Here is a 56,693-nt window from a genome sequence, read left to right on the forward strand (position 1 = left end):
CGCTCCGCGTCACCGTCGTCGGGGACGGCCCCGCCAAAGGCGCGATGGAGCGTTACCTTCGCGCCAACGCGATGTCGGACTGGGTGGCGCTGCCCGGCCGGTTCACCCGGGAGCAGATCAAAGAGCTGCTGGCCTCCGCCGACGTCTTCGTCGCGCCCGCCCCCCGGGAGTCCTTCGGACTGGCCGCGCTGGAGGCCCGCACCGCCGGCCTCCCGGTCGTCGCCCGGACCCAGAGCGGTGTCGCCGACTTCGTCGAGTCCGGCCAGGAGGGCCTCCTCGGCGGCAGCTTCGAGCAGCTGGCCGCCGCGATCGCCCGCCTTGCCCGCGACCCCGCCCTCAGGCGGCGCATCCAAGCCCACAACCGTGAGACCGCCCCCGTCGACTGCACCTGGCCGGCCGTCATAGAAGCCTTCGACGACACCTATGTCCAGGCCACAACCCGCACCAAATCCCACCGCTCAAACCGATGACCCCAAGGGCCCTACCTGGTGGCAAGTATGGCTGGACCTTAGGTGCTGGTCGCGCTACGTCCGCACTTCTCGCGCCGCGTACTTTGCGGCGCGGGAATGCGCGCGGCGGATCGTGCCGCGCTGCCTTTTGCGCGGCACGATCCGCCGCGGTCAATGTTTGAAAATACTGTTCTTGTAAGCCTGAACTCACCCAACGGGGTATCGCACGTCCGTGGTTTTGGTCCGGCCCGCTCTCCCGCAGGTTGTCAGCCGCGGTTGAGGACCAGGAAGCCGTCGCGGTCATAGACGATCTTGTAGCCGCTCTGCAGGAGGGTGTCGATCTGTTCGCGCTGCCGGTCGGCTGAGGCGAACGGGTAGGCCCATTGGAGGGTGTCGGCGACGACCCAGGGGGCGTTTCTGGGGGTGTTGTCCCAGAGGAGGACGGTGGTCCGCGCGCTGAGGGCGGGACCGAGGTGGTTGACGGCTTCGACGGTGACGCCGTCGGGAACCTTGGAGATCGCCTCCTCGGCGGCGGCCGTACGGGGGGTGCTCCGGTAGAAGGCGGGGTCGACCAGCTGCTTGAAGGCGAAGTTGGGGAGGAGGGTGACGGAGACGGTGAGGACGCAGGCGGCCCATGAGGTCCCGATGACGCGGGCGCGGACCTGGTCGCGGGGATCGGGGGCCGGGGCCGGGCCGTCGGGGGTGTCCTCGGCGGGGTCGTCCGCTTCGGGTTCGCGGTGCGTGGCGAGGGCGATCCAGCGGGTGATCCGGGTGACGCCGTCGACGGCGGCGAGCATGACGATGACGATGACGAAGGCGTTGTACTGGAAGTCGGCCTGCCACCACAGGACGCGGTCGCTCAGCAGGCGTTCGAGGACGAGCGGGATCGCGGGAACGATCAGGGGCGAGGCGAGGCAGGCGAAGAGGACCGGCCAGAGCAGCAGGCCGATGGTGCCGATCTTGGCGCCGTGGCTGAACAGCAGGGCGAGGGTGCCGATGGGGTCGCCGAGCACGTGGAGCGCGGCCGAGGCCACGTCGGGGCCGAGGTGGTTGTAGGCCCAGAAGTAGGCGGAGTCTCCGCCGGCGGCGGGGATGAGCACGTTCCGGGTGAGGGCCATGGCGGAGAGCCCGCCGGCGACGAAGGCCGCGCCGACCGCCCAGCGCCGGGTGACCAGGAGGTAGAGGCCGAATCCGGAGACGAGCAGGCCCATGTCCTCTTTGACGAGGAGCAGGCCGAACGCGGCGAGCGATCCGGGCAGGATCCGTCCCGCGTCGAACCGCTCGATCATGATCGCGGTCAGCACCGGGACGAACGCCACCTCGTGGAAGTCGAAGTTGACGGCTTGGGCGACCGGCCAGGAGATCAGGTAGGCGACGGAGACCAGGTAGGCGGGGGCCGTGCCCATCCGGCGGCGGGTGTACCGCCAGATCCAGGGGACGGCCAGGGTGAACAGGACGGCTTGGGCCACCAGGAGGGTGGCGGGCCCGTCGTGGATCCAGTACAGCGGGGCGAGCAGGGCGAGGATCGGGCTGAAGTGGTCGGCGAGCTGCAGGAAGTCGACGACGCCGAACTTGTTCACGCCGACGGCGGGGCTGTAGGGGAGCCCGAATCCGGACCAGCCGCGTACCGCCTGGTCGAAGATGACCAGATCGAAGACCGACGCCCGGTGGAGCCCGAACTTGACCAGGCTGAGCAGGGCGTAACAGGACGCGGCCACGGTACAGATCACGGCGAGGGCGATGACGTGCCGCCGGTGGCCGCCGGGTCGTACGCCGATGCTCGCGGGGGGTTGCAGGGCGCTGACTGTCACGGCGGAAGCCTACTGTTTCCCCATCGGTCCGATGCGGGCCGCCCTGGCCTGCGGGCCCGTCGTCAGTCGAGCGCGATCCGGTGCCACTCCTCGATCCTGGTGATGTGGACGGTCGCCCACGACCTGGCCACCTCGGCCTGGCGGTTCGCGATCGCCGCGCAGATCGCCTCGTGGTGCCGGCGGAGTTCCTCGACGGCGGCGGGCCGGGTGAGCCCGCGGCAGGTCTCCGCGCGGATCGTGGGCCCGGACAGGCTCTCGATGAGGGAGCAGAGCACCTGGTTTCCCGAGCCGAGGGCGATCCGCCGGTGGAACTTCAAATCGTGTGCGACGAGCTGCTCGGCGGTGGGGTCCCCGGGCAGCGCGGCGATCATGTCCCGCAGTTCGCCGACGTCGTCGTCGGTCATGCGCTGGCTGGCGAGGGCGGTGGCGGCCGGTTCGAGGACCCGGCGCACCTCGAAGAACTGCAGCGCGGTGGTCTCGTCGTGCAGGTCGACGACGAAGGACAGGACGTCGAACAGGAGTGAGGGGTGCAGGCTGGTGACGTAGGTCCCGTCGCCTTGCCGGACGTCCAGCACGTTGATGAGCGCCAGGGCGCGGACCGCCTCGCGGAGCGAGTTGCGGGAAAGGCCCAGTCGATCGGCGAGGTCGGCTTCCCGGGGGAGCCGATCACCCGGGCTCAGCTTCCCGGAGAGGATCATTCCCTTGATCTGGTTTATCGCCTCGTCCGTGACTGCCACATGCCCTCCCAGGCATTGGGTGCCTCCTAGCGTAGGTGAAATTTCGCGCACGTGGTGGGGAAGAGGCGGCATCCTGATCTCATGGGGCACCCGCTTATCCGAAAGATCGTGTTAGTTCAGGGCATCCTGCTGGCAGGCCTCCTCACGATCGTCGTCGCGGCGCTGGGCCCGTGGACCGCGGTGCCGAAACCCGATCGGGCCCCGCCCGATCCGGTGCCGCCGGTGACCCCGGCCGAGGCGGCCGTCTGGGGCGTCTACACCGCGCTCGGGGACTCCTTCTCCGCCGGTATCGGCGCGCTCGCCGACCGGGAGACCGCGTCCCGGCCCGGATGCGGGCGATCCGAGCTCTCCTACGCCCCGCTCATCGTCACCGAGTTCCTCTTCCGCGGCGGCAACCGCTTCCTGGCGTGCAGCGGCGCCCGGGTGGCGTCGCTCTTTCGCCGGTACGGCGGCCAAGGCCCGCAGGTCGACGGGGTGGACGGGCGGGCGAGCCTGATCACCCTGACCATCGGCGGCAACGATCTCGGGTACGCAGGCGTCCTGAAGAACTGCGTGACCAGCGTGCTCTGGTCGGACTCCTGCCGGGAGCAGCAGCCGGAGATCCTGGCCCGGATCGACGTGCTGCGCGCGGACCTGGCCAGGCTGCTCGGTGAGCTGCACCGCAAGGCGCCGCGGGCCAGGATCGTCGTGATGGGCTATCCGAGGCTCTTTCCGGAGCGGCCCTCCGGGTCGGTCGACTTCGTCGGCGCCGACGAGCAACTCTGGCTCAACGAGATGACCCGCCGGGCCAACGAGGTGATCCGGCAGACCGTCCGCGGGGTGGACGAGGAGATCGTCGCGGCGCGGGACGGGGGGAGCGCCGAGTTCGCCGACGCGTTCACCGCCTTCGACGGCGGGGAGGCCGGGACCGCCAGTCCCTACCTGCACGCGCTCAACGTCGACTTCCCGGTGAACGTGGATCCCCGGAGCTTCCACCCGAACGAGGCGGGCAACCGCCGCCTCGCCGAGGTGGTCCGGGCCCAGGTGCACGCGGGACCGGGCCGGCCGCTCGCGCAGCCGTACTGTCTGATCACCCCACGCAGGAAGGACGCGGACTCGCGGGGCTCGTGACGTGGGCGCGCTGGACCGGGACGGAGATGTCGCCCGCGGTGAGCTTGGCCGGATAGCCGGGGATCACCCCCAGGGCGGTCTCCGCCGAGACGCCCGGGCCGGTGAGGGCCACCGCGCAGGTGGTCTCACTGGACAGGGGGACGTCGGTGAGGACGGTCAGCCGTCCGGCGCAGACCGTGGTGTCCCCGGTGACGTCGAAGCTGGCGAGTTCGAGGGTGAGGCCCGCTCCGCAGGCCTTCATCGCGGCCTCCTTTCGCGCCCAGATCCGGTAGAAGGCCGGGCCGTGGGCGATGGGGATCTCGCGGGGGTGGAGCAGCCGGCCGACGTCGTGGGAGCGGTCGGTCTCGATGTCGGCGACGTCGATTCCGACCTCGTGCACCCGGGAGACGACGACGGCCGTCTCCCAGATCGCGTGGGAGAGGTTCCAGGACTCGGGGACCGAAGGGCTGATCAGCACCGGTTTGCCGTGCGGTTGCCCGCATCCGGCGCAGGGGGCCGCGCCGAATTCCAGCTCCCGGGGCCCGGCACCGCCGTAGGAGGCGAGGACGAGCCGAAGAAAGATGTGGGATTCGAGGTATCTGTCCCGGTCGGTCGGTCGGATGAACCGGGCTGCCCGCTCCTCCTCGGCGGCTGAGAGCACGCCCCGGTGAGGTGTGAGGTGCCCCGCGGCCGTCCGGCGGTCGATGTGCCATATATCGGTGATGTCCTCCACGGAAACCTATGGTGCCCGATCGCGCGTGATCTGTGATCCCACCCGGCGGCCCGGGAAAACCGCTCGGCCGTGCAAATCGGTCGTCATGGTTCCGTCAAGAACCGCATCCACGGGATAAGCCCGGGTAGGGCCTCAGTAGGAGGAGTCATGAGCGAGGACGATGGCGTGCTACAGCCCGCCGACAGCCTGGAGACCGACGATCTTCGAGCGGACCCTCTCGACACCGGCCTGATCCCACCCGACCGGTGGTCGGCAGGGCAGAAGTTCGGCACCACCGCCGACGAGCAGCGGCAGGGGGAGTCCCTGGATCAGCTGCTCGCCGAGGAGGAGCCGGACGTCGACCCCTACGCGCCCGAACCGGGTGAGTACGAGTCGACCGGAGGCCGTCGCGCGGGGCGCCTCGTCGCGCCCGACGAAGGGGCACACGGCGACGTGGAGTCCGAGATGATCGCCTCGGACGTGGGCATCGACGGAGGGGCGGCCGGAGCCGAAGAGGCGGCGGTCCACATCGTCGAGGAAGAGTAGGGTGCCCGAAGCCGAGGGCCACCGCCACGGCGCGGTGGTCCCGGTGGCCGCCGCGGCCGCGCTCGGCGGGTTTCTCTTCGGCTACGACACCGCGGTCGTCAACGGAACCGTGGGCGCGCTGGAGAGCACCTTCGGGCTGAGTCCGGCCGCCCTCGGCTTCATCGTCTCCTCCGCCTTGATCGGCTGTGCGGCGGGCGCCTGGTTCGCCGGGCCGCTCGCCGACCGGCTCGGCCGGGTCCGGGTGATGCTGCTGGCGAGCGTCCTGTTCTTCGTCAGCGCCCTCGGCTCCGGGCTCGCCTTCGATCCGGTGGTGCTCACCCTTTTCCGGGTGATGGGCGGGCTCGCCATCGGGGCCGCCTCGGTCATCGCCCCCGCCTACATCGCCGAGATCGCCCCGGCCGCCCTGCGGGGACGGCTCGGCTCGCTGCAGCAGCTGGCGATCGTGACCGGGATCTTCCTCGCGCTCCTCGTCGACTACGCCCTCGCCGGGCTGGCCGGCGGCGCCGCCCACGACGTGCCCTGGGGCGGCGCCGCCTGGCGGTGGATGTTCGCCAGCGCCGCGCTCCCGGCGGCGATGTACGGCGTACTCGCGCTCCGGATACCCGAGTCGCCGCGGTACCTGGTCGCCCGGCGCCGCCTGGGCGAGGCGCGCGAGATCCTCGGGCGGCTGGTCGGCGGGGACGTCGACGGTCGGATCGGCGAGATCGCCAGGACGCTCACCCTGGACCGGCCGGTCCGCCTCGGGGATCTGCGCGGCCCGCGCCTGGGCCTGCTGCCGATCGTCTGGGCCGGTGTGCTGCTCTCGGTGTTCCAGCAGTTCGTCGGGATCAACGTGATCTTCTACTACTCCTCGGCCTTGTGGCGCTCGGTGGGTTTCACCGAGCACGACTCCCTGCTCATCACGGTGATCACCTCGGTCGTCAACATCGCGACGACCTTCGTGGCGATCTCGCTCATCGACCGGGTGGGCCGCAGGCCGCTGCTCCTGACCGGTGCCGCGGGCATGACGGTCACCCTGGGCCTCATGGCCGTCCTCTTCGCCACCGCGCCGATCGTGAACGGGGCGCCGGTCCTCGGCGACCTGCCGGGGAAGGCGGCACTCGTCGCCGCCAACCTCTATGTGGTCTTCTTCGGGTGCAGCTGGGGCCCGGTCGTCTGGGTGCTCCTCGGCGAGATGTTCAACAACCGGATCCGCGCGTCCGCCCTCGCCGTGGCCGCGGCGGCCCAGTGGGTGGCCAACTGGCTCGTCTCCGCGACGTTCCCGGTGCTGGCGGGGGTCGGCCTGGGACTGGCCTACGGGCTGTACGCGGTGTTCGCGCTGCTCGCCTTCGTCTTCGTCGCCACCGGGATCCGGGAGACGAAGGGGATGGAACTAGAGGACATGGCATAACTTACGGATCACTGACATCGTAACCGGATGAATATCCCCTGATCCCCAATCATGAGATCCTTCACCAGGATCTTGGAGAAACGGGGTAGTGGGGTGGGGACGATCGAAGCCGTCGAGGAGCTTCAGGAGTCGGCGGTACGGACCAAGTCCTGGTTCTCCAGGTCGTGGCCGAGCAGTCAGGCGCCGCCCCGGCTCGGCCCGGCGGCACTGGCCATCACGACCGTGACCAGCGTCGGGGCGCTCGCCACGCTGGCGCTGATCGGCTTCCTGGTGGGGGAGCCCGTACTCATCCCGTCGCTGGCCGCGAGCATGGCGCTGGTGGCCGGGGCGCCGAGCACCCCGCTCGCCCAGCCGCGCAACGTCGTGGTGAGTCAGCTCGTCTGCGCGCTGGTGGGGTTCGCGGCCCACTGGACGCTGGGGTCCTCGCCGTGGAGCGCGGCGCTCGCCGGGGGGCTCGCCCTCGGTGCGATGCTGGCCTGCCGCGCCTCGCACTCACCCGCCGCGGCCACGGCCATCATCGTCACGGTGACCGGCCCGCCGATCTTCCCGTTCCTGCCGCTGCTGGCCCTGTCGACGGTGGTGATGGTGGCCGCCGGCTTCGCCGGAGCCCGGGCCCAGGGGATCAAGTACCCCGTCTACTGGTGGTGATCGCACCCGGCAAGCCGGTGTTTTACCCTGTAGACCGACGCCTTGGTTGAGTGAGGCTTCCGGAGGACCGGCGGAGGTTTCGACGGAGTTCGGGTTCCAACCCTCCGAGCTCTGCTCCGCCGGTCCGTTCTGTGTGCGTCCCGACGGCGGGGGATCCGCCGGTAGGCGCACTCGGCTTTCCCGTCTGCCGGCGGTGGTGCGTGCCGCCGTGGGCTTCGTCAGGACCCCGGCGGGATCACCATTGCCTCGGATCGGCACACCCGGTCTCTTATTGCGAATTAGTCGCAGTTAATATCTGCACGCGACTAGTTTCCCCGTGAAGCGAGACCATGTATGAAGCGCCCCCTGATCGCCTTGCTCACCGTCCTCGGGCTCACCGCCACGGCCTGCGGCGGGACCGATCCAAGCCGTCCAAGGAACACGGACGACACCGTGGTCGTCTCCGTCGGCAACGCCGTCGAGACGCTCAACCCGATCCTCGGCTTCGGCGCCGACGGCGGATCGATGATGTTCGACGGACTGGTGACCCGGGACGACGACCTGGAACCCGTCCCCGCGCTCGCCTCCGCGCTGCCGACCACGTCCGCCGACGGCAAGACCGTGACCTTCACCCTCCGGCCGGGGGTGAAATTCCACGACGGGACGCCGCTGACCTCCGCCGACGTCGTCTTCACCTACACCGAGGTGCTCGACGAGAAGAACAACTCGCCCATCCGCGGCGACTTCGCGGCCATCGACAAGGTGGAGGCGTCCGACCCGGCCACCGTGGTGTTCACCCTCAAATACCCCTACGCGCCCCTGGTCCAGCGGACGACCCTCGGCATCGTGCCGAAGAACATGGACAAGAACACCTTCGGCACCCGGCCGGTGGGCACCGGTCCGTTCAGGTTCGAGTCCTGGACCCCGGGCGACAAACTCGCCCTCACCGCCAACCCGGACCACTGGGGCGGGGCACCGGCGATCAAGCGGCTCGTCGTCGCCTTCGCCGCGGACGACAACGTCCGCGCCACCCGCATGGCGGCGGGCGAGTTCGACGCCGTCGTGCTGCCGCCCAAGCTCGCCGCGTCCTTCCGCGGCAAGGACGGCCTGACCGTGTACGACGTGCCGAGCGCCGACTACCGGGGCGTCATGTTCCCGCTGGAGCGGCCCGTCACCGGGGATCCGGCCGTCCGCCGGGCGCTCAACCTTGCGGTGGACCGCAAGGCGATGACGGACGGCATCCTCGCCGGAACCGGCAAACCCGCCTTCGGGCCGATCGCCCCCGGCACCAAGTGGCACGCGGACTCGGTCACCGGCCCGGCCGCCGCCGATCGGGCGGGCGCCGCCAAGATCCTCGACGCGGCGGGCTGGACGGCCGGTTCCGGCGGGCTGCGGGCCAAGGACGGGGTCCCGGCCAAGTTCACCCTCATGTATCCCGCCGGGGACTCGCTCCGCAAGGAACTCGCGCTCGCGGTCGGCTCCGACGCGCGCAAGGTCGGCATCGAGGTCGACGTCGTGGGGCTCGACTGGGACGCCATCGAGGGGCGCATGGACAAGGACGCCCTCCTCATGGCGTGGGGCAGCCCTTACGACCCCGACTACATCAACTACAACCTGTTCCACTCCAGCCTCGCGGGCCAGGGGTTCTTCAACCCCGGCAGACTCCGCGACCCCGAGGTGGACCGCCTGCTGGCGCAGGGGCGCGAGTCCGTCGACCAGGCCGTCCGCAAGCAGGCCTACGACGCCTTGCAGCAGCGGATCCAGGATCGGCAGGTCTGGCTCTACCTTCTCTTCCTCGACCACGTCTACGTGGTGCGCGGGAAGTGGAGCGGGATCGCCCCGGCCGTGGAGGCCCACGAACACGCGATCGGCGGCCTCTTCCGCGACATCCACAAGTGGCGGCCGACGCCGTGAGGGCGCGCGCCATCGGGCGCATGGTCGCGTGGCGGCTCCTGTTCGCCGTACCCCTCCTGCTGATCGTCACGGCGGTGATGTTCGCCCTGGCGAAGGTCTCCCCGTTCGACCCGGTCCGCCAGTACCTGGGGGACCGCGCCTCGCTGACCTCAAGCGAGGTGGTCGAGCAGATCCGGCGGAACTGGGGCCTGGACCGGCCGGTCCTGGAGCAGTACCTCACCTGGCTGGGCAATCTGCTCCGGGGCGAACTGGGGGACTCCCGCTCGCTGCACCGGCCGGTGGCCGAGATCATCGGTGAGCGGCTCGGCTGGACCCTGCTGATGGTGGGCCTGGCCCTGGTGCTGATGCTGGTGGCCGGACTGGTCGTGGGCACGCTCGCCGCCTGGCGGGAGAACTCCTGGCTGGACCGCGCGATCAGCGGCGGCGCCCTCGCCAACGAGGCGGCGCCCGTCTTCTGGTTCGCCCTCATCGTCATCTCGGTCTTCGCCGTGCGGCTGGGCTGGTTTCCGGCGGGCGGGCTCACCGACCCGGCCGCGACCTCGATCACCCCGGGGGACGTGGCCCACCATCTCGTGCTGCCCTGCCTCGTCCTGGCCGTCTCCCAGTCCTCCTGGCTCGTCCTGTTCGCCAGGGAGTCGGTGCTCGGCGTGCTGCGCGAGGACTTCGTCGTCGGCGCCCGGGCCCGTGGACTCCGCGAGCGGACGGTGCTCGTCCGGCACGCGCTGCGCTCCGCGCTGCTGCCGTACATCACCCTGATCGGAGTGCGTATGCCCGAGCTCGTCACCGGGGCGATCCTGGTCGAGACCGTGTTCTCCTGGCCCGGCGTCGCCTCGGTCTCGGTCGAGGCGGCCTTGGCGGTGGACTTCCCGCTGCTCGCCGCGGTCACCCTCCTCGGCACCCTCGCCGTGCTGCTGGGGAACCTCGTGGCCGACGTCTGCCACGTCCTCGCCGACCCCCGGACGGTGGCCGATGCGTGAGGTCGCTGGCACCCGCAGGCCGTACGGACACCGGGTCGCGCTCGCCGTCCTGGCGATACTCGCCGTGGCGGTCCTGGTCGTCCCGCCGATCGCGCAGGTCGACCAGCGGCTGGTCGACCTGTCCGCGGCCGGTCTGCCGCCGTCCTTCGCCCATCCCTTCGGCACCGACGAACTCGGGCGGGACGTTCTGCTGCGCAGCCTGTACGGCCTGCGGGTGTCGGCGCTCATCGGACTGGCCGCCGCGGTCACCGGGGTCATCCTGGGCACCGCGGTCGGGCTGCTCGCGGGCAGCCTCGGCGGGCTCGCCGACCGCCTGCTCATGCGGGTGGCCGACGGGGTCCAGGCCCTGCCCCACCTGCTGGCGGGGATCTTCGTCGTGGCGCTCTTCGCCCCCGGCGTGGTCGCGGTCGTGGTCTCCGTCGGGGTCACCCACTGGCTGACCACCGCGCGGATCGTCCGGTCCGAGGTGCTCAGCCTGCGCTCCCGTACCTTCGTCGAGGCGGCGATCGGCGGCGGGGCCGGCCGGGCGCGGATCGTGTTCCGGCACTACCTGCCCCATCTGCTGCCCCAGATCATGCTCGCCTCGGTGCTCCTGATCCCGCACGCCATCTGGCACGAGACCGCGCTGAGCTTCCTCGGGCTCGGGCTGCCGCCCCACCTCGCCTCCCTCGGCAACATGATCAGCGACGGGCAGCGCTCGCTGCTCACCGGGCATTGGTGGTCCAGCGTCTTCCCCGGGCTGTTCATCTTCGTCCCCACGCTCGCGATCTCGGTGGTCGCCCGCCGCCTGCGCGATCGCCTCAGCCCGCGCCGCAGATCGGAGCTGACCCTGTGAACGGCCTCCTCGTCCGCGGGCTCACCGTCCGCTTCCTGCTGCGCCGGGCCGTCGTGCACGCGGTCGCCGACGTCGGCCTCACCCTGACCCCGGGCCGGTGCCTGGCGGTGGTCGGCGAGTCCGGCTGCGGCAAGTCCGTCATGGCGCACGCCCTGCTTGGGCTGCTCCCCGCCAACGCCCGCGTCGAGGGGGAGGCCTGGCTCGACGGGGAACTCCAGCTCATCGGCGCCCCCGAGCCCGTCCTCGCCCGCCGGGTGCGCGGGCGGCGGATCGGGCTGATCCCGCAGAGCCCGGCCACGCACCTGACCCCGGTGCGGACCGCCCGCTCCCAGCTGCAGGAGACCCTGAAGGAGCTGACCGGCGCGGGGGGCTCCGCGGCGCGGCTCCGCACCCGCGCGGACTCCCTCGCGGCCCGGGCCGGGCTGGACCCCGCCGACCTGGACCGGTACCCGCACGAGCTCTCCGGCGGTACGGCGCAGCGGGTCGCCAACGCGCTGGCCCTGGCCGGGGACCCGCCGATCGTCCTCGCCGACGAGCCCACGACCGGCCTGGACCGGCCCTTGATCGAGGCGACCATGGCCGAGCTCCGCCGGTTCTGCGACGAAGGGCGGGCCGTGCTGCTGATCACCCATGACCTCCGGGCCGCCGAGCTCGTCGCCGACGACATCGCGGTCATGTACGCCGGGCGGATCGTCGAGACGGCCCCCGCCGGCGACTTCTTCGCCGGTCCCCGCCACCCCTACGCCGACGGGCTGCTTCGGGCCCAGCCGACCCGCGAGTTCACCCCGATCCCCGGGTTCGCGCCCGAGCTCACCGCGCTCCCCGACGGGTGCGCGTTCGGTCCCCGCTGCGGCGGGGCGGACGCCGCCTGCCGGAGCAGGCCCGAGCCGCGGCCCGCCGGCCGGGACCGGCTCGCCGCCTGTCACCACCCGTTGGAGGGCCGGGATGCCTGACACCTGTGCGCTGGAGGCGGCCGGGGTCACGGTCGCCTTCGACCGGCGGGCCGCGGTGCTGGATTCGGTGTCGTTCCGGATCGAGCACGGCGCGGCGGTCGGCCTGGCCGGGCCGAGCGGCTGCGGCAAGTCCACGCTGGCCCGGGTGCTGGCGCTGCTGCTCAAGCCGTCCGCGGGCTCGGTCCGGCTGGACGGGAGGCCGGTCACCGGATGGCGGTACCGGGCGCCCCGCGAGGCCCGTACCGCGATCGCGTTGATCTTCCAGCAGCCCAGGGCCGCGGTCGACCCGCGGCTGACGCTCGCCGAGATCGTCGCCGAGCCGTTGCTCGCGTCCGGGCGGGCGGGCCGCAAGGAGGCGGCGCACGCGGCCGCGTCCCTCGCCGAACGGACCGGGCTCACCGCCGACCTGCTCGGTCGCAGGCCGCACGAGGTCTCCGACGGGCAGCTGCAGCGGGCGTGCGTGGCCAGGGCGCTCGCCCTGGAGCCGCGGTACCTGGTCTGCGATGAGATGACCTCCATGCTCGACGCCTCCACCCAGGCCTTCCTGGTGGCGGCGGTCGAGGAGTACCGGGCCCGGACCGGGGCCGGGCTGCTGGCGATCAGCCACGACGAGGCGCTGCTGGCCCGCTGGTGCGACGAGGTCCGTACCCTGCCGTGATCTCCGCGCGGCGAGGCCGGCCCCGGGGAGGAGCCGGCCTCGCCGCCACGCCTTGCCGACGTCCGTCCCTCCCGGCGTCCCTCGCCGACCCGGGAGAGGACGGACGGATCCGCGACTCAGCCGGAGTGCCAGAGCGGTGGGCTCGGCGGTGTGGAGTCCTCCCGGCCCGGCAGGTCTCCGGCGGTCAGCCGGAGCCGGCGGATGAGCCGGGCGATCTGGATGCATTCGATCTGCGACAGTTCGGCCATCCCGGCGTTCGTCTGGGCCACGGCCCTGATCGCCTGCTGGGTGACCCGGCGGCCGGTCTCGGTGAGCTGGGCGAGTTTGGTCCGCCGGTCCGCCGGGTGGCCGACCCGGCGGACCAGGCCTCTGGTCTCCAGCCGGTCCACGGTGTTGGTCACCGTGGCCGGATGCACCATGAGCATCTCGCTGAGTTTTCCCAGGGGTAACGAGCCGCCCGGCGCGAGCATGAGCACCATGAGCGCCTCGAAGCGGGGCATCGTCAGGTTGTGCGGCGCGAGCGCCGCGTCGATCCGTTCTTGGATTAGCTGCTGGGCGCGTACCACGGAGATCGCGGCGGCGATCGCGTCCCGCGCCTCGAGCCCGGCGTCGCCCCACTGTCGCCGGATCTCCTCGATCGGGTCCAGCGTCGGAATGGAGCCCTTGGTGGTCGTCATCTCACCCTTCCCGGCCCGCGGCCGCGAGCCGAAAACCTTCCACTCAAATACTTCTTATTTCGAACTATCGGGTTATATCTAGCCTGGTTGATCTAGAATACTGCGTCCGAAATTGATTGGTTATGCACTGGCGGTCCGCGGGTGCCAAATGACCCGCTATATCGATCATCGGTTCGTGTACGGATGTCGGCGCCACGACCTTGGCATGTCGTAGTGATGCCGTTTGGGGGTCACCGACATGACATGCCGGCGTGTGCGAAATACGGTGGATCCTCCCTTTCAGGAGCCCTCTGTGCAGCTCGCGGACGCCGTACCGAAGACTCGCGGGAACGCGCCGCCGGAGGCCGGGGAGGCGGCCGGTAACATCCGCGTATCACTCTTTCCCCATCAGTAGAGGAACGTCATGCCACAGGCTCCCGTCAACGTCACCGTTACCGGCGCCGCCGGCCAGATCGGCTACGCCCTGCTCTTCCGGATCGCCTCGGGCCAGCTGCTCGGGCCGGACACGCCGGTCCGGCTGCGCCTGCTGGAGATCCCCCAGGCGGTCAAGGCCGCGGAGGGGACGGCGATGGAGCTCGACGACTGCGCGTTCCCGCTCCTGGCCGGCATCGACATCAGCGACGACCCGCGGGTCGCGTTCGACGGGGCGAACGTCGCCCTCCTGGTCGGCGCCCGGCCCCGGACCAAGGGCATGGAGCGCGGTGACCTGCTCCAGGCCAACGGCGGCATCTTCAAGCCGCAGGGCGAGGCGATCAACGCGGTCGCCGCCGACGACATCCGGGTCCTGGTGGTCGGCAACCCGGCGAACACCAACGCGCTGATCGCCCAGGCCCACGCCCCGGACGTCCCCGCGGAGCGGTTCACCGCGATGACCCGCCTGGACCACAACCGGGCGCTCTCCCAGCTCTCCGCCAAGCTCGGCGTCCCGGTCACCGCGATCAAGCGGATGACCATCTGGGGCAACCACTCGGCGACCCAGTACCCCGACCTCTTCCACACCGAGGTCAACGGCAAGATCGCCGCCGAGCAGGTGGACGGCGAGTGGCTCCGCGAGACCTTCATCCCCACCGTGGCCAAGCGGGGCGCCGCCATCATCGAGGCTCGGGGGGCCTCCTCGGCCGCCTCCGCGGCGAACGCGGCGGTCGACCACGTCCACGACTGGGTGAACGGTACGGCCGAAGGCGACTGGACCTCCGCCGCCGTGGTCTCCGACGGCTCCTACGGGGTCCCCGAGGGGCTCATCTCGTCCTTCCCCGTGGTCTCCGCCGGCGGTCGCTACGAGATCGTCCAGGGCCTGGACATCGACGCCTTCTCCCGGGAGCGGATCGACGCCTCGGTCCGGGAGCTGGTCGAGGAGCGCGACGCCGTCCGCGGTCTCGGCCTGATCTGACGTCGGCATCCGACGCCCGCGGGGGGCGGCCCGGCCGTCCCCCACGGGGGGCCGGCGGCGCCCGCCGGGCGTCAGCGGGAACGTTCCCGGGGGACGCGGCGACCGGCGTCGCCGACGATACGTTCGATCAGATCCTCGTAGGACTGCCCCTGGGCGGTCGCGGCCGTGGCCGCCACCGAGCGGTCGGACAGCCCGGGGCAAGGGGTGACGTCGAGCACCTGCGGGCCGTCGGGGCCGAGGATGAGATCGACCCTGGCCAGGTCGCGCACCCCGAGGACCCGGCCGGCGTCCATGGCCGCCTTGGTCACCACGGCCAGCTCCGGCGAGGTCAGGTCCGGGGGCGCGATGTACTTGACCCCGTTCTCGCTCATGCGCACGTGGATGTCGCACAACCGGCCGGCCGATCGGATCTCCACCGGGATGAGGGGGCGCAGCCCCCGCCCCACCAGGCAGACGCTGAGTTCGACGCCTTCGACGTACTCCTCCACCAGGACCTCGCCTCCGTGGGCGAAGGCCGCCATGACGGCGGCGGGAAGCTCCTCGGGCGTCTCGACCAGGTGCACCCCCACGCCCTGGCACTGCCGCGCCGGCTTGACCACGACCGGGTAGCCGATCCGTTCCGCCCCGGACCGGAGCGCGTTCATCCCCTCGTAGTGGCGGATCGCCTCGGCGTCGACGGAGACGAACTCGGGCGTCGCGACCCCGGCGCGGTCGAGCATGCGCTTGGCTCCGGGCTTGTGCGCGATGAGGGCGCACGTCGCCGAGTCCGAGCCGAGATAGGGCACCCCGAGCCCCTCCAGGACCGCGGTGATCGAACCCTGCTCGCCCTCGACCCCGTAGACCAGCGGGATCACCAGATCGGCTCCGTCCAGATCGGGCCATTGCGCGTCCGCGGTGATTTCCGTCACTTCGTGGCCGCGATGCCGAAGCGCCACCGCGACGTGATGCGATGACCTGAGGGACACCGAACGCGTATGGCCCCAGCCTCCATGGATGAGCACGATCCCGTTCAAGGCGTCTCCCCGCTCCTCTCTGCCCGCGCGTCAACGTATCAGACGCCGCAATTACTAAGAGGTCTGATATTTCGAATAAGAGATGTTGCTCAGGCAATTGGTGGGGTTGTTGGGATACGCCGGATCGAACCGGGTGGAGAACGCCTCAGGCCGTACCGCATCGCAATCCGAACCGGTTCGCCGAGCCGTGCCGGGTCCCGGCACAGGCGGCGAATCCCCGCTTCGGGTCTTGCCAACCCAGGCGCGGGTCCACGCGTCTCACGTGCTGCGAATAAGTAATGAAAATTGTGCATCAAATCTCTCATGTCGCATTAGAGGACACAGGGGTGTTTGGCGGCACAGGGTGCCACAGGGTGTGCAAAGGGGCGGGGCTCATCCCGGGAGGGTGGGAGATGGCACGGAGGACCGCGACAGGAAACGACGTTCTGCGCAAAGTCGGCGGCTGGCCGAAAAGCAGCCTGCTGGGAACCCTGGAGGAGCGGACCAGGGACGAACTGCTCCGCCTCGGCAGCCTCCAGCAGTACGCCACCGGGGAGATCCTGCTCATGGAGGGCGAGCGCTCCACCCACGTGTTCCTCCTCATCGAGGCGTGCGTCAAGGTGACCTCCACCACCGAGGACGGCAAACTCGCGCTGCTCGCGATCAGGATGGGCGGCGACCTCGTCGGCGAACTGGCCGGGCTCGACGGGGAGCCCCGGGTCGCCACGGTCACCGCGGCCGGGCCCTGCGTGGTCCGCCGCATGTCCCAGGAGGTCTTCGTCGACTTTCTGACCCGGCATCCCGCGGCCTCGCTCGCGGTCAACCGGAGCGTCGCCGGCAAGCTCCGCCACGCGACCCGCAGGCGGGCCGAGTTCGGCAGCCGAGCCACCTCGACCCGGCTGGCCAGAGTCCTGCTCGAACTGGCCAGGAACTACGGGGAGGCCGGCGAGGAGGGGGTGGTGATCGGCGTCTCGCTCACCCAGCCCGAGCTCGCCGCCCTGGTCGGCGCGGCCGACCCCACCATCCACAAGGCGTTGACCCAGCTGCGGCGCGGCGGAGTCGTCGAGACCGGGTACCGCCGGATCGTCATCCGGGACATGGCGACGTTACGCCTGCAGGCGGGAATGTCGCCAAACTCGTGGGATTACGAGGTTCCGGGGGCGCCGGGGACGGACACTGGGCGGATCTGACCATCCGCCTCCGGGCGTCGCAGGGTCCCAGGGAGAGCCAGATGACCGACGCTTCCGCCTCCGTTCGCCGACTGTGCGTCGCCGTGGACGTCGACGACGGGGGGCCGGACCCGCTCGGTTCCGGGCATTCGCTGCCGCATCTGGTGGCCCGGGCGAGCTCGGCCACCGGACTCGACCGGCTCTGCATGCAGCAGGACGCGGAGGCGGGCGGCGGACTGCTCCTGCTGCTGCCGCCCGGGGTCGACGAGGCGAAGGTCATCGGCGACCTCCTCGGCGAGCTGCGGGCCGTCCTGTGGCGGCACAACCGGCACGCCGGCGCCTCCGGGCGGATCCGGCTCCGGCTCGCCTTCCACCAGGGGCTCACCCGGATCGGCGAGGTCGGCTTCGTCGGCCGGGCCGTGGACACCGTACGGCGGCTCTGCTCCTGCGCCGAGCTTCGACGCGAGCTGATCCGGCACCCCGACGCCGATCTCGCCGCGATCCTCTCCGAGCAGCTGTTCGACGACGTGATCGAGCATGAGCGCCATGGGCTGCGGCGCTGCTCCTTCCGCGCGGTCGACGTCCGGGAGGACGGGTGCACCCGCCGGGCCTGGATCCACGTGCAAGGCGTTCGCGGCGACGCCGTGCCGGCGCCGCGCAGGGGCGAAAGCCCGGACGGGCGGCTCGTGACCTGAGCGGGGGTACGGCGCGCGGCGCGTCCCGTACCCCCGCGGATCAGGCCAGGGCGGCGATCGCCAGCCAGCCGACCGCGGAGATCAGCATCACCGCGCTCCAGCCGATCGCCGCGGCGACGTATCGGTGCTTCGCCACCGCGATCTCGGCGAGGACGCCCACCACCTCCCACACCTGCGCGCACTGCTCCCGCGCCCCCGTCGCGGCGGCCGGGGCGTCCGGGCGGGGGCGGCTCGGGAAGGAGAACCGGTTGGCACCCGGCAGGGGGACGGTCCGCGGCCGGATGGCCTGGATGAGGTACCACCAGCAGATCGCGAGCGCGACGAGGAAGGTCGCGAGCGTCGCCACCAGCGGCACGAGCACCGGAAAGGCGGCCGAGCCGAGTACCGGGCGGATCTCCCCGATCTGGGTGGCCATCAGCGCGGTGAGCCCGGCGTGGGCCACGACGATGGTCCCGACCTTGCCGTCCGCCTGAGAGGTGGCACTCTGAAACGAGGAGAGCGTCGCCAGCGCGACATGCAGCTCCTCTCCCGGGGACAATTCCGGGTCGGTCCGGTGGGGATTCGTGGGTGTCTTCTCCGCGGTCATCTCTACCTCCGAGAATGAGTGAATCTCGTGGGGCGCGGTGTGAACATGGAGAACTACCGCCTGAGTGCGTGTCCTATGTCTCAGGGGAATGTCATCATTTGACGGATTCTCTGCGTCATGGATCCGGGGAACTTGACAGGAGCGGGGCAGGAAACCGGTTGCCGAGCCTTCTGGGTGTATTGTCATAATTCGTGATATGTCATGGACTTTTACTGCGAATCTGAGTGATTTTCCGGCGTCCGCTGAAGAGTGGCTCCGCGCGGACCTGATTCGGAACACGGTTCCGCTGACCATCCTGGCCCGGATGCGGCACGAGCCCCGGCGGGACGACGTGACGCTCGGCTGGTACACCCGCGACGGCGAGGTGCACGGGGTCGTCCTGCGCACGCCGCCCTTTCCGCTGGTCCTGGGGAACATCCCGGCGGACTCCGCCGGCGAACTCGCCTCGGTGCTGCGCGGTCACCGGGAGCCGCCCGGCGTCAACGGCCCGATGGAGTCGGTGCTCGCCTTCCACGCGGCTTGGGACCGGCCCGAGTCCACCCGGATCACCCATCGGCTCTACCACCTGGAGAGCCCGACGCCGCCTTCGCCGCGAGGCGCCGCACGGGCACTCGGCCCGGCGGAGGAGGACCTGGCGGTGGACTGGTTCGCCGCGTTCATGGCGGAGGCCGAGCCGGAGAACGCGGACGCGGACCACAAGGACTACGTCAGGTCCAGAATCGGGCGGCGGGAACTCGTGTTCTGGGAGGTCGACGAAGAACCGGTGACGATGGCGGGATTCTCCACACCGATCGAGGGGATGTCCCGGATCGGACCGGTCTACACACCTCCGGCCCACCGGAGGAGAGGGTACGGCTCCGCGGCCACCTGGGCGGTGACCGAGGCCGCGCAGGCGGCGGGGGCCGATCGGGTGCTGCTCTTCACCGACCTCGCCAACCCGACGTCCAACTCGATCTATCAGAAGCTCGGCTACCGGCCGATCACCGACTATCTGATCGTGTACTACGCGTGATCCGACGCCGGGTCCGTTCACCGGCCTGATTGGGGAGTACCGATGATTCAGGAGTTCGAGTCCGTCGACCCCGGGTTCAACGCGGACCCCTACCCGGCCTACGCCGCACTCCGGAAGTCCGACCCCGTATGCCCGGTGACCTTAGCCGACGGGCTGTACGCCCGGCTCGTCACCCGGTACGAGGACGCGAGATCCGTCCTTGCCGACCCCCGGTTCGGCAAGGACCCCCGGCTCGCCCCGGCGGACTGGCGGGAGGCCGGGCGCGGGCGTCCGCTGGAGGACCGCTCCGGCCTAGGCACCCACCTGCTCACCGTCGACCCGCCCGAGCACACCCGGTTGCGTACGCTGACCTCCTCGTTCTTCACCCGCCGCCGGGTCGAGGCCCTGCGGCCGCTGGTCGAGAACACCGTGGACACGCTGATCGGCGGTTTCGCCGCGCGCGGGCACGCCGATCTCATCGCCGAGTTCGCCGTACCGCTGCAGGCCACCGTGATCAGTGAGATCCTCGGCATTCCCGCCGCGGACCGGGCCGACTTCCAGCGCTGGTCCGACGATGTGGTCCTCTCCCGGGCGGGCCGGGAGAGCCGCCGTCCGGAGGCGCTGCGCAACCTGCTCGGCTGCATCTCCGCGCTCGTCGCCGCCAAGCGGCGCTCGCCGGGCGAGGACGTGGTGAGCGTGCTCGCCGGGAGCTCCGGCGGCGCGGACGGCCTGTCCGAGCAGGAGTTGCTCGCCGCGGTGTTCCTCCTGCTGGTGGCCGGATACGAGACGACCGTTCACCTGGTGGGCAACGGGGTGCTCGCCCTCCTGGACCACCCCGGGCAGCTCGCCCGGCTCCGGGCCGAGCCGGAGTCGATCGGCGGCGCGGTCGAGGAGATCCTCCGCTACGACGGGCCGGTCGAGACGGCCACCTGGCGGTTCCCCGTCGAGCCGGTGGAGGTCGGCGGCACCCTGCTCGCCCCGGGGACGCCCGTCCTGGTCTCCCTCGCCGCCGCGGACCGGGACGGCGACCGCTTCGCCGACCCCGACCGGTTCGATGTCGGCCGGGAGGACGCCTCCGCGCACCTGGCCTTCGGACACGGGGCGCACTACTGCTCCGGTGCGGCGCTCGCCCGCATGGAGGGCCGGATCGCGCTGGGCGCGTTGATCGGCCGGTTGCCCGGCCTCGCCTTGGCCGTACCCCGCTCCGAGCTGCTCTGGCGCCGGAGCTTGACAATTCGCGGCGTGCAGGCGCTTCCGGTGGATTTTGGCCCCGAGAAAATATGAGGATATTTCCATAACTTCGTCATGTCAGATATCAAGAAGGTGCTTGTCATTATTAATAGGGGTATCGACGGGTGGCAGCTCGCGACATAACGTTCTGATGCGGTTCCGTATCGCGTTTTCCCGCCAACCGATCACGCGGATCCGCAGAGGGGGTCGTTTATGCGTGAAGTACCTCTATCGGAATTGGACTACGGCTCCTGCCGATACTCCCGTGACGCCTGGGAGAAGCGGACGAGCGAGGAGATCACCAAACAGCGGAACGTCGCGACGTTCCACTTGGTCCGCCGTCCGTCCCTGACCGGTCAGGTTCCGGCGGGTGATCCCCTGTCGTTCACGACCGCCAGCACCGGATCCGGGATCTACATCACGGTCGGGCACTACGTCGAGCATCAGGTGAGGATCAACGCCAGCCACTCGGAATCGGTCTTCATCCACGACGGGACCGGTGGCCTCCAGAAACTCATCGACAGGCAGGTGTTCCCGCAGCAGTACGTGGTCGACTGGGTCTACACCGAGCGACCCGCCTGCCCGGACGTCTACTGGAGCATGAGACGGGTGGCCAAGGGCTGCAAGACCGAGCTCCAGGAGGTCGAGAACCTTCAGCGCCTGCGCAAGTGGGACGTGGGGGAGAAGGGGTTCGAGCCGTACGGGCAACGGGACGACCTCCAGATCACCGTCTACAGCTCCTTCACCGGCGCCAAGGAGATCGGCCAGGCCGCCGTCTTCGCCCCGGTCAGGCGATCCGTCGTCAACGACCTCACCAACCGGCTGACCGAGCTCTACCAGGAGGACTACGCGGAGCGGGGCAGGGGGACCGAGGAGTACGACCTGGACGAGTACGAACGGCGGATCCCCGAGGACTCCCGGGACATCGCCGAGAGCGAGCTCCCCAGCTGGACGGACTACGAACTGCGCCTCAGCCAGGTCCGCCTGTTCAGGGAAGCACTCGAGGAAGAAGCCGACAAAATCTACAACAACAAGAAGGACGCGCTCAACACCACGGAAGACAACAACGGGGACGCGGACATGGTGGACGACGACAGCACCTGACCTCCACCCCGGCCGCCGGAGCCGGCCGTTCGCACCGCGGCCGGCTCCGGCGCCGCCCACCCCTCACGGCCCCGCCTCCCACAACGCACTCACCGGCATCGCGAGCATGCGCGGCCCGAAGGGGAGGGTTTGGGTACCGGTGTAGAGGACGATTCCCGCAAGGAGGTCGTCACCGACGCGGTCGGCGAGATGGCGTAATCCACGCAGGTCACTCTCATGCACGGTTGAGGCGGCCTTGACCTCTATCGCGATCACCTGTCCTCGGCGATCCTCCAGCACCGCGTCGACTTCCACCCCGTCCTTGGTTCGGTAGTGGTAGAGCTCCGCGCGATGGTCAGACCACTCCAGTTGACGGGCCAACTCCATGAGCACAAACCCCTCCAGTAGCGGACCGAAAGGTCCGTCCGGTCGCAGCAGTGTGCCCTCGTCGATGTCGAGCAGGTTGGCGGCGATACCCGAGTCGACCATCGAGACCTTGACGGTCCCCACCGCGCGGGAATTCAGGTTCCTGGACCACGCGGGGATACGTTTGATCAGGAAAACCTCCTCTAGGAGGCTGAGATAGCGGGTCACGGTGTTCCGGGCAAGCCCAAGTTGGTTGCTCAGGGCGCCAGGTACCAGAAGGCCGCCGGACCGGGCCGCGATCAGCCGGATCAGGGCCCGCATCTCGGCACCGCGCTCGATCTCCGAGAGCTGGACGACATCCCGGTTGACAAGATCCGCGACATAGGAATCCAGGAACTTCTCACGGCGACGTGGATCCGCCCGGGTGACCGCCTCGGGGAACCCGCCGCGCACGATCCTCGTTGCGTATCCGGCCCGGGGCTCGGTGGATTCATGGCGGAGGCGATGGCCATGGGCGAAGACGGCGTCGATGAAGGAATCGGGAGTGCCGTCGATCTCCCCCTGCGAGAACGGCCAAAGCTCGATGGTCTCCATGCGGCCGGGAAGGGTATCCGGGAGCCCACGCAGCCCGAGCACCCGGGAAGATCCGGTGAGGAGAAAACGGCCAGGCAGGGGATCGGTGTCCACCACTTCCTTGATGGCGAGCATGAGGGAGGGCACCCGCTGGATCTCATCGATGACCAGTGGTCCCGGCCCGGCGACGAACTCGGTGGGATCAAGCTCCGCGGCGTTACGGGTGACGGCTCGGTCGAGGTTGCGCCACTCGGCCCCCATGCCGGAGGCGATTGCACGTACCAGAGTGCTCTTACCGGCCTGTCGTGCACCGTTCACCAGGACCACCCGGGTGTCGGCCAAGGCGGCTTCGACAGCGGCTGTGATCCGCCGGGGCAGCATGCGGTTCATCTGGGGTTTCGACCGTGGTGACATGTACTTAGCATGCCATGGCCATTGTGATCAGTGGACGTTTGGTCGCTGGGTTGCTGGACGTTTGGTCGGTGGTGTGGTGGACGTTTGGTCGCTGGGTTGCTGGACGTTTGGTCGGTGGTGTGGTGGACGTTTGGTCGCTGGGTTGCCGGATGTCTGGTCGTCGGCGGAGGGACGAGGAGGGTGAGGAATCGGAGGATCTGCCATGGGATGGAGAAAGAAGTAAGAAAGCCAGGCCACAAGATGGCCTGGCTGGGGTGACAACTCCGGAGCCGAGGTTTTTGCGGGGCTTCGGCTGTGTCTGCGTTCAGGGGAGCACGCGCGGTCCGAACCCCGTCCAGCGCAGGTCGGGCGGGAGGTGGCCCATGTCGTTGTACAGCAGCAGCGACGGCTCCCTGCCGTCGTAAAAGTTGATCGCCGTCAGCGCCGTGTTTCCGCCGCCCAACCCGAACCACCGCGCCGACGGCGCGTCGAGGGCGTGCCGCACCAGCCAGCCCACCTGATAGGCGTGGGTGACCAGGACCTCGTGGGTCTCGGTTTCGGCGGAGCGCGCGAACCGGTCGATCAGTGCGTCCGCGAGCCTCGCGCCCGCGGCCGCTTCGGCGGCGTCGTACCCGTCGAAGAACCCCGCCCACGCCGGGGGTATCTCATCCGGCACGTGCGGGACGTGGTCGATCAGTTCGGCCGCTTCCCGGACGGGAACACCCGCGAGGCGCTCGCCGATGATCTGGGCACACCGGACCGCCCGGGGAAGTGGCGAATGCCATACCGCGTCGATCGGCAGGGAGGCGAGACGATCCGCCACCAGTTCCGACTGCCGCCGTCCCACCTCGGTCAACTCCCCGAACGGGCTCGCCTCGCCGTGCCTCACGACGTACAGGTGCCGGGTCGCCATCACCGCTCCCTTTCTGCAAAGCCGGACGTCTGCCTTATCCGGATGCTGACATTCTGATTTCCGCCGGACAACCTCATCCGGCGACCTTGCGGTCCCGACGGCCCGTCACCGGCCGCCGAGCGGTACCGACGGGACCGGGGACGAGCGGGCTAGCCAGGCCGGAGTACGGCATGGGCGGCGTTGAGGCGCCGGGCCTCATCGCGTTCGGAGTGGTCACCCGACACCGCGTCCGCCCAGGCGAGTAGCCGGCGCAGGTGGGCGTCGGCCGTGTCCGTGGTGACGGCGGGGCTGCCGAGGGCGACCTCACCGCTGGTCCCGTCGATGGTGACCAGGGTGCCCTCGCCGACGGTGCGCCCGCCCGCTCCCACCGAGGCGACGTCGACGGTGAGACCGGTGACGCCGACGACGGCGGGCTTTCCCATCGCCCGGGCGACGACCGCGGCGTGGCTGGCCGGCCCGCCGCGCGCGGTGACGATTCCCGCGGCGGCGGCCAGGCCGCGCATGTCGTGCGGGGAGGTCTCCGGACGCACCAGGACGACCGGGCCGTCGACGGCCATGCGCACCGCGGCGTCGGTCGTGGTCGCGATCCTGCCGACGGCGACGCCGGGACAGGCCCCGACGCCCCGGGCCAGGATGTCGGCCTGCGCGGATGCCGCGATGCGGGGTGTCCGGACGTGGTGAAGGTGCCGGGGCGAGATCCTCAGCAGCGCTTCGTGTCGTGTGATCACGCGCTCGTCGGCGAGGTCGGTCGCGAGGCGTACGGCGGCGGCTCCGGTGAACCGGCCGGGCCGGGCCTGCAGCAGCCACAGCTCGCCCGTCTGGAAGGTGAACTCGACGTAGCAGGCATCGCGGTAATGCCCCTCGACCCGGCTCAGGGCGTCGATCAGGGCGGTCCACACGGCCGGTTCCCGGTCGGCGAGTTCACGCAGGGGCCGGGTCGTCGATCTGCCTGAGACGACGTCGTCGCCCTGGCGTCCGAACAGCACATCACCGAACGGGACGTCCTCCCCGGTGCCTGGGTCACGGCTGAAGGCGACTCCGGTGCCGCTGCGGTCGTCGCGGTTCCCGTACACCATCGTCTGCACGATGGCGGCCGTGCCGAGATCGTGGGGGATGTCGTGCAGTTCGCGGTAGGTGTGCGCCCGCGGCGTGTCCCATGACGAGAAGACCGTCTCGACCGCCAGCTCCAGCTGCCGGCCCGCGTCCTCCGGGATCGTCCGGCCGTGTCGCCGGAGGAGGTCCTCGACCGCTTCGATCGCGCCGATCAGCCGTGCTTCGTCGTCGCGGGGCTTTCGCTCAAGGGCTTCACCGGGTTCGACGTCGGTGCCGATGATCGCTGAGGCGAAGGTCGACAGGAACCGCAGTCGTGAGTTCAGCGCGAACCGCGGATCGCCGGTCTCGGCCGCCAATCCGGCGGACGCTTCGGCCGTGAGACCGAGGTTCAGGATGGTGTTCATCATGCCGGGCATCGACACACTCGCCCCGGAGCGGACCGACAGGGCAAGCGGCGCCCTCGCCCCGCCCAACCGGCGTCCGGTCGCGGCCTCCAGGTCACCCAGGGCGGTCGCGAGTTCTCCGCCGAGTCCGTCGGGAAGACGCCCCGTACGCAGGAACGCCCGGCAGGCCTCGACGGTGACGACGAACCCGGCGGGCACCGGCAGCCCAAGGCGGTGCAGCACCACGAGGCCGTGCGCCTTGGCCCCCAGGGTCTCCGCGCTCTCCTCGGTCCGCGCGCGGATCGGCCGAATCCACCTCATCGGGGGATCCCGAGCGTGACGAGCAGGTCTTCGTGAAGCTCGGCCCACACCGTGTGGTAGGACGCGACGTCGTCGGTCACGTACGCCAACGCGCCGGAGGCGGCACGATCGAGGGCGTCGGCGAGGCGGGTCCGATATCGGCCGAAGCGAGGCAGCGCCGCGGCCAGCTCGGCGCAGACGGGTGCGGCCCGCCGGTCCAAGTCGGCGAACCGGCCGAGCACACGGGCGTCGTAGGAGGGGTCGCCGTGGTCGTTGGCGGTCATGACACCGTCGACGGACCGCAGTTGCCAGGCCGCGCAGAGGTCGAGCAGCTCCGGGTTGAGCAGGAGAAAGCGCCGGAACCCCGCGGTCACCGCGGTGCGGGCGCCGGCCGATTCCAGCTCGTCGGCGATCCGCTCGGCGTCCGCGGCGCGGCCGGCGTCCGTCAGGCCCCACACGTCGAACCCGCGGCCCAGATACGTGACAAGACCGTCGACCGCGAGGTCGATCAGCGTGGACTCGGCCGCGGACTCGGTCAGTCCCGTGGCCTTGGCCACGCGGGCGACGCCGACATGGCCGCAGCAGCGCAGGGAGTGGAGGACCAGGAGGGAAGGGTTGGGCCGGGTCATGTCGTGGCTTTCCGTGACTTTGTGCCGATCTCGGTGTCGGCGGCCGCGTAGGCGGCGCCTCGCCCGCGGGCCCGGGCGACGATCACACCGCCCTGGACGCGTACGGCGGCTTCCGTCTCATCGCCGACGCCGGTCAGGCCGGCGGCCGACGCCACCGCGGCGTCGTCGTCGATGACCAGCCGCACGTGCCGCCAGGCCTCGGGAGGGAACACGCGCCGCAGGGAGGCGGTGAGGTCGCCGACTCTGAGCCGCACGAGATTGCCGGTCTCGGCGGGGTCGTCGGTGACGGCGACCACCGTGACCTGTTCACCGGGTCGGGCGGAGCGGACCGCCTCCTCGCTTGCGGCCAGGCGGCGAGCCCCCAGCACCGTCACCAGGCCGTCGGCGCCGAGGTCGACCGAGTCGCCGGTGATCTGGTTCGCCAACCCCGTGGGCGGGACCCAGGCCTGGCGACATGGCTCGGCGGGCTCGACGTAGGGCAGATGGGCCGGTGCCCAGGTGTCGGCGAGGTCGAGGGCCGCCAAGTGCCGGCAGGCGCGGGTCAGGTCGAAGGGGTCGCCGAAGCCCGGTGCCGTCTCGGCCAGAAAGCCCGAACCGGCGAGCAGTGTCTGGACGAGCCCGGCCAGCCGCACGCGCCGCGGCGCGGTGTCCTCCGGTGCGCAGGACTCCAGCCCGAGGGCGAGCAGCAGGGCCTCCAGGCAGGCGATCTGCGCCAGCGCGGTGCGCCCGGCGTCGTCGTCGACGACGCCTGCCAGGGAGCGCAGTTGCAGGCGGCCCCCGGTGGCGGTGTCGCCGGCCAGCGGCAGCCGTTCCAGCCACGTTCGAGCGAACGCGTCGAGCGCGTCGGCCGCCGTCCCCGGCGATGCCGCGGGCGCGACCGTGTCGACGTTCTCCACCATCTCAACGAGGACCGCCAGATACAGCGCCCGCTTGCTCGGGAAGTTCGAGTACACCGCTCCCCGGGTCAGCTCCGCCCGCTCGGCGATCCGGTCGACCTTCGCCAGGGCGTAGCCGTACTCGACGAACTCCTGTCTCGCCGCCGCCAGCACCGTTGCGCGGGTGCGTGCCTGCTGCTGCGCACGCGTCAGTCGAACCATCACCACCCCTTCCCTCCACGACTCAAGTGGAATGCTCCAAGAATCCAGATGATTATGTCATCTGGATAATGTTGTCGCCTACAGAGGGGGTGTCGCGCAGGGAAGATGGGCGATACGCGTTTGACCCAGAAGATCAGGGTGAGAAGTTCGGCCGGTCCAGCCGATCGTGCTGCCCGTCTGGCGTGGGTGTGCGTCCGGGCCGGTGAGTGTCGGCGGAACTCCCGGCGGCGGTACGGCATGCTGCTCGACTCGGCGCACGTACGGGCTGGAACTTGGGCAAAGGAGCGCGGCTCGTTCACCGGTCCGTCGAACATGCGACACGCGCGATTCGCGTGTCGCATACTCGAAATTCGACCACTGGGCGCGCCCTGAGGGATTCGAACCCCCGACCGGTGGATTAGAAGTCCACTGCTCTATCCGGCTGAGCTAAGGGCGCCTGGATCGGGGTGCGGCCGGCGCAGTCGCTGATCCGACGCGAGGCTAGCATAACCGCCTGCCGCCGAGACAGCGGCGGAATATTCCGCGGGTACGGCGCCGGACCGTCTTCAGGCTACCGGGCGGCGGTGTCGTGGGCGCAGCCCGTACCGGATACGGGCGTGCCGGTGTCACAGGCGTTCGAGGGGGAGTTCCACGGTGACGGTGAGGCCGCCCTCCTCGCGTGGCCTGGCGGTGACGGTGCCGCCGTGGGCTTCGGCGACGACCCGGACGATGGACAGGCCAAGGCCGCTGCCGCGGTCGGAGCGGAGCCGGTCGCCGTGCAGGCGCCGGAACGGCTGGAAGATCGTCTCGATCTCGTACGCCGGCACGGGGAGCCCGGTGTTCGCCACGACGAGCTCGATCCGGTCGGCCCGCTGCCGGGTGTTCACCCAGAGCTCGCCCTGCTCGTGGTTGTGCCTGATCCCGTTCTCCACCAGGTTCTGCACCAGCCGTTCGAGCAGCACCGGGTCTCCCGCGGTGGGTGCCGGGTCGAGCAGCCGGTGGATGGTCACCGCGGTCTCCTCGGCCTGCCCGGACACCTGGTCCAGGGCGTGCTCGACCACGTCGGTGAGGTCGAACGGCTGCCGGTTCAGGATCGCCCGCTCGCCTTCGGCCAGGGCCAGCAGGCCGTCGATCAGCCGTTCGTGCCGGGCGTTCACGATGAGCAGGGACTCGCCGAGCCGTTTGACGTCCTCGGTCGCGTCGGGACGCCGTACCGCCACGTCGACCAGCGTGCGGTTGATGGTGAGCGGGGTGCGCAGCTCGTGTGAGGCGTTGGCGACGAACCGCCGCTGGCCGTCGAAGGCCTTGGCGAGCCGTCCCAGCATGGTGTCGAAGGTGTCGGCGAACCGCTTCACCTCCTCGTCGGAGCCCTGGTAGGCGATCCGCTCGGTGAAGTCGTGGCTCTGCGCGACCCGACCGGCGGTCTCGGTCACCTTCCGCACGGGGTCGAGCGCCCGGTTCGCCGCCCGCCATCCGGCGCCCACCGCCCCCGCGGCGCCGAGCAGGACGATGAGGGCTCCGACGTTGCGCACGTTCTTCAGAGTGTCCTGCTGGTAGATCTCGCGGACTGTGGCGGCCCGGTCGACGGCCACGCGGTAGGTCGGGTGGTCCCGCCATAGCTGTTCCGGTCCCCACTCGCCGTTGCCGACGACGTACCGGGGATTGCCGAGGCCGCTGCGGGGTTCGAGGCTCCGCCAGACGACGACGTACACGCCGGCGAGCACCAGGGTGCCGAGGAGCAGGAAGACGGCGCCGCAGGCGAGGGCGAACCGCGTGCGCACGGTGACGGGCTTCCGCTTCACGGGATGCGGTACCCCGCGCCGGGCACGGTCTCGATGACCGGTGGGTCGCCGAGTTTGCGACGGAGTTTCATCATGGTGGTCCGTACGGTGTTGGTGAACGGGTCGATGTGCTCGTCCCACACCTTCTCCAGCAGGTCCTCGGCGGAGACGACCGAGCCGCGGGCGCGCAGCAGCTCGGCGAGCACCCCGAATTCCTTGCGGGCGAGCGGGATGTAGCGGTTGCCGCGGAAGGCCTGCCGGTGCGCCCAGTCCAGCCGGACGTCCCCCCGCTGCAGGATCGGCGGGTCGGCGGGCCTGACCCGGCGGCCGAGGGCGTGCACCCGGGCCAGGAGTTCCTCGAACGCGAACGGCTTGGGCAGGTAGTCGTCGGCGCCGAGGGAGAGGCCGGCCACCCGGGAGCGGACGTCGGAGGCGGCGGTGAGCATGAGGACGCGGACCAGGGCGCCGCGCTCGGTCACCGTCCGGCAGACGTCGTCGCCGTGCACCTTGGGCAGGTCCCGGTCGAGGATGAGCACGTCGTAGTCGTGCACGGTGAGGCGGTCCACCGCCTCGGCGCCGTCGTAGGCGACGTCCACGGCGAGTGCCTCGGCGCGCAGCCCCTCCGCGATGGAGTCGGCGAGCATCCGCTCGTCCTCGGCGATGAGTATGCGCACTGTGTCTCCTTGCTCCCCCGGGGCGCGCCGTGGCCAGAATGCCGGGAGCGGCATAACGCCGACATAACCGGATTCGACGGCGGCCACGTTATCGATCAAGCGGTGGACTCTCCCGTTTAGCAGAGATCAACCAGCCCTAAGCAGGAAATAGTCCGACAACTCTTTGAAAGATCCCTGTCCGCGCACGGCGTGCGGGGCCGGAAGCGCCGAGTCGACGGCATCTCGCTAGTTACATCCTGATTTATCCCTTTTGAGTGTGTATTGTCTGGCTCATATCGGCTGTTCACCACAGGTAAGCGGGCTCGTCATGGTTGTGCAACACGCTGTCACCCGGCCGCAGGCCGTCCCGGGACGGAGCGGGTCGTGGCCCGCGTGACCGGTACGGCGCCGCGCAGAAACGGCGAGGTCTCGTTCTGGTGGTCCTCGATCGGCCGGGACGCCCCCCGCGAGTCCCTGCGCGGCAGCCTCGACGCCGACGTGGTGATCGTGGGCGGCGGCTACACCGGCCTGTGGACCGCCTACTACCTCGCCGAGGCGGATCCGAGCCTGCGCGTCGTGGTGCTGGAGAGCCGGTTCGCCGGCTTCGGCGCCTCCGGCCGCAACGGAGGCTGGCTCACCTCGGCCATCGCCGGAAGCCGATCCCGGTACGCCGCCGCGCACGGCCGCCAGGCCGTCGTCGACCTCCAGCGCGAGATGATCCACACGGTGGACGAGGTGCTCGCCAGGCTCGCCGCCGAAGGGGTGGACGCCGACGCGGTCAAGGGCGGGGTGCTCTCGGTCGCCCGGAACCGGGCCCAATGGGAGCGGACCGTCGCCGCGCACGCCGAGGAGACCGCCTGGGGGGACCCGGACGCGACGCTGCTCGACCGGGACGCCTCCCTGGCCCGTATCGCGATCGCCGACACCAGGGGAGCCCTGTTCAGCCCGCACACCGCCCGGATAAACCCCGTCAAGCTGGTCCGCGGGCTCGCGGCGGCGGCCGAGCGGCGCGGGGTCGTTCTCCTGGAGGACAGCGAGGTCGTCTCCGTCGCGCCGGGCCGGGTCCGCACCGCCGCGGGCGCGGTCGAGGCCCCCGTGGTGCTCCGCTGCACCGAGGGCTTCACCGCGGCGCTGCCGGGTCTGCGGCGGTCCTGGCTGCCGATGAACTCCTCCCTCCTGGTCACCGAACCGCTCGGCCCGGAGCTGTGGGAGGAGATCGGCTGGGACGGCTGCGAGACGCTCGGCGACATGGCGCACGCCTACATGTACGCCCAGCGCACCGCGGACGGCCGGATCGCGCTCGGCGGCCGGGGCGTCCCGTACCGGTACGGCTCGCGCACCGACGCCGACGGTGACACCCCGCCGCTCACGATCCGGCAGCTGCACACGGTCCTGACCTCGATGTTCCCGATGCTGCGGGACGTCGGGATCGACCACGTCTGGTCCGGGGTGCTGGGCGTTCCCCGGGACTGGTGCGCGCAGATGAACTTCGACCCCACCACCGGCCTCGGCCACGCCGGCGGGTACGTCGGGCACGGGGTGGCCACCGCCAACCTCGCCGGGCGGACCCTGCGCGACCTGGTGCTGGGCCGCGACACCTCGATCACCACGCTGCCCCACGTCAACTGGGCGGGCCGGAACTGGGAGCCCGAACCGCTGCGCTGGCTGGGCGTGCAGGCCATGTACGCCGCCTATCGGACCGCGGACCGCCGCGAGTCCCGCTCCGGTTCGGGAACCTCCGTCATCGCCAGGATCGCCGACAAGGTCTCCGGCCGCCACTGACCCCGGGCGAGCAGTCTTCGGCATCCGGTACGGCCGCCGGCGGGCCGTGTGCGCCGTACCGATCCGGAGCCCTTCGCCGCCGCGGCGGGGGACCGCGCCGCCCGTCATCGCCAGTCGGTATCGGCCGCCTGCCTGCGGCCGAGAGCGATCAACACCATGATCACCGCGTACGTGCAGAGCAGGGCGAGCCCGGCCCACCAGGGGAGCGGGAAGTATCCGGCCGACGGCGCGTAATGCGCGGTCACCTGGGGATACTCCACCACAGTCTGCCTTACGGCGAAGCCGGCGGCCGGGGTCAGCCGCAGCAGCCACTCCGAGACCGCGTCGGGGAGCAGCGGAATCGCCGTGACGGTGTAGGGCAGGGCGATCAACGTCAGTCCGCCGAGGATCGCCGCCCAGCCACGGCGCAGCCACACGCCGAGCCCGTAGGCGAGTACGGCGCAGAGCGCGAGCGCCACCGCGACGCCGGCGATCACCCGAGCTCCGGTCAGGACCGGCACCGGCCGCACCGGGATGCCGTTGCCCGTCAGGATCGCGACGCCCACCGGGAGGACGACGCCGACGGCGAGCAGGCCGGTGACGAAGACGGCCGCCCCCACGACGGCCGCCCGGACGGCTGTCACGCGTCGGGAGACCGCCTCGCGAGCCGTACGGGCACCGCGGCGGGCCGCGACGATCTGCACGATGATCAGCGCGATCGCCAGACCGGGCAAGGTCGTCTCAGCGGTGCGCACGCCCTCCTCGCTCAGCGGCCCGATGTCGCCGGTGCCGCTGATCGTGATGACGCCGTCCTTCTCCACGGCGCCCGACGCGTTGTGCCGCTTCTCCCAGTCGGTCCGGTTCATCTCGCCGACCGGGTCGCCGCGCCACGCGCCGGCGGCGCCGCCTTCGACGGTGACGTTGTCGAAGACGCCGACGGCCTGGGTGAACCGGACCTCCTCGATCGCACCGCCGAGGCCGGTCTCGCGGAGCGTGAGGTCGCCGGGGGAGGCGGCGAAGAGGCCGACCCGCACGGTGTCCGGCAGTCCGCCGAGCTTAGCCGTCCCGACGACGACCCACCGTCTGCCGTCGCCCGACTCTGAGCCGGTGATCGTGTCGCCCGACCGGGTCAGGCGCAACCAGCGCGGGGACGGACCTGAGACGACGCCCGCGCTTCCGGCCACGTCGTGCCGGTAGTCGTACTGGAACCGCACGCCGTGGCCGCCGGTTGTCATGAGCGCCGCGTAACGCGAGCCCTGCCGCAGGCCGTCCTTGACGATGATCCCGGCCTTGGCCCACGGCACCAGCCCGGACACGATCCGGTCGTGGTTCGGCGGAGGATAGGTGATCGTCCCGGTCATCGAGGTCATCCGGACCGTGATGGAGCCCTCGCGGCCCAGGTCGCGATGGAGGAACCAGAACCTGTCGCCGACGGGGGAGCCGTCGACGGCGACGGGAACCTTCGGGCAGGGGCCGTCGCAGGACGAGCGGTCGCCGGAAGCGGACAGCAGGCCGGGCGCGATGACGGCGAGGGCCGCGGCGGCCAGGGCGATCAGGCGGCCCGGGCGGCGGAACGCGAGCCACTCGCGCCGCAGGAGTTCGGTGGTCGACATGCCGCCGGTTCTACAGATCGGCGGGTAACACGGCCCGAATCGGCCTTGTCACGCCGGTGTTAGGTCCGCTGGGGCATGCTGAAGGCATGCTCAGGGTGCGCAGCGGGACCGTGGAGGTACGGTTCACAATCTTGTATGCCGTCGTGTTCCTCCTGTCGGGCGCCGGACTGCTGGGCCTGTCCTTTCTGCTCTCCGGCGGCGGCGTGAGCAGCACCGTCCCCGCCGGGAATCCCCCCGCCCAGGGCGGTCTCGCCCAAGCGCAACAACGCATCCAGGAGCTGGCGGACCAGCTGGCCGCGGTGCACGCGGAGCAGGAGCGTCAGCTGCTGACCGGATCGCTGGTGGCGCTGATCGTGATGGCGGTCGTCTCATTGCTTCTCGGCCGGGTGCTGGCGAAGCGCGTGCTGCGGCCGCTGCGGCTCATCACGGGCGCCACGCGGCGCATCTCCGCCGACAGCCTGGACCGGCGGCTGGCCGTCGCCGGCCCGGCCGACGAGGTGAAGGACCTCGCCGACACCATCGACGAGCTGCTCGAACGGCTTGAGGCGTCGTTCACCGCGCAGCGCCGCTTCGTCGCCAACGCCTCCCACGAACTGCGTACGCCGCTGGCGACGATGCGGGCGTCCATGGACGTCGCGGTCGCCAAGCCCGACCCGGCCGCCTCGACGGTGGCGCTCGCGGACCGCCTGCGTACGCAGCTGGACCGGGTCGATCACCTGCTCGACGGGTTTCTGGTGCTGGCCAGGGCGCAGCACGGCACGCTCGCCGATGCCGCCACGGTGGACCTCGGCGACCTCGTCGGCGCGGCACTGCGGGAAAGGTCGGCCGACGTGGCGGGGAAGGGGTTGAGCGTGACGGTGGGGGTGCCGCCGGGAGTCTCGGCTCAGGGCAGCCCGGCGCTGCTGGCGCGGTTGGTGGAGAACGTCGTCGACAACGCCGTGACGCACAACGGGGACGGCGGATGGATCGGGATCACCGGGTCCGCGAGCGAGGAGGAGACGGTGATGGTGGTGGAAACCGGCGGAGAAGTCCTCGACCAGCGGGAGGTCGACCGGCTGGCACAGCCCTTCGAGCGGCTTGGCGGCGAGCGCACCGGCTCCTCAGGACTCGGCCTGTCCATTGTGGCCGCCGTCGCCGCTGCCTACGGTGGCAGTCTCACCCTGCTCGCCCGGCCGGAGGGCGGCCTGCGCGTGTCGATCACGCTTCCGGTCGCCAAGACGCCGGTGGCGGCATGAGGATCCTCGTCGTCGAAGACGATCACGCTCTCGCCGAGGTCGTCGCGGAAGGACTGGGCGACCAGGGGATGGCCGTCGACCTGGCGCACGACGGGCTGGCCGCCGCCGCCAAGCTCGACCTCACCGCGTACGACGTGGTGGTCCTGGACCGGGACCTGCCCGGCCTCCACGGCGACACGCTGTGCCAGATGATCACTGAGCGGGCGGACCGGCCGATGGTGCTGATGCTGACCGCGGCGAGCGCGCCCGGCGACCGGGTCGGCGGGCTGACCCTGGGGGCGGACGACTATCTCGGCAAGCCCTTCCACTTCCCGGAGCTGATCCTGCGCATCCGGGCGCTGGCCCGCCGCAAACCCGACGCCCGCCCCCGGACGCTGCAGGTGGCCGGGATCGAGCTGGACCCGGTCCGCCGGACCGTGGTTCGAGACGGGCGGCACCTCGCGCTTTCGGTGAAGGAGTTCGCCGTGCTGGAGGCGCTGCTGCGGGCGAGCCCGGGCTTCTTGAGCGGCGAGGCCCTGCTCGAACGGGTCTGGGACGAGCACGCCGACCGGTTCACCAACACCGTCACGGTGACGGTGGGCCGGTTGCGGCGCAAACTCGGCGACCCGCCGATCATCGCGACGACACCGGGAATCGGCTACCGGATCGCCTAGCCGGTCCGCGAACCCGCGGCGGCATTCAGGCGAACGACGCGAGCGCGGGACGGCCGCCGCGGGACGTACGGCCCGTGGCGGCGTCTCCATGGCAGATGACCGTCAGCGCCCGCGGGTCACATACAGGAAGCCACCGGCTGCGACGGTGTAAGAGTCGCTGGTTCTGATCTTCTTCGTCGCGGTGTCGATCTCGCGGACCTGTATCCGGGCGGGTTTGCCTTCCGGTTGCAGGACAAAATGAACGGTGATCTTCGTGGGGCCGGTCCACGCGATCGAATCCACCGCCCCCTCGGTGCGGGGCATGCGGATGTTCATGACGGACTTCTTCGTTACCAGGTCGTGGATCTTGAGGATTTCGCGGCCATCCTCATAGTCGATGGTTGCCGCACTTCTGCCATCGGCCGCCAAACCATAGGGAAGGACCAAGTCTTTCACCGGAGACTTCGCGTGGAGCAGCTGCCGCCCCTGCACCGTGAAGACGAAGACGTCGGACGTGTCGTACTCGTCGTCTTCCCACTTGGCCAGCACCTCGTCGCCGTCCAGGCTGAAACCGGAGAAGAGGAAATTCCATGGAATCGTTCCCAGCCGGGTGCCGGTGGCGACGTCGTAGATCTCGGTGGGCCGCTTCTCCTTCCTGTCGTGGTCGTACTCGTCGTCGTAGTCGACCGCCAGACGCGTGCCGTCCTGGGAGAGCGTCACCGCCACGTCTCTCATGAGATAGCCCCGCACCAGCACCTCATCCCTGATGACATGGACCTTGCCGCCGAGCTCACGTACGACCAGGCGTCGGTCGCCCTTCCTGAAGTAGGCCACCCGCCGGCCGTCGTCGCTCACCGCGAGCGGCGTGATGGCGTTCAGAGGCTTGCCCTTGGCGTCGAGGGGCCTGACGTACGCGTCACGAAGCCGCTCCCGTCCGCCGTCGCGCAGGTACAGGATCCAGTCCCCGCACGCAGGCGCGGAGCGGACCTTCGCGTAACATCCGTCGAGCCAGGCGTACCTGATCGCGCTCGCGTCGTTGAGCCGGTCGGCCGGCTGCGCGTGGACGGCAAGCGGGGTGTGCGCGATCAGCGCGAGGGCTGCCAGGAACGTTGCCGTGATCCTCATGGGGCCTCTCTTCCCCTGCACTGCGCGGAGTCGATGCTCGCTCGGATCGTGTCCGGTCTCAGGCAGTGCCGCCGTGGAGGGCGCCGGGACCGTCTGCTTCGTGAGACTTCCGGCGGACAGGGCGAGTTGGACACGTTTTAGTCACGGCCGGTGGCCGCGATCCGGGGGTCCGATGCGGCGGCGGGAGCGGGCCGGTCAGGGGCTGATGGCCAGCGAGATGAACGAGGCGAAGATGGCGAGGTGGACGCCGCTCTGCAGCAGGGTGGCCCGTCCGGGGACCACGGTGAGGGTGCTGACCACGACGGTGAGGGCGAGCAGCACCATCTGGGTGGGGCCGAGGCCGAGCAGGAGCGGGCCCTCCAGCCAGATGGAGGCGACGGCGATGGCCGGAATGGTCAGGCCGATGCTGGCCATGGCCGACCCCAGCGCCAGGTTGAGGCTGGTCTGCATCCGGCCCCGCCGGGCCGCCCGGGTCGCGGCGAGGGTCTCCGGCAGCAGCACCAGCAGGGCGATCACCACACCCACCATCGAGTGCGGGAGTTTGGCCACGGCGATCGCCGACTCGATCGCCGGAGATTCGATCTTCGCCAGACCGACCACCGCGACCAGCGCCACCAGCAGCAGCGCGAGGCTCGCCAGGGTCCTGCGGTCGGACGGCGGTTCCGCGTGTTCGTCGGCGTCGACGACGGCACCGTCGGTGGTGATCGGGAGGAAGTAGTCCCGGTGCCGGACGGTCTGGGTCACCACGAAAAGTCCGTACAGCACGATCGAGGCGACCGCGGCGAACGCGAGCTGCCCGGGGGAGAAGACCGGGCCGGGGCTGCTGGTGGTGAAGGTCGGCAGCACCAGGCTGAGCGTGGCGAGGGTCGCCACGGTGGCAAGGGCCCCGCCGGTGCCCTCGGCGTTGAACGCCGCGACCTTGCGGCGGAGCGTCCCGGCGAGCAGGGCCAGGCCCACGATCCCGTTACAGGTGATCATGATGGCGGCGAACACCGTGTCCCGGGCCAGGGAGGCCGACTCCGGGCCGCCCGAGATCATCAGGCTGACGATCAGCGCCACCTCGATGACCGTCACCGCGACCGCGAGCACCAGGGAGCCGAACGGTTCGCCCACCCGGTGCGCGACCACCTCGGCGTGGTGGACCGCCGCGAGCACCGCGCCCATCAGCAGGAGGGCGACCAGGATCACCGGGATCACCGGGAGTTCTCGCCCCCACAGAACGATCAATGCCAGCACCGCCAGGACGGGGGTGACAACGGTCCAGTGCACTGCGGATCGGGTGAGACGGTGCATGGGTCTATTTTGCCTGACCACTTAGTGTAGATAACAAACTGATCGTCCCAATCGTTAGCGAATCATTGATCTTCTCCCCGCTGATCGCCGCCCCACACCTGGTGAACACCGTGCCGTTCACAGCGGGAAATCATGAAAGACGCCGGACTCCAGGTCGCCGGATCCGGTCCGCGACGGCCGGCCCGGCGGAGCCCGTACCGTGCCGTGGGGGTGACGCCGCACCAGGTGAAACGGTCCGGCCGGGCGTGTCGTCGCCGCGGACGAATCGGCGGCGGCAACTCTGTGCCGACGGCCAAGGGACCGGACGGCATCCGTGGCGATACTCGGCTCATGGACTTTGCGTTGGTGGAACGTGAGCTTTCCACGTTGGTCAAACCCGGCGACCCCGGGATGGCGTTCGGCGTCTACCGGGACGGCGCCGCGGTGTTCACCGCCGCTCAGGGCGTCGCCTGCGCGGAGTTCGGCGTCCCGATCGACGCCCGGACCCGCTTCGACATCGCCTCGTCGAGCAAGCAGTTCACCGCGGCGTGCGTCCTGCTGCTGGCCAGGGACGGGGCTTTCGGCCTCGACGACGACGTCCGCACCCTAATCCCCGGGCTGAGCCTTGCGGTCCCGGTCACCGTACGGCAGCTCCTCCAGCACACCGGCGGCCTGCCCGAGTGGTACGCGCTGACACCGCTCAGCGGGCTCGCGTTCACCGAGATGACCGAGGAGCGGCTGCTCCGGCAGCTCAAGGGGATCCGCCGGACCAACTTTCCGCCCGGTACCGACTTCTCCTACTCCAACACCGGCTACGTCCTCGCCGCCGTCCTGGTCCGCGAGGTCACCGGGAAGTCACTCGCCGCGTTCGCCGATGAACGAATCTTCAAGCCGCTCGGCATGGACGACACCGTGTTCCGGGACGACCCGTCCGTACCGCTGCCCCGGATGGCGTACGGCTACGCCACCGACTCCGGCGAACCCCGCCGCGCCGACACGATGGAGGCCGCGGTCGGCGACGGCGGGGTGGTGACGAGCGTGCGCGACCTCGCCCCCTGGTTCGGCTTCCTCGCCGACGGCCGGGTGCTCGGCGTCGACCTGCGGGACGCGCTCGTCGAGCAGGCGGTGCTCGACGACGGGACGGTCCTGCCGTACGCGTTCGGCGTCTACCACGGCGAGGTGGCGGGGCAGGCGTGCTTCGGGCACGGCGGCAAGATGCACGGGTACACCTGCGACCTGCTCTTCTTCCCGGCCGCCGGACTGGGCGTGGCCCTGCTCACCAACCAGACCGCCGTCAACCCCTCCCAGGCGGGCGAGCACCTCGTACACCTGCTGCTGGGTGCGCCGCCGGCCGCGGTTTCGCCCGCCGGGACGACCCCCGGAGGCGAGGTTCCGGTCGGGCACTGGCACGACCCGGCCACCGACGAGGTGTTCACCGTGACCACGGCGGAGGACGGGGGGATGGACGTCTACTGGCACGGGATAACCCTGAGGTTCACCGAGGGGACGGACGGCGACTGGCACGGCACCGGCCCCGCCTCCGGGACACGGCTCGCCGCGGAGGGCGGCCGGCTCACGTTTCACCCGCTGATCAGATCCCGGAGGCCGACCGTGCTGGTCCCGTGCCGGGCACCGGACCCCGCGCCGATGCCGGACGCCGTCTACCTCAGCGAGGAGCTGGGCGTGCTCGCCACGGTCGCCGGCGGCACGCTTCACGTCGGGCTCTCGCTCCGCCTGCCGATCGAGCCGGGGCCCGCGGGGGCGTGGCGGGCGGGGCCGTACACGCTGCGCCTGGACTCCGGGGACCTGCTGGTCAGCGGAGGCGGGCTGCGCGGATTCCGCCTTACCGGACAGCCGGCGGGCACCCGGGCGATCGGTGTCCCGCGTTGATTGTGCGCGGGGACGAGACGGCGGCCTCCGGCTTTGGCCGCTCCGTCAGTGATTCCCGGCCACCCGGCCGCCTAGGGTCCGGCTAGATCCGTCTGTGGGAAGGAAAACCGTCCATGCATGACCTGCTGCTCAGCCGAGGCACCGTCCACGACGGGTTCGGGGGGCCCGCCGCGGACGCCGACGTCGCGATCACCGGAGGCCGGGTGGTCGCCGTCGGACGGGACCTCGGCCGGGCACGCAGGACGATCGACGTGGCGGGGCTGATCGTCGCGCCCGGCTTCGTCGACCCGCACAGCCACTCCGACGCCGTGCCCTTCCTCGACGACCCTCAGCCCTTCAAGCTCCACCAGGGCGTCACCACCGAGATCGTCGGAAACTGCGGTTTCTCCTGCGGACCCGTGGACCCGGAGAACCCCGGCTTCGCCGAGATCGTCACCGACCGGGTGTTCCCCACCTTCGGCGACTACCTGGATGCGGCCGAGGACGCCGGGCTCAGCAACAACCTCGTCCCGCTCGTCGGGCACAACACCCTGCGGCTCGCCGCGGGCGGGATGGACGGCACGCTCACCCCCGAGGCACTGCGGCGCATGTGCGAGCTGGCCGGGCAGGCGTTCGAGCAGGGGGCGGCCGGGTTCTCCAGCGGGCTGGAGTACGTCCCCGGGGCGTACGACGGCACCGCCGAGCTCATCGCGCTCGCCCTGGTCGCCAAGCGGTGGAACCTCCCGTACACCACCCACATGCGCAGTGAGAGCGAAGGGCTCGCCGACGCGCTCGACGAGGCGTTCACCGTCGCCTCCCGGGCCGGGATCCGCCTCCAGCTCTCCCACGCCAAGGCGTCCGGCCGGGCCGTGCACGGAGCTTCGGCGATGTACCTGGAGAAGCTGGCCCAGGCACGCCGGTCGGGTCTGGACGTACGCGCTGACCTCTACCCCTATCGGGCGTTCGGCACCGGCCTGGTCGCGGTGCTCCCGCCCATCGCCTGCGAGGGCGGGGAGGAGGCGCTGCGGGCGCGCCTGGCGGACCCGGAGCGGCGGGCGGCCCTGCGCCGGTTCGCCGAGGACCCGGACACCGGCACCGGGGTCGGTTTCTGGCGCGAACTCCACCCCGACGACGTGCAGATCCTCAACCACTCCGACCCGGCCATCGCCGGGAAGCGCCTGGCGGACCTGGGCGGGGACCCCTGGGACGCCCTCTGCGACCTGGTCCGGCGGGACCCCCAGGCCGACGGCGTCTTCCACACCATGCACGAGGACGACGTGCTCGCGTTCATGGCGGATCCGCTGATCTCCATCGGCTCCGACAGCGGTGTGCCCGTCGGACCCAATCATCCGCGGACATACGGCACCTTCCCTGTCTTCCTCGGGGACTACGTCCGGGATCGGAACGTCGTCCCGATGCCCGAGGCGATCCGCAAGGTCAGCTCGGCCGTGGCGGTTCAGTTCGGGCTCACCGACCGGGGCTGGCTGGGTCCCGGCGCGGTCGCCGACCTCTGCCTCTTCGACCCGGAGACCATCGGTCACGCCGGCACCTACGAGAACCCCGCCGTCCGCCCCACCGGGGTCCGGCACGTCTTCCTCGCCGGTCACGAGGTGATCGCCGAAGGCGAGTTCACCGGGGGCCGGCACGGTCGGATGCTCCGGCGGGGCACCTTGTGACCGCCGGCGGCCGGGTCGCCCTCGGCACCCGGTCGTGTCCGACCCGGAGGAGCCCGTGAAGGACCTCCAAGACACAGTCCTCCAAGACACGGTCCTTGAAGGCGCGGTGCCGCGGACCTGGCGCTCCGGCTTCGGCTGAGCGGGCCCACAAAGCCGGAAGGGTGAAGTTGAGCCTTCACGCCAAGGCGGCGGGGCTTTCCCGGCGGGATGCTGGAAGCATGGTCGAACTCCTCACCTCGGCTTCCGCCGGGGTCCGCATCGTCACCCTGCACGGCACCCCGGATCTGGCGCGGGCGGCCCGGCTCCTGCGCCGGGTCTGGCAGGCCGGGCCCGGGGACGATCCACCCCTCGCGCTGGACGTGATGTGCGCCCTCGCCCACACCGGCGGATACATCGGCGGCGCCTACCTCGACGGTGAGCTCGCCGGGGTCGCGGCGGGCTTCCTCGCCGAGGGGGCCGGCCTCCACTCCCACGTGGCGGGGGTGGTTCCCGAAGCCCAGGGGCGCGGTGTCGGCAAGGCGCTCAAGGCCCATCAGCGGGCCTGGGCCGCCGAGCGGGGCCTGACCGGTGTCTCCTGGACCTTCGACCCCCTGGTTCGCCGGAACGCCTACTTCAACCTCAACCGGCTGGGCGCGACCGCCGACGCCTACCTCCCCGACTTCTACGGGCCGATGTCCGACGGCATCAACGACGGCGACGTCTCCGACCGGCTCTTCGTCACCTGGCCGATCGACGCCGGGCCGATCGACGTCGAGGACGGGTTCGCCGCGGCCGTACCGATCCTGGACGAGACGGGAGCCGTACGCGACGCCGGGAGCGCGCCGCGCCTGCGCTGCCCGACCCCGCCCGACGTCGAGCGGCTGCGCCGGGACGACCCCGCGGCGGCGCGGCGCTGGCGGGCCGCGCTCGGCACCGCGCTCGGCGGGGCACTCGCCGACGGCTATCGGATCACCGGGTTCACCAAGTCCGGCTGGTACCTCCTGGAGCGCGACGACGCCCGCTGAAGGTATCCGGTGGTCCTCAACCCAAGGTGGCGGGAGCAGAGCCCCCGCGCGGACGGGCGTCCTTGCGGCCCCGGCCGGGGAAGAAGACGAGTCCGACGTCGAGTCCGGCCCGGACCGGCTGCTCGACGAAGTCGAAGCGCCGCTCCGGCGAAGCTGAGGGCAACGGGGTCCGGGAGGAGAAGTTCCCCGCGGAAGAGCGGGCGGTCCCGTGCCGCCGGTTCCGGCCTCGGCTCGTCCCGCTCCCCTCCCGGCCGATCAGGGGGTACGGCCGCCGGCGGTCGGGTCGGGGCCGCAGGCCGTACCGGATCTTCGTTTGCCGTGCGGACGGTCAGGCGTGGCGGGTGCGGGCGCGGCGCTTGGCGGCGTCCTCGCGCTCCAGCCACCACTCCACCAGGAGCAGGGTGACCGTCCAGCCAAGCCAGCCGCCGATGGTCGCGACGGTCGTGCGGAGCGTCGCCTCGTCGGGGATGTGATCGGCGAGCGCGACGACGGCCAGGACGACGAAGATCCGGTTGGCGATGATCGCGTAGGTAAGCGCGAAACTGCGGAGCATCCACCGGCGGTGGTCGACGAACCGGCGCTGCCTGGCCATCCGGAATCCGGCCACGGTGCAGCCGAGCCACAGCAGGGCGAGCATCACGCTGCTGACCGCCACCGCCGGGCCGTGCGGGGTGGCCGCGCCGATGACCAGCCCGGTCAGGCCGCCGGGGACGACCGCGGCGACGTAGATCCGGCCGGTCCACCGGTGGACCTTGGGGTAACGCCGCCGGAACCACGTCCAGACCTGGAAGAAGCAGGCGACCATCGCGATGGATCCGGTGACGACGTGGATCACCACCAGCGGATAGTGGGCGGGGAACCCCTCCGGCTCCATCACCCGGGACAGGGAGGGGTCGCCGGTGAGATACGGCGGGAGGGAGAAGCCGATGAACGAGAGGGTCAGCAGACCCAGGGGCGCGATCCACGGCCGCTTCCACCAGGGTCTGCGGGAGAGGCCCGGTCCTGCAGGCCCGGAGGCGGACTGCGGTGAAGGGGTCCCCGTAGCGGTTGTCATGAGAAAACTCCGATCATGCCGAAGCTATTGGTGTATGACGTACACTCGGGGGGTGGTTGCGGTGGGGCGCTCCGAGCGTCCGGTCGATCCAGATAATGGTTCCATCGCGCGGCCAGGCCGGACGTCACTCTGGCTCCGTACTCCGGCTATCACCCAGGAGGAGTACGACAAGCTCAGCAAGGTCGCGCCGGTGGTCGCCTACCCGGAGAAGCCGTGGGCGCTGCCCTGGCAGGACCAGCTCACCGTCGTCGGCAAGGCACTCGGGCTCTCGGCCCAGGCGGAGCAGCTGCGCGCCAAGACCGACGCCCACATCGCCTCGCTGGCCGCCGCGAACCCGGCGCTCAAGGGCAAGTCCTTCGTGTACGCGGCGACGAACCAGGCCGACCAGCTCAACGTGTTCCGCGCCGACGACCCGCGGGTGGCGCTCCTGGTCCAGCTGGGCATGACCGTCAGCCCGAGCGTGGCCGAGCTCGACGCCGACCCCAAGGCCGGGTCGTACTTCTACCCCCTCAGCTTCGAGAACGCAAGCAAGATGCGGTGATGCAGGGCCTGGTCCGCAACTTCCAGCCGGCCTATCGGCTCCCCGGCCGCGACCCACGTGCGCTCTCGGCGCGCGTTCGGAGCGGTTCATTCCACTCGTCTTGGCCGGTGGCGGTGAGGATGCCGGTTACGGGCGACGCCGCTGCCGGCGGGACTCCCCGATGTTCACGATCACCCTCCGTCGAGCGATCGGCGGATGTGGTGGGCGGCGGACTTCGCCCACCGGTTCACTTCGTACCGGTCACCGGCGAGCGCGTCCAGTACGGGCAGCGCCGCCTCGGCCGCGGCGCCCATCTCCCGCAGTCGGCGGATCGCGGTCTGGCAGCGGTTGCGCGTCGAAGCCTCCTCGCCGACCCCCTCCAGCAGCGCCGGAACCGTGGCGCGGGCGTCACCGGCGATCAGCCAGAGGGCCCACGCCACCTCGTCCCGGATCGGTGCCGCGCGCCCGTCGTCCAAGAGCGCCCGCAGGACGGGCTCGGCCTTGTGGGCGGCGGGTCCGAGTCCGCCCAGCCGTCGGCACGCCTGGGTTCCGGCCCAGGTCCCCCCGGCATGGGTGAACCCGTCAGGCCCGCCGGCGGCGAGCGGCAGATCGCCGAGGACGGCGGTGAGCAGGGCCGTCGTCTCCTCGACCGGGTGTCCGAGCCTGGTCAGCGCGTCGATGGGGGCGAGCCGCCAGGTAAGCGGCGCACCGGCGGCCAGCGCGCGCAGCGCGGCGACCGTCTCCGGGCCGGCCGCGCGCGGTCCGAGGTGCCCCACGGCCTCGCACACCTTGCCGGTGACACTTCGCCGGACGTTGTTCGGCCGTTCCCCGCCGAATCCGGTGAGCAGTGCGGTGAACTCGGGAAGGGCGCAGGCCTTGGGGCCTGAGGGCCAGGGCAGGATCCCGTCGAGGATCGCGCCGATCTCGGCGAGGTCGGCCGGGTCGGCGAGCCGCGCCCGTACCGCGGGCATCAGCGTTTCGGCGAACCGGCCGACGCGGGGGAGGAGCGCGGAGGTCTCGGCGTCGACGGGCCGGGTGAGCAGCCGGAGCACTCCGGGGACGCACCGCTCGTCGCCGCCGTCCACAAGGGCCTCCAGCGCGAGGGGAGTGAGGCGGGGGTCCTCCAGCGTGGCGGCGACCAGGTCGGCGTACCGGGTGGATTCGGGGTCCTCGGCGTCCCGCAGCCAGCGGCCGATGTGGCGGAGCGCGGCCTCGCGTACGTCGGGATGGGCATGGGTGAGCAGGTCGCCCAGGACGGGGCCGAGTCGCCGTCCGAGCCGCGGATTGTGGCGGTGGATCCGCTCCGAGGCCATCGAACAGAAGGTGTGGGCCCAGCCCGCGTCGCATTCCCCGGCTTTCACCAGCGCGAGGAGCCGGGCGATCCAGCGGCTCGCGGCGTGCGGGACCTGCCACAGGCTCGCACCGACGGACGAGGGGAGGTCGTCCCACTCGGGGTCGGTCCACGGCAGCAGGGACAGCGCCGCCGCGACCTCGGGGTCCAGGAAGAGAGTGAGCGCGTCCACCAGGTCGTCGGACAGGTCCGCCCCCGTCTCGTCGGCGATCTCGCCGGTCTGCTTGTAGCGCGGCCCCGGGAGTGCCATCGCCAGCGAGAACGCCGCGCCGAAGCGGACGGCGGCCGGGAAGCCGGGGGCCGTGCATCCCGTCAGGAACGGGCGGTGCCCGGGGAACCGGCCGAGCGCGACGAGCAGGGCGATCCGGGTGGCCGGGTCGGGCTCGGTCCCCACCCGGGCACGCAGCGCGGCGGGCAGGCGCCCGTCCTGGGTCGCGTAGCAGAGCACGAACGCCGTCATCCGCCGAATCTCCAGGTCGGCGTGGTCCAGCCGGGCCAGGAGCACGTCGGTGTCGGGGCTTCCGGCGGTCACCACCCGCTCGGCCCACTCCTCCCGGGCCCAGTCGGGCTCGTCGCTTGGAGTGTAGGTCAGGCCGAGGTCCTCGGTAAGCGCGTTCATCACCCGGTCGCACCGGCCGCCGGGCTCGGTCAGCAAGGAGGAGTTGAAGTCGAGCACCACGGCCTGCCAGTCGACGTCCATCGGCTCACTATCGGCGCTCCACGGATCACCCGTCTACGGAAATTTCTGGCGTTGAGCGGATCGATACGATTCCGTCCAGCCTGTGGGGGTGCAGCATTTTGCGGCTGCCGCGTGTCCTTGGGAGCAAGGAGGCGCGCTGAATGGCCAACACTGATCTAGGCGGGTTCGAGGACTTCCTCGTACGGCGATTACCCGCGCTGTATCGCTTCGCCCTGACGCTGACCGGCAATCCGCACGACGCGGAGGAGCTGGTGCAGGAGGCGTTGACCCGTACCGGTGCCGCGTGGTGGCGTGTTCGGCGCAAAGACGACCCGGAAGGGTACGTGCGGACCACCATGGCCCGGATCATGGTGAACCGATGGCGGCGCCCGCGGCGCGAGCGGCTGGTCGCCGAGGTACCGGAGTACGCCGGCGCCGACCACGAGATGGAAAGGGTCGTCCAGGACGCCGGGGTTGCCTCGCTCCTGGCCCGCCTCCCGCCCCGGATGCGCGTGATCCTTGCCCTCCGCTACGTGGAGGAGCTCGGCGACACCCAGATCGCCGAGATGCTCGGCTGCACCACCAGCACGGTACGGAGCCAGGCGTCCCGCGCGCTGGCCAAGCTGCGAACGGTCCAGGAGATGGAGAAGGCATGAACCCGGCGGAGCACCGAATCACCGAGTACCTGCGCGAGACAGGCAGTAGGTATGAGGTCCCCGCCTCGCTAGGCGCAGACATCCTGAGTAGCGTACGCCGGCGCAGACGGCGGCGCCGATTACTGGCCGTGACGATCGCGACTCTCGCCGCGGTCCTGGTCGTGCCGGGTACGGTGGTGCTCGGGAACCTGCTGTCGGCACGCGGAGCACCGGACTCCGCGGCGCACGCGCCGCCTGTCGGCGTGACGTCGCGGATGCTGACGGAGTTCGTCCGGCCGCAGGATCCACGCGTGTTGCCGCGGTTGCTCGAAGACGGCTCGTCGTTCCGTGCGATTGCCCTCAACGGTGTAGGCGACGTGCTGGGGACCACAAGGAAATCGGATCGGTCGGGCGTGGTCGGCGGGCCGCAGGGGGTCTGGCTGGCCTCGTGGGAGAACAGCGCCGTTCTCCGGAAGATCAAGGGCGGTGCCGAGGACCCCTCCCTGTGGACCATGGCCGCCGGAGACCGGATCTCCGTGTGGTCGGAGGGGGTTGGGCTGGAGGGGAGGCGGCTGGAGTGCGTCGAAGACGGTTCCACCAGTCCGTCCCGGACGCTCGACGACCGCTGGGAGAGCAGGGAGAGATTCTTCGCCGACCGCGACGTCGTCGTCTGGACCCGGAACGACAAACGGCGACTGGCGATGGCCCGCTCCTGCTCGGGCACGCAGCGGACCCTGCCCGCCCAGGGGCAGCTGAAAGCACTGTCATACCCCTACGCCTATCTGCGTCAGGGCACCAAGCTGACCCGGATCCACCTGGAGTCCGGAAAGGTGAGTCCCCTTCCCGCCCAGCCGTCCGCACGGGATGCGGCCCGCGGCTTCGTCATGGCGGCCGGCGACGACGTCGTGGCCTGGGCCGCGGGGAGCACGCTGACGGTGCTGCATCTTCGGACCCAGGCCAACCGGTGGACGCCCCTGATGCCGCAGGCCACCGACGATCTCTACATCGGCAGCCTGACCGTCGGTGACCGTCTGCTGGTGTACACGGCGACGCATTCGCACCGTGACGAGGCCGTCTCGCTCGTCTACGACCTGCGGACCGGCCGGCAGATCACGGTTCCCGACGAGGTCATGGCGGCGGGAGACCGGCTGCTGTGGCGGGACGGCGACACGTACCGGCTCGCCAGGGTTCCCGGATAGCGCATCCCGTACGGCCTGCGGCGGCTCGGCCCGGGTCGCCGCAGGCCGTACGGGATCGGTGGTGGCCCGCTGGGGCCGTACGGATAAGTAATGAGGAAATGTCACCGTTTGGGATGTAGGACCCGGTGTGGGGCTTCCGATCAGAGGGAAATAAGGTAAGGCTTACCTACACAGTCCTGCCCCCTCGGAGGAATCGATGTTCGCTGCCGCCCGATCGCGTGCCCGGGTCACGCTTACCGCGGTCGCCACCCTGACCGCGCTCACGCTCGCGGGATGCTCGGGCACGTCGGCCACCTCGAACCCGGCGCCCTCGACGCCCGGCGCCGCTAGCCCGGCCGGGGACGCCTTCCCGGTCACGATCAAGAGCGCGCTCGGCGAGGTGACGATCGAGAAGAAGCCGGAGCGGATCGCCACCTGGGGCTGGTCGACGCAGGACGCGGTACTCGCCCTCGGGATCGTGCCCGTCGCGATGCCGGAGAACAAGTACGGCGGCGAGGGCACCGGGGTGCTCCCCTGGGACGCCGACAAGATCAAAGAGCTCGGCGGTCAGACCCCGGTCCTGATCGGCGGCACGGACACCGGCGAGCTCCCGGTCGAGGAGTTCGTCGAGGTCAGGCCCGATATCATTCTGGCTCCGTACTCCGGTATCACCCAGGAGGAGTACGACAAGCTCAGCAAGGTCGCGCCGGTGGTCGCCTACCCGGAGAAGCCGTGGGCGCTGCCCTGGCAGGACCAGCTCACCGTCGTCGGCAAGGCACTCGGGCTGTCGGCCCAGGCGGAGCAGCTGCGCGCCAAGACCGACGCCCACATCGCCTCGCTGGCCGCCGCGAACCCGGCGCTCAAGGGCAAGTCCTTCGTGTACGCGGCGACGAACCAGGCCGACCAGCTCAACGTGTTCCGCGCCGACGACCCGCGGGTGGCGCTCCTGGTCCAGCTGGGCATGACCGTCAGCCCGAGCGTGGCCGAGCTCGACGCCGACCCCAAGGCCGGGTCGTACTTCTACCCCCTCAGCTTCGAGAACGTCGGCAAGATCAAGACCGACGTCCTGGTCATGTACTTCGCCACCCAGAAAGAAGCGGACGCCTTCGCCGCCGACCCGGTCATCGCCGCGATGCCCGCGATCAAGGAAGGGCGGTTCGCCCCGATCGTCGGGGAGTCGTTCGTCATGGCGAGCAGCGCGCCGACCGCGCTCTCCATCCCGTGGATGCTCGACAAGTACGTGCCGCAGCTCGCCGCCGTGGCGCAGAAGGCCGGCTCCTAACCCGGCACGACGGTGACGACCCCCACATCGGCGCCGCCCGGGGACAAGGCACCGGCGGCCGGGTCCGGCGGGCGGCGGTCCCGCCTGCTCCTCGGGCTTGTGGTCACGCTGGTCATCCTGCTCGGAGCCTGCGCGCTCAGCCTCGCCGTCGGAGCCAACGCCCTGCCTCTCGGCACGGTGTGGCAGGCGCTCACCGCCTACGACCCGGCGGACCCGAACCATCTGGTGATCGTCGAGAAGCGGGTGCCCCGCACGCTCATCGGCCTCACCGCGGGGCTCGCCCTCGGCGTCGCCGGGGCGGTGATGCAGGGCCTGGTCCGCAACCCCATCGCCGAACCGGGCCTGCTGGGGGTCAACTCCGGGGCCGCGCTCTTCGTGGTCGTCGCCATCACCCTCTTCGGCGTCCACCAGGTCTCGGGCTACGTGTGGTTCGCCTTCCTGGGCGCCGCCGTGACCGGGGGTTTCGTCTACGGGGTGGCGAGTTTCGGCCGGGACGGGGCCACCCCCGTCAAACTGGTGCTCTCCGGAGCCGCGGTCACCGCCGCGATCGCCTCGGTGGTGACCGCGATGCTCCTGGCCGACCGGACCGTCCTGGACGCGATGCGGTTCTGGCAGGTCGGCTCGCTGGCCGCCCGCGGCTATCCGGTGTTCTGGGAGACGCTGCCCGGGATCGTCCTCGGCCTGATCCTCGCCCTGGCGGTGAGCGGCTCGCTCAACGGCCTGGCGCTCGGCGAGGACGTCGCCCGCGGCCTCGGCTACCGGGTGGGCCTCACCCGCGGGGCGGGTGCGCTCGCCCTGGTGCTGCTGTGCGGCTCGGCGACCGCGGCCACCGGGCCGATCGCCTTCGTCGGCCTGGTCATCCCGCATGTGGTACGGCGGTTCGCCGGGCAGGACCACCGGTGGGTCATCCCCTACGCGGCGCTCGCCGGACCCGTGCTCCTGCTCGGCGGCGACGTGATCGGCCGGGTCGTGGTCCGTCCCGGTGAGCTTCAGGTGGGGGTGGTGACCGCGCTGGTGGGCGGGCTGTTGTTCATCGCCGTGGTGCGGCAGCGCAGGAGGACGAGCCGGTGAAGACCATCGAGGCGCCGACGACGGTCGCGGCCCTGCGCCGCCGGGCGGCCCGGCGCGAGGCGGGCGTCGTCGCGGTGCTGGCCGTGACGGCCCTGGCGCTGGGCGTCGTCGGTCTCACCTACGGGAAGGCTTCGGTCACCCCGGCCGAGGTCCTCGCGGCGATCACCGGCCGTGCGGACGCCATGACCGGGTTCGTCATCCTGGAACTGCGGCTGCCCCGCCTGATCGCCGCGGTCGTCGCCGGGGCGTGCCTCGCCGTCTCCGGGGCGCTCTTCCAATCCGTCCTGCGCAATCCGCTGGTCAGCCCCGACATCATCGGCGTCACCCAGAGCGCGGCGACCACCGGGGCCGTGGCGTTGCTCGCGTTCGGCCTCGGCGGGCTCGCCCTGACCGGCACCGTGATCGGCGGGACGCTGCTGGCGGCCGTACTCCTCTACGTGTTGGCCTGGCGGGACGGCAGCGGATACCGGCTGGTCCTGGTCGGGATCGGGGTGGCGGCGGTCAGTGCCGGCCTGGTGTCCTACGTGCTCACCCGATCCGAGGTCCAGGACGCGCAGAAGGTGTACGCCTGGATCAGCGGCAGCCTGGCCCGGGCCGAGTGGGAGACCCTGGTCCCGCTCCTGCTGGGCGCGGCCCCGCTGTTTTTGATCACCCTGCCGCTGGCCCGGCGGCTGACCGTGCTTCAGCTGGGGGACGACACCGCCGGCGCGCTGGGTGTGCACGTCCGGCGCTCCCGGCTCGGGCTGCTCGCCGTCGCCGTGTGCCTGGCGGCGGTGGCGGTGGGGGTGGTGGGCCCCATTTCGTTCGTCGCGTTGGTCAGCGCCCCCATCGCCCGGCGGGTCGTCGGGGCCGGGGCTCCTGCGCTGTCGGCGTCCGCTTTGGTGGGTGCGGTCATCCTGCTCGCCTCCGACCTGGTCGCGCAGTTCGCCGTGCCCGGCCTTACCTTGCCGGCCGGCGTGGTCACCGGCGTGGTGGGCGCCCCGTATCTGCTCTGGCTGATTCTCCGCTCCCGCAGTGCATAGTCCGGCCCGCGGGTCCGCGTCACCTGCGACCCGGAGACGGCGCTCCCGTACGGCCTGCGGCGGCTGAGGCGGGCGGTGGCCCGCACGGTGGAGGCCGGGTCCTGGGTACGGGCGTTTTGGCGGCGATCGGGGCCCGGCTTCCCTGCGGCTGGAGCCGAGGGACATCCGCCGTTTTCGACGCGTCGGCGTTGCCGTGGTGCTCGTCCGTCCGGCCTTGGGCGGTGGTGAAGCCTCGATTTCGACCCGGTCCCGCCTTAATTGGAAAGCGTCCTCTAAGGTGTCTCGGCTGAATTATGCGACTCGGATTTATTACGTCGGATAACAATCCGAATTCCCCGTGTTTGATTGTTTGGATTTGGGGAATGGATGTGGGTTTCATTCTTAATTGTTGATCGTGCAACATTATTAGACTTTGTCGCCATATGTTTGCAAAAGGGAATCGGATTGGCCGAAAGAATTTCGGGCGGGCTTTATCCGCGTGAGGCCATGATGATCTTCGCCACGGCCCCTGACCGGTGTGTTCCGTGGGCTGTCGTGGCGTGCTCGACCGCTGTCGAGGATTGGTCTGGACAGAGAGAATACCTGATGTCTTAATAAGAGCACACGGGGCGCTCTTCATCCTTGTCAATGAATCCAGGGGCGTTGTCGTTAACCGCCGGAAAGGGGTGGTGTGTGCGCAGGATGCTTACCGAACGCACCGCAGCAAGCCTGATCTACGACAATGCCTTCTCACGGGATCAGGTGGGCCGCATTGGCGTCGAGCTCGAATGGCTCGTGGTCGACCAGGGATTTCCGCAGCAACGCGTCCCCATCGCCGACATCCGCTCCTGTCTCGGCTTCGCCGACGAGGGGCCGCTCCCCCAAGGGGGGTTGATCTCCTACGAGCCGGGAGGCCAGCTCGAACTGAGCAGTGCCCCGGCCGACACCCTGGCGGGGTGCCTGGACGCCGCGGCGAGCGACCTGGCGCTCATCCGGGACCTGCTGGGCCGCCGTGATCTGACGCTGGTGGGCAGAGGGCTGGACGATCGACCGGCCGTCCTGGTCAACGACCTTCCTCGCTACCGGACCCTGGAGCAGAACTACAACCGGTTCGGCCCGAGCGGCAAGATCATAATGTGCAACGCCGCGGCGATCCAGATCAACGTGGAGGCCGGGGACGCCTCGCCCGGGTGGCGGGGCTGGCGCCGGCGCTGGTGGCTCGCGAACACCCTGGGCCCGATCCTCATGGCGATGTTCGCCAACTCCCCGGTGTCCACCGGAGGGATGGCGCACTCGGCGCGGCAGATCCACCGTTTCCAGGCGGATCCCTACCGCACGGCTCCGCTCTCCCTGCTGGGCGACCCCCGGGAGAACTGGATGAACTACGTGCTGGACGCGCCGCTGCTCGACGGCTCGGGGCTGGGGTCGACGATGCGGGAGTGGCTGCGGGGCGGCGGGTCGGCCGGGGTCTCACCGGAGGAGCTCGACCTGCACGTCCGGTCGATGGTTCCCCCGGTACGGCCCCGCGGGTACCTGGAGCTGCGGATGATCGACGCTCAGCGCGACGACAACTGGGTCGTCCCCCTCATCGTGGTCAGCAGGCTGCTCGACGACGCCCTCGCCTCGGCCGAGGCGATGCGGGTCGTGGAGTCGCTTCCCCAGCCGCTTCGGCCGGAGGACTGGGTGACCGCGGCCCGCGAGGCCATGCGGGACGCGCGCCTCGCGGAGGCGGCCGGCCGGTGCATGTCGATCGCGATCGACGCCCTCGGCCGGTGCGACGTCCCGCTCTGGGCGCGCAGGCTCGTCCTCGACTTCGCCGACACCTACACCTTCCGGTCCCGGTGCCCGGCCGACGACCTGCTGGTCGAGGAGGCGGCCTAAGGTCTGCTCGGCGGGTCTCGCTCTCTGATCCACGGGTCGCCGGCGGACGTGCTCCGCCGGCGATCGCCGCTTCCTCGGGCCGCCGGACCCGGCGGCCGCCCCGAAGTGCACAGGCCAGGGACGGGCACGCACTGAAGTATAGAAAACTTGACATGACGTCAGCTCTGTTTTACCTTCCTTCGTGTCGGCAATTTTTTACATGGGAGCGGCATGTCGTACGAGGAAAAGGGCAAATGGATCTACCTTCTGGTGATCCTCGGCACCTATGGGACGTACATCGCCGTCATTCTCGGGCGCGCGGGAGACGTCCCGCTCGCCGAAGTGGCCTATGTGGCGCCGATGCTGTGGACCATCGGCGTCTCCATCGTCCTGTCGATCGTCGGCCGGATCGTGGTCGAGATCGCCAAGCCCAGCGAGTCCCACCGGCTCGACGTCCGTGACAAGGACATCCACCGGTTCGGCGAGTACGTCGCCGGCACCGTCCTCGGCATCGCCATGGTGGTGCCGTTCGGCCTGACCATGATGGAGGCCGACCACTTCTGGATCGCCAACGCGATCTACGCGGCCTTCGTCGTGTCGGCGCTCACCGGTGCCTGCCTGAAGCTCGTCGCCTATCGGCGAGGATTGTAGCCATGGGCAAGCCCACCAAGGTCACCAATTCCATCCGCGCGCTGCGGTTCGCCCACGGCGAGATGACCCAGGCCGAACTGGCCAAACACGTCGGAGTAACCCGGCAGACCATCATCGCCATCGAACAGGGCCGCTACTCGCCTTCGCTGGAGATGGCCTTCCAGATCGCCCGTGTGTTCAAGGTGCCGCTCGACGACGTCTTCCAGTACCCCGACGCCGAGGACTAGATCCCGCACCGACCACCTCAAGCCCGGGAGGAGAACCCCCCGCGGCCTTCCCAAGCACGCCCGAAATCAGGGAGCAACCATGAGTTCACCCAAGCGTGTGGCCAGACTCGCCGGAGTCTTCTACCTCGTCGTCGCCCTCTGCGCGTTCTTCGCCCACTTCTACGCCCGAGGCACCGTACGCGTGCCGGGCGACGCCGCCGCGACCGCCGACAACATCGTGGCGCACGCGACCCTCTTCCGGCTCGGCTTCGTGGCCGACCTGGTGACCGCCACCGCTTCCCTCTTCGTGGCGATGACGCTCTACCGGCTCTTCAAGCACGTCAACAAGGACATCGCAGCCGCCATCGTCGTCTTCATGGCCATCGGCACGGGCATGACCCTGGTCAACCTGATCTTCCACTTCGCCGCGCTGCTGGTCGCCACCGACGCCTCCTACGCCGGGCTGCACACCGGCGGGTCCGACGCCTTGCTGCTGCTCCTGGTGGACCTGCACCATTACGGGTACGTGATCGCCGGGATCATGTTCGGCCTGTGGCTGCTGCCGATGGGGTACCTCGCCTACACCTCGGGCATGTTCCCGCGCGCCCTGGGCGTCCTGCTGATGATCGCGTGTGCCTGCTACCTGATCGACACCCTGACGAGGTTCCTGCTGCCGGATCTCGGCACGACCTTCTCCCAGATCGTCATCATGCCGACCGTCGTCGCCGAATTCTGGATGGTCGGGTATCTGCTCGTGATCGGCGTGAAAACGGCCAAGACGGCCCGCCACACACCGGTGACCGCCTGAACCTGCGCCAACGCCGAAGGCGGGGCGTGCGTCCCGGCCGATGACGGCCCACGGCGGACGAACCGTCGGCCTCCCCTCAGGTGAACGGCCGTCCCCGGTCGTCGCCGAACGCAGGAAGCGAACAGGAAACGCATTACCCCGGTCCGACGAAAGGGCACGCGGATGAAGGCGATGGTGTTCACGCGGTACGGCGCTCCGGACGTCCTCACGCTCCAAGAGGTGGCGAAGCCGGCTCCGGGGGACGACGAGGTGCTGATCCGAGTGCGTGCGACGTCGGTGACGTCGGCGGAGTGCGCCATGCGCCGGGGAAGGCCGCTGTGGGGCCGGGTCGTTCTCGGCCTCGGCAGACCGCGAAAGCGCATGCGGACCCTTGGGCTGGAGGTGGCGGGGGAGGTCGAGTCCGTGGGCCGGAACGTCCGGAGATTCGGCGGCGGCGACCAGGTCTTCGGATTCACCGGCTTCACCCTTGGCGCCTGCGCCGAGTACGTGTGCCTGCCCGAGAAGGCGTCGCTGGCGCCGAAGCCCGCCAACCTGAGCCATGAGGAGGCGGCCGCCGTCGTCGACGGGGCGTCGACGGCGCTGTTCTTCCTCAACGGCAAGGCGAACGTCCGGCCTGGGCATCGAGTCCTGGTGAACGGCGCCTCGGGGAGCATCGGCACCTACGCGGTGCAGCTCGCCAAGCACTTCGGGGCGGAGGTGACCGGGGTGTGCGGGACCAGGAACACGGACCTGGTCAGGTCGCTGGGAGCCGACAAGGTGATCGACTACACCAAGGAGGACTTCACCCGGAACGGCGAGAGGTACGACGTCGTCTTCGACACCGTGAACAAGAGTTCGTTCCTTCGGTGCAAGGGATCCCTGACCCGGAACGGGTGCTATCTCCCCACGTCCGGCCTGATGAACAACGCACTGATGCTGTGGACGCGTATGGCCGGAGGCCGGCGGGTGTCAACCGGGATGTCCGTCGAGAAGAACGAAGCACTGATCTTCCTCAGCGAGCTCATCGAAACCGGCGGCCTCAAAGTAGTCATCGACCGGCGCTATCGGCTGGAGCAGGCGGCCGACGCCCATCGCTACGTTGAAGAAGGCCACAAAACCGGAAACGTAGTGATAGCTGTGGGATGAGGCGGCGGACTCCGGCATGTCAGCGCGTCCTCACGTGGGTCGCCGGAAGCCGTCCCGGCCCGGCCGGGTTGCAGGACCACGGAGCCGGTACGGCCGCACCCACTCTTTCGTCCGTGGGGCGGTGGCAGGACGGACCGCCCGGATGAGGGAGACGCCGCAGGCCGTACCGGCTCCGGTCCTCCGGTGGGATGACGAGCCGGTTCGGTAGAGGCGGAGACGCCGCGCAGCTCCGGCCTGTCGCCCATGTCCGGCCCGACTCCCTGCGTGTTCTCCGGCGATCGTCAGCCAAGGGACTTGCGGACTGCGATTTCTTGAATTTTGACGATCTCCATGAAGTGCCGTGCATATTCTTCGTGAATAATAAAACGCCTGTTGTCAAGTCCTCGATTATTAAGTAAGTCATCAAATTCTGAAAGATATCCTTTGCCAGGTGCCTTGTCGACATAGAGATACGATTAGTGGGTCGCGAAGGGGGCGTCCTATGGGAAACGTTGTGGACTACGTCAAGGCCGAGTCCCTCGACAGAGGCGCTCAGCAGCTGACCCAGGCCGAACTCGAGCGACTGGAGGAACTGCTGTCCCCGATGACCGGCGACGGTGGATACCGGAGCCCTGAAAACGTCCCCGTCCATGGGCGCCGGGCGTAGGCGGGGCACCGCTCCGTACCCCGGATTCGAGGTCCTGATGATCCCCGATGCGGTCTCCTGCGATCCACGCGCTGGACCCGGCACGCGCCGGGGAGGGCGCGGGACCGGTGTTCGGTGAAGTGGAGCGGACGGTGCCGCCCGGCGAGGCCGGGAAACGGGCGGCGGCGGCACTGACCGCGCTGGGCCTGCGGACGGAGTTCGCGGACGTGGGCGGGGGCCGCGATCCGACCGCGTGGTGGTGCGGACTGCACGGCGACGGGCAAGACGGCTCACCGGTCGCGTGCGGGATGGGGAAGGGGCGCCCGGAGGAAGCCCGCGTGGGCGCGCTGTTCGAGGCCGTCGAGCACCACCTCACCGGCCGGTCCCGGTTCGACCCCGCCGTCGTGGAACCGGCCGAGCCTTTCGGGCTCGCCGCGGGGTTGTTTCGGGAGGACGCCTGCGCGCCGCTGCTGGCCGGGATGCCCGGCCGGCGGATGGCCTGCCTGCGCTACCGCTCCCTCGGCGGGGAAGGGGAAGCGCTGGTGCCGCTGTTTCTGTCCGGCCCCTGGTACACCGAGACCGGCGCCGCCCGGCTCCGTGACCTGGCCGGGGACGACTGCGACTACGCCCACCTGATGCGCTACAGCTGCAACAGCGGCTCGGCCGCCGGTGTCACTGCTTCCGACGCGCTGTTGCACGCCCTCAACGAGACGATCGAGCGGGACGCGCTGTCCCTGTTCCTGGTGCGGGCCTTCCTGAGTCGTGCCCGCTTTCGGCCCAGGTTGATCGATGCGGAGACGCTTCCGTACGGCCTCGCGCGGGCGCACGC

At 70.5% G+C, this 56,693-nt stretch carries 54 protein-coding genes and 1 tRNA gene (2 of these 55 only partly in view); 35 read left to right on the forward strand and 20 right to left on the reverse strand.

Annotated elements, in window-relative coordinates:
- Positions 1–470, forward strand: partial view of a glycosyltransferase family 4 protein gene (locus tag RUR_RS25605; RefSeq protein ID WP_283137734.1) — the 3' portion only. The gene continues 664 nt to the left of window position 1, outside the view; only the last 470 of its 1,134 coding nucleotides appear in the window; its start codon lies beyond the left edge, outside the window; it ends in the stop codon at positions 468–470.
- A 245-nt stretch (positions 471–715) separates the two neighbouring features.
- Here the strand turns inward: RUR_RS25605 and RUR_RS25610 are convergent, their stop codons facing one another.
- Positions 716–2,260 carry a DUF2079 domain-containing protein gene (locus RUR_RS25610; protein WP_283137735.1) on the reverse strand — a complete coding sequence of 515 codons (1,545 nt, stop codon included), beginning with the start codon at positions 2,258–2,260 and terminating at the stop codon, positions 716–718.
- Between the two features lie 62 nt (positions 2,261–2,322).
- Positions 2,323–2,997, reverse strand: a complete 675-nt coding sequence (locus tag RUR_RS25615) for a FadR/GntR family transcriptional regulator (RefSeq protein ID WP_283137736.1) — start codon at positions 2,995–2,997, stop codon at positions 2,323–2,325.
- Positions 2,998–3,105: 108 nt separating this feature from the next.
- Here RUR_RS25615 and RUR_RS25620 point away from each other — a divergent pair, with 108 nt between their 5' ends.
- Complete coding sequence (locus tag RUR_RS25620) at positions 3,106–4,107, forward strand: SGNH/GDSL hydrolase family protein (protein ID WP_283137737.1); 1,002 nt, start codon at positions 3,106–3,108, stop codon at positions 4,105–4,107.
- Here RUR_RS25620 and RUR_RS25625 read toward each other — a convergent pair.
- Complete coding sequence (locus tag RUR_RS25625; protein ID WP_283137738.1) at positions 4,067–4,819, reverse strand: 4'-phosphopantetheinyl transferase family protein; 753 nt, start codon at positions 4,817–4,819, stop codon at positions 4,067–4,069. The genes RUR_RS25620 and RUR_RS25625 overlap by 41 nt on opposite strands.
- 147 nt (positions 4,820–4,966) lie before the next feature.
- Between RUR_RS25625 and RUR_RS25630 the strand changes: the two genes are divergently transcribed.
- The 8 genes from RUR_RS25630 to RUR_RS25665 all read left to right on the forward strand — a co-directional run bounded on the left by RUR_RS25630 (position 4,967) and on the right by RUR_RS25665 (position 12,698).
- Entirely contained in the window at positions 4,967–5,344 is a 378-nt protein-coding gene (locus tag RUR_RS25630; protein ID WP_283137739.1) for a DUF5709 domain-containing protein, read from the forward strand.
- A gap of 1 nt (position 5,345) precedes the next feature.
- Positions 5,346–6,734, forward strand: coding sequence for a sugar porter family MFS transporter (locus RUR_RS25635; RefSeq protein WP_283137740.1), 1,389 nt, complete (start codon positions 5,346–5,348; stop codon positions 6,732–6,734).
- A 93-nt stretch (positions 6,735–6,827) separates the two neighbouring features.
- Complete coding sequence (locus RUR_RS25640; protein WP_283137741.1) at positions 6,828–7,382, forward strand: HPP family protein; 555 nt, start codon at positions 6,828–6,830, stop codon at positions 7,380–7,382.
- A gap of 333 nt (positions 7,383–7,715) precedes the next feature.
- Positions 7,716–9,275: an ABC transporter substrate-binding protein gene (locus RUR_RS25645; protein WP_283137742.1), complete on the forward strand. Its 1,560-nt coding sequence runs from the start codon at positions 7,716–7,718 to the stop codon at positions 9,273–9,275.
- A 20-nt stretch (positions 9,276–9,295) separates the two neighbouring features.
- Positions 9,296–10,252 (forward strand): ABC transporter permease, encoded by a 957-nt coding sequence (locus tag RUR_RS25650; RefSeq protein WP_283137743.1) that lies wholly within the window; start codon positions 9,296–9,298, stop codon positions 10,250–10,252.
- A complete protein-coding gene (locus RUR_RS25655) occupies positions 10,245–11,087 on the forward strand; it encodes an ABC transporter permease (protein WP_283137744.1) in 843 nt (280 codons plus the stop codon). Before RUR_RS25650 ends, RUR_RS25655 begins: the two co-directional genes overlap by 8 nt.
- A complete protein-coding gene (locus RUR_RS25660; RefSeq protein ID WP_283137745.1) occupies positions 11,084–12,040 on the forward strand; it encodes an ABC transporter ATP-binding protein in 957 nt (318 codons plus the stop codon). The genes RUR_RS25655 and RUR_RS25660 overlap by 4 nt, the downstream gene beginning before the upstream one ends.
- On the forward strand, positions 12,033–12,698 hold the full coding sequence (locus RUR_RS25665) for an ABC transporter ATP-binding protein (RefSeq protein ID WP_283137746.1): 666 nt from the start codon (positions 12,033–12,035) through the stop codon (positions 12,696–12,698). The genes RUR_RS25660 and RUR_RS25665 overlap by 8 nt, the downstream gene beginning before the upstream one ends.
- Positions 12,699–12,814: 116 nt before the next feature.
- Here RUR_RS25665 and RUR_RS25670 read toward each other — a convergent pair whose 3' ends face one another.
- Positions 12,815–13,375 carry a MarR family winged helix-turn-helix transcriptional regulator gene (locus RUR_RS25670; protein WP_283137747.1) on the reverse strand — a complete coding sequence of 187 codons (561 nt, stop codon included), beginning with the start codon at positions 13,373–13,375 and terminating at the stop codon, positions 12,815–12,817.
- A gap of 403 nt (positions 13,376–13,778) precedes the next feature.
- Here RUR_RS25670 and RUR_RS25675 point away from each other — a divergent pair, with 403 nt between their 5' ends.
- A complete protein-coding gene (locus tag RUR_RS25675; RefSeq protein WP_283137748.1) occupies positions 13,779–14,765 on the forward strand; it encodes a malate dehydrogenase in 987 nt (328 codons plus the stop codon).
- A gap of 71 nt (positions 14,766–14,836) precedes the next feature.
- Here the strand turns inward: RUR_RS25675 and RUR_RS25680 are convergent, their stop codons facing one another.
- Positions 14,837–15,673: a D-alanine--D-alanine ligase family protein gene (locus RUR_RS25680; protein WP_283137749.1), complete on the reverse strand. Its 837-nt coding sequence runs from the start codon at positions 15,671–15,673 to the stop codon at positions 14,837–14,839.
- Between the two features lie 497 nt (positions 15,674–16,170).
- Here RUR_RS25680 and RUR_RS25685 point away from each other — a divergent pair, with 497 nt between their 5' ends.
- Entirely contained in the window at positions 16,171–16,947 is a 777-nt protein-coding gene (locus tag RUR_RS25685; RefSeq protein ID WP_283137750.1) for a Crp/Fnr family transcriptional regulator, read from the forward strand.
- Between the two features lie 41 nt (positions 16,948–16,988).
- The gene (locus RUR_RS25690; protein WP_283137751.1) at positions 16,989–17,621 is read left to right on the forward strand and encodes a hypothetical protein; all 633 of its coding nucleotides are present in this window, start codon (positions 16,989–16,991) and stop codon (positions 17,619–17,621) included.
- 40 nt (positions 17,622–17,661) lie between these two features.
- On the opposite strand, the gene RUR_RS25695 is transcribed toward RUR_RS25690, so the two are convergent.
- Entirely contained in the window at positions 17,662–18,207 is a 546-nt protein-coding gene (locus RUR_RS25695; RefSeq protein ID WP_283137752.1) for a Pycsar system effector family protein, read from the reverse strand.
- Positions 18,208–18,511: 304 nt separating this feature from the next.
- Between RUR_RS25695 and RUR_RS25700 the strand changes: the two genes are divergently transcribed.
- The 3 genes from RUR_RS25700 to RUR_RS25710 all read left to right on the forward strand — a co-directional run bounded on the left by RUR_RS25700 (position 18,512) and on the right by RUR_RS25710 (position 21,532).
- On the forward strand, positions 18,512–19,219 hold the full coding sequence (locus tag RUR_RS25700) for a GNAT family N-acetyltransferase (protein ID WP_283137753.1): 708 nt from the start codon (positions 18,512–18,514) through the stop codon (positions 19,217–19,219).
- 42 nt (positions 19,220–19,261) lie between these two features.
- Complete coding sequence (locus RUR_RS25705; RefSeq protein WP_283137754.1) at positions 19,262–20,482, forward strand: cytochrome P450 family protein; 1,221 nt, start codon at positions 19,262–19,264, stop codon at positions 20,480–20,482.
- 159 nt (positions 20,483–20,641) lie between these two features.
- Positions 20,642–21,532 (forward strand): hypothetical protein, encoded by an 891-nt coding sequence (locus RUR_RS25710; RefSeq protein ID WP_283137755.1) that lies wholly within the window; start codon positions 20,642–20,644, stop codon positions 21,530–21,532.
- A 63-nt stretch (positions 21,533–21,595) separates the two neighbouring features.
- On the opposite strand, the gene RUR_RS25715 is transcribed toward RUR_RS25710, so the two are convergent.
- From RUR_RS25715 to RUR_RS25750, 8 genes are all read right to left on the reverse strand, one after another.
- Complete coding sequence (locus RUR_RS25715; RefSeq protein WP_283137756.1) at positions 21,596–22,864, reverse strand: ATP-binding protein; 1,269 nt, start codon at positions 22,862–22,864, stop codon at positions 21,596–21,598.
- A gap of 304 nt (positions 22,865–23,168) precedes the next feature.
- Positions 23,169–23,756: a histidine phosphatase family protein gene (locus RUR_RS25720; RefSeq protein ID WP_283137757.1), complete on the reverse strand. Its 588-nt coding sequence runs from the start codon at positions 23,754–23,756 to the stop codon at positions 23,169–23,171.
- Positions 23,757–23,905: 149 nt separating this feature from the next.
- Positions 23,906–25,513 (reverse strand): pyruvate, phosphate dikinase, encoded by a 1,608-nt coding sequence (locus RUR_RS25725; RefSeq protein ID WP_283137758.1) that lies wholly within the window; start codon positions 25,511–25,513, stop codon positions 23,906–23,908.
- Entirely contained in the window at positions 25,510–26,121 is a 612-nt protein-coding gene (locus RUR_RS25730) for a transcriptional regulator (protein ID WP_283137759.1), read from the reverse strand. The genes RUR_RS25725 and RUR_RS25730 overlap by 4 nt, the downstream gene beginning before the upstream one ends.
- Positions 26,118–27,218 (reverse strand): TetR/AcrR family transcriptional regulator, encoded by a 1,101-nt coding sequence (locus RUR_RS25735; protein WP_283137760.1) that lies wholly within the window; start codon positions 27,216–27,218, stop codon positions 26,118–26,120. The genes RUR_RS25730 and RUR_RS25735 overlap by 4 nt, the downstream gene beginning before the upstream one ends.
- 362 nt (positions 27,219–27,580) lie before the next feature.
- Positions 27,581–27,654: transfer RNA gene (locus RUR_RS25740), tRNA-Arg, on the reverse strand.
- A 169-nt stretch (positions 27,655–27,823) separates the two neighbouring features.
- A complete protein-coding gene (locus tag RUR_RS25745; RefSeq protein WP_283137761.1) occupies positions 27,824–28,999 on the reverse strand; it encodes a sensor histidine kinase in 1,176 nt (391 codons plus the stop codon).
- Complete coding sequence (locus tag RUR_RS25750) at positions 28,996–29,652, reverse strand: response regulator transcription factor (protein WP_283137762.1); 657 nt, start codon at positions 29,650–29,652, stop codon at positions 28,996–28,998. Before RUR_RS25750 ends, RUR_RS25745 begins: the two co-directional genes overlap by 4 nt.
- 363 nt (positions 29,653–30,015) lie before the next feature.
- Between RUR_RS25750 and RUR_RS25755 the strand changes: the two genes are divergently transcribed.
- Positions 30,016–31,413, forward strand: coding sequence for an NAD(P)/FAD-dependent oxidoreductase (locus tag RUR_RS25755; protein ID WP_283137763.1), 1,398 nt, complete (start codon positions 30,016–30,018; stop codon positions 31,411–31,413).
- Positions 31,414–31,517: 104 nt separating this feature from the next.
- Here the strand turns inward: RUR_RS25755 and RUR_RS25760 are convergent, their stop codons facing one another.
- The gene (locus RUR_RS25760) at positions 31,518–33,005 is read right to left on the reverse strand and encodes a DUF1349 domain-containing protein (protein WP_283137764.1); all 1,488 of its coding nucleotides are present in this window, start codon (positions 33,003–33,005) and stop codon (positions 31,518–31,520) included.
- Positions 33,006–33,091: 86 nt separating this feature from the next.
- Between RUR_RS25760 and RUR_RS25765 the strand changes: the two genes are divergently transcribed.
- On the forward strand, positions 33,092–34,240 hold the full coding sequence (locus RUR_RS25765; RefSeq protein WP_283137765.1) for a sensor histidine kinase: 1,149 nt from the start codon (positions 33,092–33,094) through the stop codon (positions 34,238–34,240).
- Positions 34,237–34,893, forward strand: coding sequence for a response regulator transcription factor (locus RUR_RS25770; RefSeq protein ID WP_283137766.1), 657 nt, complete (start codon positions 34,237–34,239; stop codon positions 34,891–34,893). Before RUR_RS25765 ends, RUR_RS25770 begins: the two co-directional genes overlap by 4 nt.
- A gap of 102 nt (positions 34,894–34,995) precedes the next feature.
- Here the strand turns inward: RUR_RS25770 and RUR_RS25775 are convergent, their stop codons facing one another.
- Positions 34,996–35,997 carry a hypothetical protein gene (locus tag RUR_RS25775; RefSeq protein WP_283137767.1) on the reverse strand — a complete coding sequence of 334 codons (1,002 nt, stop codon included), beginning with the start codon at positions 35,995–35,997 and terminating at the stop codon, positions 34,996–34,998.
- 195 nt (positions 35,998–36,192) lie between these two features.
- Positions 36,193–37,290: a calcium:cation antiporter gene (locus RUR_RS25780; RefSeq protein ID WP_283137768.1), complete on the reverse strand. Its 1,098-nt coding sequence runs from the start codon at positions 37,288–37,290 to the stop codon at positions 36,193–36,195.
- Positions 37,291–37,620: 330 nt separating this feature from the next.
- Between RUR_RS25780 and RUR_RS25785 the strand changes: the two genes are divergently transcribed.
- The 3 genes from RUR_RS25785 (at position 37,621) to RUR_RS25795 (ending at position 41,818) form a co-directional block, all read left to right on the forward strand.
- The gene (locus RUR_RS25785; protein WP_283137769.1) at positions 37,621–39,159 is read left to right on the forward strand and encodes a serine hydrolase domain-containing protein; all 1,539 of its coding nucleotides are present in this window, start codon (positions 37,621–37,623) and stop codon (positions 39,157–39,159) included.
- A gap of 113 nt (positions 39,160–39,272) precedes the next feature.
- A complete protein-coding gene (locus tag RUR_RS25790) occupies positions 39,273–40,814 on the forward strand; it encodes an N-acyl-D-amino-acid deacylase family protein (protein ID WP_283137770.1) in 1,542 nt (513 codons plus the stop codon).
- A 218-nt stretch (positions 40,815–41,032) separates the two neighbouring features.
- A complete protein-coding gene (locus tag RUR_RS25795; protein WP_283137771.1) occupies positions 41,033–41,818 on the forward strand; it encodes a GNAT family N-acetyltransferase in 786 nt (261 codons plus the stop codon).
- Positions 41,819–41,834: 16 nt separating this feature from the next.
- On the opposite strand, the gene RUR_RS25800 is transcribed toward RUR_RS25795, so the two are convergent.
- Both RUR_RS25800 and RUR_RS25805 read right to left on the reverse strand, forming a co-directional pair.
- On the reverse strand, positions 41,835–41,981 hold the full coding sequence (locus RUR_RS25800; protein WP_283137772.1) for a hypothetical protein: 147 nt from the start codon (positions 41,979–41,981) through the stop codon (positions 41,835–41,837).
- Positions 41,982–42,146: 165 nt separating this feature from the next.
- The gene (locus RUR_RS25805; RefSeq protein WP_283137773.1) at positions 42,147–42,872 is read right to left on the reverse strand and encodes a DUF2306 domain-containing protein; all 726 of its coding nucleotides are present in this window, start codon (positions 42,870–42,872) and stop codon (positions 42,147–42,149) included.
- A 52-nt stretch (positions 42,873–42,924) separates the two neighbouring features.
- Here RUR_RS25805 and RUR_RS25810 point away from each other — a divergent pair, with 52 nt between their 5' ends.
- Entirely contained in the window at positions 42,925–43,413 is a 489-nt protein-coding gene (locus tag RUR_RS25810) for an ABC transporter substrate-binding protein (protein WP_283137774.1), read from the forward strand.
- Positions 43,414–43,583: 170 nt separating this feature from the next.
- Here the strand turns inward: RUR_RS25810 and RUR_RS25815 are convergent, their stop codons facing one another.
- Entirely contained in the window at positions 43,584–45,443 is a 1,860-nt protein-coding gene (locus RUR_RS25815) for a hypothetical protein (protein WP_283137775.1), read from the reverse strand.
- A 140-nt stretch (positions 45,444–45,583) separates the two neighbouring features.
- Here RUR_RS25815 and RUR_RS25820 point away from each other — a divergent pair, with 140 nt between their 5' ends.
- The 12 genes from RUR_RS25820 to RUR_RS25875 all read left to right on the forward strand — a co-directional run.
- A complete protein-coding gene (locus RUR_RS25820) occupies positions 45,584–46,078 on the forward strand; it encodes a SigE family RNA polymerase sigma factor (protein ID WP_283137776.1) in 495 nt (164 codons plus the stop codon).
- A gap of 128 nt (positions 46,079–46,206) precedes the next feature.
- Positions 46,207–47,256, forward strand: a complete 1,050-nt coding sequence (locus RUR_RS25825) for a hypothetical protein (RefSeq protein ID WP_283137777.1) — start codon at positions 46,207–46,209, stop codon at positions 47,254–47,256.
- A gap of 196 nt (positions 47,257–47,452) precedes the next feature.
- Positions 47,453–48,517 (forward strand): iron-siderophore ABC transporter substrate-binding protein, encoded by a 1,065-nt coding sequence (locus RUR_RS25830; protein ID WP_283137778.1) that lies wholly within the window; start codon positions 47,453–47,455, stop codon positions 48,515–48,517.
- A gap of 12 nt (positions 48,518–48,529) precedes the next feature.
- On the forward strand, positions 48,530–49,588 hold the full coding sequence (locus RUR_RS25835) for a FecCD family ABC transporter permease (RefSeq protein ID WP_283137779.1): 1,059 nt from the start codon (positions 48,530–48,532) through the stop codon (positions 49,586–49,588).
- Positions 49,585–50,610 (forward strand): FecCD family ABC transporter permease, encoded by a 1,026-nt coding sequence (locus RUR_RS25840; RefSeq protein WP_283137780.1) that lies wholly within the window; start codon positions 49,585–49,587, stop codon positions 50,608–50,610. Before RUR_RS25835 ends, RUR_RS25840 begins: the two co-directional genes overlap by 4 nt.
- 681 nt (positions 50,611–51,291) lie before the next feature.
- Positions 51,292–52,470: a glutamate-cysteine ligase family protein gene (locus RUR_RS25845; RefSeq protein ID WP_283137915.1), complete on the forward strand. Its 1,179-nt coding sequence runs from the start codon at positions 51,292–51,294 to the stop codon at positions 52,468–52,470.
- Positions 52,471–52,680: 210 nt separating this feature from the next.
- On the forward strand, positions 52,681–53,100 hold the full coding sequence (locus RUR_RS25850; RefSeq protein ID WP_283137781.1) for a hypothetical protein: 420 nt from the start codon (positions 52,681–52,683) through the stop codon (positions 53,098–53,100).
- Positions 53,101–53,102: 2 nt separating this feature from the next.
- Complete coding sequence (locus RUR_RS25855) at positions 53,103–53,327, forward strand: helix-turn-helix transcriptional regulator (RefSeq protein WP_283137782.1); 225 nt, start codon at positions 53,103–53,105, stop codon at positions 53,325–53,327.
- Between the two features lie 79 nt (positions 53,328–53,406).
- The gene (locus tag RUR_RS25860) at positions 53,407–54,114 is read left to right on the forward strand and encodes a DUF4386 domain-containing protein (RefSeq protein ID WP_283137783.1); all 708 of its coding nucleotides are present in this window, start codon (positions 53,407–53,409) and stop codon (positions 54,112–54,114) included.
- 162 nt (positions 54,115–54,276) lie between these two features.
- Positions 54,277–55,239 carry an NAD(P)-dependent alcohol dehydrogenase gene (locus tag RUR_RS25865; RefSeq protein ID WP_283137784.1) on the forward strand — a complete coding sequence of 321 codons (963 nt, stop codon included), beginning with the start codon at positions 54,277–54,279 and terminating at the stop codon, positions 55,237–55,239.
- Between the two features lie 481 nt (positions 55,240–55,720).
- Positions 55,721–55,885 (forward strand): hypothetical protein, encoded by a 165-nt coding sequence (locus RUR_RS25870; protein WP_283137785.1) that lies wholly within the window; start codon positions 55,721–55,723, stop codon positions 55,883–55,885.
- A 47-nt stretch (positions 55,886–55,932) separates the two neighbouring features.
- Positions 55,933–56,693 carry the 5' portion of a YcaO-like family protein gene (locus RUR_RS25875; protein WP_283137786.1) on the forward strand. It continues 637 nt past the right edge of the window, so the window shows 761 of its 1,398 coding nt (coding positions 1–761); the start codon lies at positions 55,933–55,935; its stop codon lies off the right edge, out of view.

The sequence above is a fragment of the Rhizohabitans arisaemae genome (assembly GCF_025996515.1).
In the GTDB taxonomy this organism is placed as follows: Bacteria; Actinomycetota; Actinomycetes; order Streptosporangiales; family Streptosporangiaceae; genus Rhizohabitans; species Rhizohabitans arisaemae.

Bases quoted from the DNA above. Each gene is read 5' to 3' on its own strand.
- RUR_RS25865 (WP_283137784.1), top strand. From the start codon at position 54,277: ATGAAGGCGATGGTGTTCACGCGGTACGGCGCTCCGGACGTCCTCACG.
- RUR_RS25805 (WP_283137773.1), bottom strand. From the start codon at position 42,872: ATGACAACCGCTACGGGGACCCCTTCACCGCAGTCCGCCTCCGGGCCT.
- RUR_RS25785 (WP_283137769.1), top strand. From the start codon at position 37,621: ATGGACTTTGCGTTGGTGGAACGTGAGCTTTCCACGTTGGTCAAACCC.
- RUR_RS25670 (WP_283137747.1), bottom strand. From the start codon at position 13,375: ATGACGACCACCAAGGGCTCCATTCCGACGCTGGACCCGATCGAGGAG.
- RUR_RS25845 (WP_283137915.1), top strand. From the start codon at position 51,292: ATGCTTACCGAACGCACCGCAGCAAGCCTGATCTACGACAATGCCTTC.
- RUR_RS25770 (WP_283137766.1), top strand. From the start codon at position 34,237: ATGAGGATCCTCGTCGTCGAAGACGATCACGCTCTCGCCGAGGTCGTC.
- RUR_RS25730 (WP_283137759.1), bottom strand. From the start codon at position 26,121: ATGACCCGGCCCAACCCTTCCCTCCTGGTCCTCCACTCCCTGCGCTGC.
- RUR_RS25705 (WP_283137754.1), top strand. From the start codon at position 19,262: ATGATTCAGGAGTTCGAGTCCGTCGACCCCGGGTTCAACGCGGACCCC.
- RUR_RS25720 (WP_283137757.1), bottom strand. From the start codon at position 23,756: ATGGCGACCCGGCACCTGTACGTCGTGAGGCACGGCGAGGCGAGCCCG.
- RUR_RS25630 (WP_283137739.1), top strand. From the start codon at position 4,967: ATGAGCGAGGACGATGGCGTGCTACAGCCCGCCGACAGCCTGGAGACC.
- RUR_RS25650 (WP_283137743.1), top strand. From the start codon at position 9,296: ATGGTCGCGTGGCGGCTCCTGTTCGCCGTACCCCTCCTGCTGATCGTC.
- RUR_RS25850 (WP_283137781.1), top strand. From the start codon at position 52,681: ATGTCGTACGAGGAAAAGGGCAAATGGATCTACCTTCTGGTGATCCTC.
- RUR_RS25780 (WP_283137768.1), bottom strand. From the start codon at position 37,290: ATGCACCGTCTCACCCGATCCGCAGTGCACTGGACCGTTGTCACCCCC.
- RUR_RS25645 (WP_283137742.1), top strand. From the start codon at position 7,716: ATGAAGCGCCCCCTGATCGCCTTGCTCACCGTCCTCGGGCTCACCGCC.
- RUR_RS25765 (WP_283137765.1), top strand. From the start codon at position 33,092: ATGCTCAGGGTGCGCAGCGGGACCGTGGAGGTACGGTTCACAATCTTG.
- RUR_RS25860 (WP_283137783.1), top strand. From the start codon at position 53,407: ATGAGTTCACCCAAGCGTGTGGCCAGACTCGCCGGAGTCTTCTACCTC.
- RUR_RS25830 (WP_283137778.1), top strand. From the start codon at position 47,453: ATGTTCGCTGCCGCCCGATCGCGTGCCCGGGTCACGCTTACCGCGGTC.
- RUR_RS25735 (WP_283137760.1), bottom strand. From the start codon at position 27,218: ATGGTTCGACTGACGCGTGCGCAGCAGCAGGCACGCACCCGCGCAACG.
- RUR_RS25695 (WP_283137752.1), bottom strand. From the start codon at position 18,207: ATGACCGCGGAGAAGACACCCACGAATCCCCACCGGACCGACCCGGAA.
- RUR_RS25700 (WP_283137753.1), top strand. From the start codon at position 18,512: ATGCGGCACGAGCCCCGGCGGGACGACGTGACGCTCGGCTGGTACACC.
- RUR_RS25665 (WP_283137746.1), top strand. From the start codon at position 12,033: ATGCCTGACACCTGTGCGCTGGAGGCGGCCGGGGTCACGGTCGCCTTC.
- RUR_RS25820 (WP_283137776.1), top strand. From the start codon at position 45,584: ATGGCCAACACTGATCTAGGCGGGTTCGAGGACTTCCTCGTACGGCGA.
- RUR_RS25655 (WP_283137744.1), top strand. From the start codon at position 10,245: ATGCGTGAGGTCGCTGGCACCCGCAGGCCGTACGGACACCGGGTCGCG.
- RUR_RS25675 (WP_283137748.1), top strand. From the start codon at position 13,779: ATGCCACAGGCTCCCGTCAACGTCACCGTTACCGGCGCCGCCGGCCAG.
- RUR_RS25815 (WP_283137775.1), bottom strand. From the start codon at position 45,443: ATGGACGTCGACTGGCAGGCCGTGGTGCTCGACTTCAACTCCTCCTTG.
- RUR_RS25790 (WP_283137770.1), top strand. From the start codon at position 39,273: ATGCATGACCTGCTGCTCAGCCGAGGCACCGTCCACGACGGGTTCGGG.
- RUR_RS25775 (WP_283137767.1), bottom strand. From the start codon at position 35,997: ATGAGGATCACGGCAACGTTCCTGGCAGCCCTCGCGCTGATCGCGCAC.
- RUR_RS25685 (WP_283137750.1), top strand. From the start codon at position 16,171: ATGGCACGGAGGACCGCGACAGGAAACGACGTTCTGCGCAAAGTCGGC.
- RUR_RS25710 (WP_283137755.1), top strand. From the start codon at position 20,642: ATGCGTGAAGTACCTCTATCGGAATTGGACTACGGCTCCTGCCGATAC.
- RUR_RS25760 (WP_283137764.1), bottom strand. From the start codon at position 33,005: ATGTCGACCACCGAACTCCTGCGGCGCGAGTGGCTCGCGTTCCGCCGC.
- RUR_RS25870 (WP_283137785.1), top strand. From the start codon at position 55,721: ATGGGAAACGTTGTGGACTACGTCAAGGCCGAGTCCCTCGACAGAGGC.
- RUR_RS25690 (WP_283137751.1), top strand. From the start codon at position 16,989: ATGACCGACGCTTCCGCCTCCGTTCGCCGACTGTGCGTCGCCGTGGAC.
- RUR_RS25855 (WP_283137782.1), top strand. From the start codon at position 53,103: ATGGGCAAGCCCACCAAGGTCACCAATTCCATCCGCGCGCTGCGGTTC.
- RUR_RS25715 (WP_283137756.1), bottom strand. From the start codon at position 22,864: ATGTCACCACGGTCGAAACCCCAGATGAACCGCATGCTGCCCCGGCGG.
- RUR_RS25725 (WP_283137758.1), bottom strand. From the start codon at position 25,513: ATGAGGTGGATTCGGCCGATCCGCGCGCGGACCGAGGAGAGCGCGGAG.
- RUR_RS25795 (WP_283137771.1), top strand. From the start codon at position 41,033: ATGGTCGAACTCCTCACCTCGGCTTCCGCCGGGGTCCGCATCGTCACC.